At 62.6% G+C, this 56,375-nt stretch carries 54 protein-coding genes and 1 other RNA gene (2 of these 55 only partly in view); 33 read left to right on the top strand and 22 right to left on the bottom strand.

Annotated features, from left to right (window positions below; genetic code table 11):
* Both MHM97_RS11470 and ffs read left to right on the top strand, forming a co-directional pair.
* On the top strand, positions 1 to 1,383 hold the 3' portion of the coding sequence (locus MHM97_RS11470) for a 5'-nucleotidase C-terminal domain-containing protein (RefSeq protein ID WP_239322498.1). It extends 507 nt beyond the left edge of the window; only the last 1,383 of its 1,890 coding nucleotides appear in the window; its start codon lies beyond the left edge, outside the window; its stop codon occupies positions 1,381 to 1,383.
* A 71-nt stretch (positions 1,384 to 1,454) separates the two neighbouring features.
* Positions 1,455 to 1,553, top strand: an RNA gene (ffs, locus tag MHM97_RS11465) — signal recognition particle sRNA small type.
* Positions 1,554 to 1,621: 68 nt separating this feature from the next.
* Here the strand turns inward: ffs and MHM97_RS11460 are convergent.
* Positions 1,622 to 2,167: a protein-tyrosine phosphatase family protein gene (locus tag MHM97_RS11460; RefSeq protein WP_239322497.1), complete on the bottom strand. Its 546-nt coding sequence runs from the start codon at positions 2,165 to 2,167 to the stop codon at positions 1,622 to 1,624.
* 221 nt (positions 2,168 to 2,388) lie between these two features.
* On the opposite strand from MHM97_RS11460, the gene MHM97_RS11455 reads away from it, so the two are divergent.
* The 4 genes from MHM97_RS11455 (at position 2,389) to MHM97_RS11440 (ending at position 6,268) form a co-directional block, all read left to right on the top strand.
* Positions 2,389 to 4,215, top strand: coding sequence for a DNA polymerase III subunit gamma/tau (locus MHM97_RS11455; RefSeq protein ID WP_239322496.1), 1,827 nt, complete (start codon positions 2,389 to 2,391; stop codon positions 4,213 to 4,215).
* A gap of 201 nt (positions 4,216 to 4,416) precedes the next feature.
* A complete protein-coding gene (locus tag MHM97_RS11450; protein WP_239322495.1) occupies positions 4,417 to 4,761 on the top strand; it encodes a YbaB/EbfC family nucleoid-associated protein in 345 nt (114 codons plus the stop codon).
* A gap of 144 nt (positions 4,762 to 4,905) precedes the next feature.
* Positions 4,906 to 5,505 (top strand): recombination mediator RecR, encoded by a 600-nt coding sequence (recR, locus tag MHM97_RS11445; RefSeq protein WP_065323376.1) that lies wholly within the window; start codon positions 4,906 to 4,908, stop codon positions 5,503 to 5,505.
* 190 nt (positions 5,506 to 5,695) lie between these two features.
* Positions 5,696 to 6,268: an isocitrate lyase/PEP mutase family protein gene (locus MHM97_RS11440; protein ID WP_239322494.1), complete on the top strand. Its 573-nt coding sequence runs from the start codon at positions 5,696 to 5,698 to the stop codon at positions 6,266 to 6,268.
* Positions 6,269 to 6,600: 332 nt separating this feature from the next.
* Here MHM97_RS11440 and ltaE read toward each other — a convergent pair whose 3' ends face one another.
* Entirely contained in the window at positions 6,601 to 7,650 is a 1,050-nt protein-coding gene (ltaE, locus tag MHM97_RS11435) for a low-specificity L-threonine aldolase (protein ID WP_239322493.1), read from the bottom strand.
* Positions 7,651 to 8,000: 350 nt separating this feature from the next.
* Between ltaE and rfbC the strand changes: the two genes are divergently transcribed.
* The 5 genes from rfbC (at position 8,001) to rfbA (ending at position 12,573) form a co-directional block, all read left to right on the top strand.
* Positions 8,001 to 8,549 carry a dTDP-4-dehydrorhamnose 3,5-epimerase gene (gene rfbC / locus MHM97_RS11430; protein ID WP_239322492.1) on the top strand — a complete coding sequence of 183 codons (549 nt, stop codon included), beginning with the start codon at positions 8,001 to 8,003 and terminating at the stop codon, positions 8,547 to 8,549.
* Positions 8,550 to 8,554: 5 nt separating this feature from the next.
* Positions 8,555 to 9,676 (top strand): acyltransferase family protein, encoded by a 1,122-nt coding sequence (locus MHM97_RS11425; RefSeq protein WP_239322491.1) that lies wholly within the window; start codon positions 8,555 to 8,557, stop codon positions 9,674 to 9,676.
* Positions 9,677 to 9,743: 67 nt separating this feature from the next.
* A complete protein-coding gene (gene rfbB / locus MHM97_RS11420; protein ID WP_239322490.1) occupies positions 9,744 to 10,796 on the top strand; it encodes a dTDP-glucose 4,6-dehydratase in 1,053 nt (350 codons plus the stop codon).
* Between the two features lie 65 nt (positions 10,797 to 10,861).
* Positions 10,862 to 11,707, top strand: coding sequence for a dTDP-4-dehydrorhamnose reductase (gene rfbD / locus MHM97_RS11415; protein ID WP_239322489.1), 846 nt, complete (start codon positions 10,862 to 10,864; stop codon positions 11,705 to 11,707).
* The gene (gene rfbA / locus MHM97_RS11410) at positions 11,704 to 12,573 is read left to right on the top strand and encodes a glucose-1-phosphate thymidylyltransferase RfbA (protein ID WP_239322488.1); all 870 of its coding nucleotides are present in this window, start codon (positions 11,704 to 11,706) and stop codon (positions 12,571 to 12,573) included. Before rfbD ends, rfbA begins: the two co-directional genes overlap by 4 nt.
* A 43-nt stretch (positions 12,574 to 12,616) precedes the next feature.
* Here the strand turns inward: rfbA and MHM97_RS11405 are convergent, their stop codons facing one another.
* Both MHM97_RS11405 and MHM97_RS11400 read right to left on the bottom strand, forming a co-directional pair.
* The gene (locus tag MHM97_RS11405; protein ID WP_239322487.1) at positions 12,617 to 13,942 is read right to left on the bottom strand and encodes an aspartate aminotransferase family protein; all 1,326 of its coding nucleotides are present in this window, start codon (positions 13,940 to 13,942) and stop codon (positions 12,617 to 12,619) included.
* Positions 13,939 to 14,721 (bottom strand): 3-keto-5-aminohexanoate cleavage protein, encoded by a 783-nt coding sequence (locus MHM97_RS11400; protein ID WP_255729662.1) that lies wholly within the window; start codon positions 14,719 to 14,721, stop codon positions 13,939 to 13,941. The genes MHM97_RS11405 and MHM97_RS11400 overlap by 4 nt, the downstream gene beginning before the upstream one ends.
* Before the next feature lie 275 nt (positions 14,722 to 14,996).
* Between MHM97_RS11400 and MHM97_RS11395 the strand changes: the two genes are divergently transcribed.
* Together MHM97_RS11395 and MHM97_RS11390 are read left to right on the top strand one after the other, a co-directional pair.
* Positions 14,997 to 16,397 (top strand): aminotransferase family protein, encoded by a 1,401-nt coding sequence (locus tag MHM97_RS11395; protein WP_239322485.1) that lies wholly within the window; start codon positions 14,997 to 14,999, stop codon positions 16,395 to 16,397.
* A gap of 105 nt (positions 16,398 to 16,502) precedes the next feature.
* Positions 16,503 to 17,084 (top strand): GNAT family N-acetyltransferase, encoded by a 582-nt coding sequence (locus MHM97_RS11390; RefSeq protein ID WP_239322484.1) that lies wholly within the window; start codon positions 16,503 to 16,505, stop codon positions 17,082 to 17,084.
* Positions 17,085 to 17,296: 212 nt separating this feature from the next.
* Here the strand turns inward: MHM97_RS11390 and MHM97_RS11385 are convergent, their stop codons facing one another.
* On the bottom strand, positions 17,297 to 18,328 hold the full coding sequence (locus MHM97_RS11385) for a permease (RefSeq protein ID WP_239322483.1): 1,032 nt from the start codon (positions 18,326 to 18,328) through the stop codon (positions 17,297 to 17,299).
* Positions 18,321 to 18,644 (bottom strand): ArsR/SmtB family transcription factor, encoded by a 324-nt coding sequence (locus tag MHM97_RS11380; RefSeq protein ID WP_239322482.1) that lies wholly within the window; start codon positions 18,642 to 18,644, stop codon positions 18,321 to 18,323. Before MHM97_RS11380 ends, MHM97_RS11385 begins: the two co-directional genes overlap by 8 nt.
* Positions 18,645 to 18,838: 194 nt before the next feature.
* On the opposite strand from MHM97_RS11380, the gene pdxR reads away from it, so the two are divergent.
* From pdxR to MHM97_RS11330, 10 genes are all read left to right on the top strand, one after another.
* Complete coding sequence (gene pdxR, locus MHM97_RS11375) at positions 18,839 to 20,305, top strand: MocR-like pyridoxine biosynthesis transcription factor PdxR (protein ID WP_239322481.1); 1,467 nt, start codon at positions 18,839 to 18,841, stop codon at positions 20,303 to 20,305.
* Positions 20,306 to 20,637: 332 nt separating this feature from the next.
* Complete coding sequence (gene xsc, locus MHM97_RS11370) at positions 20,638 to 22,416, top strand: sulfoacetaldehyde acetyltransferase (protein ID WP_239322480.1); 1,779 nt, start codon at positions 20,638 to 20,640, stop codon at positions 22,414 to 22,416.
* Positions 22,417 to 22,421: 5 nt separating this feature from the next.
* A complete protein-coding gene (locus MHM97_RS11365; protein ID WP_370645723.1) occupies positions 22,422 to 23,168 on the top strand; it encodes a TSUP family transporter in 747 nt (248 codons plus the stop codon).
* Positions 23,165 to 24,322: an acetate/propionate family kinase gene (locus MHM97_RS11360; protein ID WP_239322478.1), complete on the top strand. Its 1,158-nt coding sequence runs from the start codon at positions 23,165 to 23,167 to the stop codon at positions 24,320 to 24,322. Before MHM97_RS11365 ends, MHM97_RS11360 begins: the two co-directional genes overlap by 4 nt.
* 228 nt (positions 24,323 to 24,550) lie before the next feature.
* Positions 24,551 to 25,519 carry a YeiH family protein gene (locus tag MHM97_RS11355; RefSeq protein ID WP_239322664.1) on the top strand — a complete coding sequence of 323 codons (969 nt, stop codon included), beginning with the start codon at positions 24,551 to 24,553 and terminating at the stop codon, positions 25,517 to 25,519.
* A gap of 23 nt (positions 25,520 to 25,542) precedes the next feature.
* Positions 25,543 to 28,365, top strand: coding sequence for a molybdopterin oxidoreductase family protein (locus tag MHM97_RS11350; protein WP_239322477.1), 2,823 nt, complete (start codon positions 25,543 to 25,545; stop codon positions 28,363 to 28,365).
* Between the two features lie 91 nt (positions 28,366 to 28,456).
* On the top strand, positions 28,457 to 29,230 hold the full coding sequence (locus MHM97_RS11345; RefSeq protein ID WP_239322476.1) for a 4Fe-4S dicluster domain-containing protein: 774 nt from the start codon (positions 28,457 to 28,459) through the stop codon (positions 29,228 to 29,230).
* Positions 29,230 to 30,120, top strand: coding sequence for a dimethyl sulfoxide reductase anchor subunit family protein (locus MHM97_RS11340; RefSeq protein ID WP_239322475.1), 891 nt, complete (start codon positions 29,230 to 29,232; stop codon positions 30,118 to 30,120). The genes MHM97_RS11345 and MHM97_RS11340 overlap by 1 nt, the downstream gene beginning before the upstream one ends.
* Positions 30,121 to 30,204: 84 nt before the next feature.
* Complete coding sequence (locus tag MHM97_RS11335) at positions 30,205 to 30,666, top strand: carboxymuconolactone decarboxylase family protein (protein WP_239322474.1); 462 nt, start codon at positions 30,205 to 30,207, stop codon at positions 30,664 to 30,666.
* Entirely contained in the window at positions 30,663 to 31,541 is an 879-nt protein-coding gene (locus tag MHM97_RS11330; protein ID WP_239322473.1) for a sigma-70 family RNA polymerase sigma factor, read from the top strand. Before MHM97_RS11335 ends, MHM97_RS11330 begins: the two co-directional genes overlap by 4 nt.
* An 87-nt stretch (positions 31,542 to 31,628) precedes the next feature.
* Here the strand turns inward: MHM97_RS11330 and dapA are convergent, their stop codons facing one another.
* Positions 31,629 to 32,501 carry a 4-hydroxy-tetrahydrodipicolinate synthase gene (gene dapA, locus MHM97_RS11325; RefSeq protein WP_005611979.1) on the bottom strand — a complete coding sequence of 291 codons (873 nt, stop codon included), beginning with the start codon at positions 32,499 to 32,501 and terminating at the stop codon, positions 31,629 to 31,631.
* Positions 32,502 to 32,639: 138 nt separating this feature from the next.
* On the opposite strand from dapA, the gene MHM97_RS11320 reads away from it, so the two are divergent.
* On the top strand, positions 32,640 to 34,607 hold the full coding sequence (locus MHM97_RS11320) for a lytic transglycosylase domain-containing protein (protein ID WP_239322472.1): 1,968 nt from the start codon (positions 32,640 to 32,642) through the stop codon (positions 34,605 to 34,607).
* On the opposite strand, the gene MHM97_RS11315 is transcribed toward MHM97_RS11320, so the two are convergent.
* Both MHM97_RS11315 and mnmD read right to left on the bottom strand, forming a co-directional pair.
* Entirely contained in the window at positions 34,563 to 35,438 is an 876-nt protein-coding gene (locus MHM97_RS11315; RefSeq protein WP_239322471.1) for a DMT family transporter, read from the bottom strand. The two genes, MHM97_RS11320 and MHM97_RS11315, sit on opposite strands and share 45 nt — an antisense overlap.
* A gap of 15 nt (positions 35,439 to 35,453) precedes the next feature.
* Entirely contained in the window at positions 35,454 to 36,137 is a 684-nt protein-coding gene (gene mnmD / locus MHM97_RS11310; RefSeq protein ID WP_239322470.1) for a tRNA (5-methylaminomethyl-2-thiouridine)(34)-methyltransferase MnmD, read from the bottom strand.
* A gap of 58 nt (positions 36,138 to 36,195) precedes the next feature.
* On the opposite strand from mnmD, the gene MHM97_RS11305 reads away from it, so the two are divergent.
* Complete coding sequence (locus MHM97_RS11305) at positions 36,196 to 37,236, top strand: NAD(P)/FAD-dependent oxidoreductase (RefSeq protein ID WP_239322469.1); 1,041 nt, start codon at positions 36,196 to 36,198, stop codon at positions 37,234 to 37,236.
* 109 nt (positions 37,237 to 37,345) lie between these two features.
* Here MHM97_RS11305 and MHM97_RS11300 read toward each other — a convergent pair whose 3' ends face one another.
* The 4 genes from MHM97_RS11300 to MHM97_RS11285 form a co-directional block, all read right to left on the bottom strand.
* Entirely contained in the window at positions 37,346 to 37,888 is a 543-nt protein-coding gene (locus MHM97_RS11300) for an NADPH-dependent FMN reductase (RefSeq protein WP_239322468.1), read from the bottom strand.
* 170 nt (positions 37,889 to 38,058) lie between these two features.
* Positions 38,059 to 38,724 carry an OmpA family protein gene (locus tag MHM97_RS11295; RefSeq protein ID WP_239322467.1) on the bottom strand — a complete coding sequence of 222 codons (666 nt, stop codon included), beginning with the start codon at positions 38,722 to 38,724 and terminating at the stop codon, positions 38,059 to 38,061.
* 169 nt (positions 38,725 to 38,893) lie between these two features.
* Positions 38,894 to 39,583, bottom strand: a complete 690-nt coding sequence (locus MHM97_RS11290) for a helix-turn-helix transcriptional regulator (protein ID WP_239322466.1) — start codon at positions 39,581 to 39,583, stop codon at positions 38,894 to 38,896.
* 330 nt (positions 39,584 to 39,913) lie between these two features.
* Positions 39,914 to 40,765: a methylated-DNA--[protein]-cysteine S-methyltransferase gene (locus MHM97_RS11285; protein WP_239322465.1), complete on the bottom strand. Its 852-nt coding sequence runs from the start codon at positions 40,763 to 40,765 to the stop codon at positions 39,914 to 39,916.
* A 206-nt stretch (positions 40,766 to 40,971) separates the two neighbouring features.
* Here MHM97_RS11285 and nth point away from each other — a divergent pair, with 206 nt between their 5' ends.
* The 3 genes from nth (at position 40,972) to MHM97_RS11270 (ending at position 45,335) form a co-directional block, all read left to right on the top strand.
* On the top strand, positions 40,972 to 41,616 hold the full coding sequence (gene nth, locus MHM97_RS11280) for an endonuclease III (RefSeq protein ID WP_239322464.1): 645 nt from the start codon (positions 40,972 to 40,974) through the stop codon (positions 41,614 to 41,616).
* The gene (locus tag MHM97_RS11275) at positions 41,613 to 42,611 is read left to right on the top strand and encodes an adenosine kinase (protein ID WP_239322463.1); all 999 of its coding nucleotides are present in this window, start codon (positions 41,613 to 41,615) and stop codon (positions 42,609 to 42,611) included. Before nth ends, MHM97_RS11275 begins: the two co-directional genes overlap by 4 nt.
* A gap of 354 nt (positions 42,612 to 42,965) precedes the next feature.
* Positions 42,966 to 45,335 (top strand): methyl-accepting chemotaxis protein, encoded by a 2,370-nt coding sequence (locus MHM97_RS11270; RefSeq protein ID WP_239322462.1) that lies wholly within the window; start codon positions 42,966 to 42,968, stop codon positions 45,333 to 45,335.
* Between the two features lie 79 nt (positions 45,336 to 45,414).
* On the opposite strand, the gene MHM97_RS11265 is transcribed toward MHM97_RS11270, so the two are convergent.
* The gene (locus tag MHM97_RS11265; protein WP_239322461.1) at positions 45,415 to 45,903 is read right to left on the bottom strand and encodes a MarR family winged helix-turn-helix transcriptional regulator; all 489 of its coding nucleotides are present in this window, start codon (positions 45,901 to 45,903) and stop codon (positions 45,415 to 45,417) included.
* A 107-nt stretch (positions 45,904 to 46,010) separates the two neighbouring features.
* Here MHM97_RS11265 and MHM97_RS11260 point away from each other — a divergent pair, with 107 nt between their 5' ends.
* Entirely contained in the window at positions 46,011 to 46,895 is an 885-nt protein-coding gene (locus MHM97_RS11260; protein WP_239322460.1) for a DMT family transporter, read from the top strand.
* Positions 46,896 to 46,928: 33 nt separating this feature from the next.
* Here the strand turns inward: MHM97_RS11260 and MHM97_RS11255 are convergent, their stop codons facing one another.
* Entirely contained in the window at positions 46,929 to 47,483 is a 555-nt protein-coding gene (locus tag MHM97_RS11255; protein WP_239322459.1) for a hypothetical protein, read from the bottom strand.
* A complete protein-coding gene (locus MHM97_RS11250) occupies positions 47,452 to 47,934 on the bottom strand; it encodes an RNA pyrophosphohydrolase (protein ID WP_239322663.1) in 483 nt (160 codons plus the stop codon). Before MHM97_RS11250 ends, MHM97_RS11255 begins: the two co-directional genes overlap by 32 nt.
* A gap of 216 nt (positions 47,935 to 48,150) precedes the next feature.
* Here MHM97_RS11250 and MHM97_RS11245 point away from each other — a divergent pair, with 216 nt between their 5' ends.
* A complete protein-coding gene (locus MHM97_RS11245; protein WP_239322458.1) occupies positions 48,151 to 50,178 on the top strand; it encodes an NADPH-dependent 2,4-dienoyl-CoA reductase in 2,028 nt (675 codons plus the stop codon).
* Between the two features lie 126 nt (positions 50,179 to 50,304).
* The gene (locus MHM97_RS11240) at positions 50,305 to 50,865 is read left to right on the top strand and encodes a type 1 glutamine amidotransferase domain-containing protein (protein WP_239322457.1); all 561 of its coding nucleotides are present in this window, start codon (positions 50,305 to 50,307) and stop codon (positions 50,863 to 50,865) included.
* A 119-nt stretch (positions 50,866 to 50,984) separates the two neighbouring features.
* Here the strand turns inward: MHM97_RS11240 and MHM97_RS11235 are convergent, their stop codons facing one another.
* The gene (locus MHM97_RS11235; RefSeq protein WP_239322456.1) at positions 50,985 to 51,329 is read right to left on the bottom strand and encodes an antibiotic biosynthesis monooxygenase family protein; all 345 of its coding nucleotides are present in this window, start codon (positions 51,327 to 51,329) and stop codon (positions 50,985 to 50,987) included.
* Positions 51,326 to 51,661 carry an NIPSNAP family protein gene (locus tag MHM97_RS11230; protein WP_239322455.1) on the bottom strand — a complete coding sequence of 112 codons (336 nt, stop codon included), beginning with the start codon at positions 51,659 to 51,661 and terminating at the stop codon, positions 51,326 to 51,328. The genes MHM97_RS11235 and MHM97_RS11230 overlap by 4 nt, the downstream gene beginning before the upstream one ends.
* A gap of 209 nt (positions 51,662 to 51,870) precedes the next feature.
* On the opposite strand from MHM97_RS11230, the gene MHM97_RS11225 reads away from it, so the two are divergent.
* Entirely contained in the window at positions 51,871 to 52,776 is a 906-nt protein-coding gene (locus MHM97_RS11225; RefSeq protein WP_239322454.1) for a LysR family transcriptional regulator, read from the top strand.
* Positions 52,777 to 52,975: 199 nt separating this feature from the next.
* Positions 52,976 to 53,578, top strand: coding sequence for a LysE family translocator (locus tag MHM97_RS11220; RefSeq protein ID WP_239322453.1), 603 nt, complete (start codon positions 52,976 to 52,978; stop codon positions 53,576 to 53,578).
* A gap of 7 nt (positions 53,579 to 53,585) precedes the next feature.
* On the opposite strand, the gene MHM97_RS11215 is transcribed toward MHM97_RS11220, so the two are convergent.
* The 4 genes in view from MHM97_RS11215 to MHM97_RS11200 are tightly spaced (at most 21 nt apart) and all read right to left on the bottom strand, a layout consistent with a single transcriptional unit that may run on beyond the window.
* Positions 53,586 to 54,644, bottom strand: coding sequence for an OmpA family protein (locus MHM97_RS11215; protein ID WP_239322452.1), 1,059 nt, complete (start codon positions 54,642 to 54,644; stop codon positions 53,586 to 53,588).
* A complete protein-coding gene (locus MHM97_RS11210; protein ID WP_239322451.1) occupies positions 54,641 to 55,213 on the bottom strand; it encodes a peroxidase-related enzyme in 573 nt (190 codons plus the stop codon). Before MHM97_RS11210 ends, MHM97_RS11215 begins: the two co-directional genes overlap by 4 nt.
* 21 nt (positions 55,214 to 55,234) lie before the next feature.
* Entirely contained in the window at positions 55,235 to 55,960 is a 726-nt protein-coding gene (locus tag MHM97_RS11205) for a GNAT family N-acetyltransferase (RefSeq protein ID WP_239322450.1), read from the bottom strand.
* Positions 55,957 to 56,375 carry the 3' portion of a competence/damage-inducible protein A gene (locus MHM97_RS11200; RefSeq protein WP_239322449.1) on the bottom strand. It continues 304 nt past the right edge of the window, so 419 of the gene's 723 nt are visible here — the last part of the coding sequence; its start codon lies off the right edge, out of view; it ends in the stop codon at positions 55,957 to 55,959. Before MHM97_RS11200 ends, MHM97_RS11205 begins: the two co-directional genes overlap by 4 nt.

Raw genomic sequence — 56,375 nt, 5'->3', positions numbered from 1 at the left:
CAGCCTCCGGTGCGCGTCGGCCTGTTTTCGGTCCTGCCGCCACAAACAATGATGTGGGACGCAGATCACCTCGCGGGGCGGGTCGAGATCGACGACATGGTGGACTGCGCGCGTCATTGCATCAGCGATCTGCGTGCCGCAGGTGCAGATGTGGTCATCGCGCTGGCTCACACCGGGCTGGGCGCGGCCGAAGCCAGCCCCGGAATGGAGAATGCGCTGCGCCCGATCAGCGCGCTGCCCGGGCTCGACGCGGCGGTGGGGGGGCATACGCATCTGCTATTGCCCGCTCCGCACGGCCCGCAAGAGGCTCTTGACGTGCCGGTGGTCATGCCCGGCTTCGGGGGCTCGCACCTCGGGGTGATCGATCTGGATCTAGTGCAGGAAAACGAAGGCTGGAAAATCGTTCGCTCCCACTGTGAACTCCGTGCGGTGGGCACCCGCACGTCGCAGGGCGTGCACCCCCTCGCCCCGGAGGACCCCGGCCTGGTCGATGTCCTTGCTCCGGCCCACGCTCACACCCGTGCTGAAATGGCCAAGCCGGTCGGCTGTGCATCGGATGCGCAGCATTCGTATTTCACATTTTTCGGACAGGATCGGGCATTGGCGCTGACCGCTGCGGCGCAGGCTGCCGCAATCCGTCCGGTGCTGGCGGAATCCGCCTTTTGCGACCTGCCCCTGTTGTCGGCTGTAGCTCCGGCCAAATTCGGCGGTCGTGCAGGACCCGACAACTACACCGATGTGCCCGCCGGTCCGATGTCCCGGCGCCACGTCGCGGATCTCTATATCTACCCCAACGAATTGCGATGCTGCATCGTCACCGGACGTCAGGTGCGGGAGTGGCTGGAGATGTCCGCCGGGTTCTTCAGCCAGCTGACCCCGGAGGCACCGGCGATGCCGCTGGTGGATCCGGATCGCGCCGGACACAATTTCGATGTGCTGTTTGGCCTCGAATACGAAATCGATCCCACCGCCCCCGCATGGTTTGACGCTGCCGGACGGCGGCGCCACGACGGGCCGGGGCGTATCCGCAATCTGCGCTGGCAGGGCACCCCCCTGTGCGACACACAGCGGTTCGCGGTCGGACTGAACAGTTACCGCAGCAGCGGCGGCGGCAATTTTCACATGCTGGACGGAGCCGCGTCGCTCCCCCTGGCCCGACAGTTGGTGCGAGAGGCCGTGACCGCCTATGTGACCGGCCTCCTGCCCGAAGACCCCCTGTCCGCCGCCCCGTACCCCTGGCGTTTTGCCTCTGGCCTTGGAGTCGAAGCGGTCGCCTTGACCGGCCCCGGCGCACGGGCCAGGCTGCATGAGCTGCCACCCCAGGTCGCCCAGACGGCACGCATGCTGAACAGCGGTTTTCTCGCGCTGACACTGTCGCTCTGATCCCTCCCTGAGGGGCAGGAAACCCGCGCCTGCGGGTTGTCATCCCTTCGTCACTTGCCTATATCGGGATTCGAGAGGTTGGCGCGGGCAAGCGCCTCGCCAACCTGGTCAGGTCCGGAAGGAAGCAGCCACAACGAGCCCCGCTTGGGTCGATGTCCAACCTCTCACTTTGCATTGCCCCGCCATTGGCGGGGTTTTGCGTTTCTGCCGCCTGCCGAACTGGCTCACAGATCGCAGCTTAGCCGGACGCTGGCGGCGCTGTGCGGCGCGGGCCGTAGGCCCAGGCGATCTGGGCGTCGGTCTCGATCGCGCAGGGGCGCACCAGACGCAGACGATGGAGCGCGGCGTCGGGCCGTTCCCCGCTTTCGATCATCAAGCGCAAGGCCACCATGCCGGACCGTCCGCAGCCGCCCCGGCAATGCACCAGCACGCGCCCGCCACCGGACAGGGCCTGCCGACACAGCCCGCTGATGTCCGCCCAACGCTCCTGCTGATCCGCTGTAGGCGTCTGGTAGTCCTCGATCGGCAGATGAAACCAACGACTGCCGAGGCCCTGAATATCACAGCCCAGCGTCTCGGTTCCGAGAATGACCTGCTCCACCCTTGTGGTGAGCGTCACCACGATCGAGGCCCGCCACTCTCGTATCAAACGCAGGTCTCCGGGGTAGTCTCCGCCGGCACCGGGCGCCTGGCTGAGCGCCAGGATACCCTCACCAATGGACAGGGCATGAAGAGACAGGGTTTGCGCAGCCTCTTGCGGCTGCAAATCGGAAACACTCACCATTTACCTTCCCCCGGAAGCGGCGCGCTTGTCCGCGCGCAACAGGCGTTGCTGCATCATAGACTCGGCAACCGACGGATCGGTAGCCTTTTTTGCAGAGGCTCCCTCGTCCTGCGCCGCAACAGTGGTGGACGAAGCCGCCAACCGACCTTAGTTTGCACAAGACCATTGGCGCGGGCTGCGAATCCGGCGATGCGCCCCAGAAGACCACCCGAAAGGCCCTCATGAGCGAGCACAGCCCCGAAACCTCCAGCGCACCGCAAGGCGGACAATATCAGGTTCTGGCACGCAAGTATCGGCCCGAGACCTTTGCCGATCTGGTCGGTCAGGACGCGATGGTGCGCACGCTGAAGAACGCCTTTGCCGCAGATCGCATCGCGCAGGCCTTCATCATGACAGGGATTCGCGGCACCGGCAAAACCACCACCGCGCGGATCATCGCCAAGGGGATGAACTGCATCGGTGAGGACGGTCAGGGCGGCCCGACCACGGAGCCCTGCGGTAAATGCGAACATTGCGTGGCGATCATGGAAGGTCGCCATGTGGATGTAATGGAGATGGATGCCGCATCGCGCACCGGTGTGGGCGACATCCGCGAGATCATCGACAGTGTGGCCTATCGCGCGGCTTCGGCCCGCTACAAGATCTACATCATCGATGAGGTCCACATGCTGTCGACCTCTGCCTTCAACGCGCTGTTGAAGACGCTTGAAGAGCCACCGGCGCATGTGAAGTTCATCTTTGCCACCACCGAAATCCGCAAGGTGCCCGTGACGGTGCTGTCGCGCTGTCAGCGGTTTGACCTGCGTCGGATCGAGCCGGAGGTTATGATCGATCTGCTGCGCCGGATCGCCACCAATGAGACTGCCGAGATCGCCGAGGATGCGCTGGCGCTGATTACCCGCGCGGCAGAAGGGTCCGCACGGGATGCGACCTCGCTGCTGGATCAGGCGATCAGCCATGGTGCGGGGGAGACCACAGCGGATCAGGTGCGCGCGATGCTCGGTCTTGCGGACCGGGGCCGGGTGCTGGATTTGATGGATATGATCCTGCGCGGCGATGCGGCGGCGGCCCTGACGGAGCTGTCCGGCCAATATGCCGAGGGCGCGGACCCGATGGCGGTGCTGCGCGATCTGGCCGAGATCACCCATTGGGTGTCGGTGGTAAAGATCACCCCCGATGCGGCAGAAGATCCGACCATCAGCCCGGATGAGCGCGCCCGTGGACAGGATATGGCAGCGCGCCTGCCGATGCGGGTGCTGACGCGCATGTGGCAGATGCTGCTGAAAGCGCTCGAGGAAGTCGCCGCCGCACCCAATGCGATGATGGCGGCAGAGATGGCTGTGATCCGCCTGACCCATGTGGCCGATCTGCCCTCGCCAGAGGAACTGGTGCGCAAACTGCAGGACACCCCCCCGCCGCCCCATCCAGGTGGTCCGGGTGGGGGACACCCCATGCAAGGCATGGGGTCGCCTGCGGCGGGCGGGGGGGGCGGGGCTCCGGCTTACGCCTCCGCCCCGCCGCAGGGCGCCCCCGGCGGTGGCCCCAATGGTGGGCACACCATGTCGGCCAGTGGCGGGCACGTGGCAGCACTTGCGCCGCGTGTGGACAGCGCCTTGGCGCGCTATCCGAGTTTTGAACATGTGATCGAACTGATCCGCAAACACCGCGATGTGAAGCTGCTGGTCGAGGTCGAGGGCGGCGTGCGGCTGGTGTCGTATCAACCGGGCCGCATCACGTTCACCCCTACCGCAAATGCCCCGCAGGACCTCGCTGCCCGCATCGGCACTGCCTTGCAGAACTGGACCGGAAGCCGCTGGGTCGTCTCCATCGCGCCGGATGGTGATGCGCCAACGATTGCGGAACTGCGTGACGCTGCCGAAAACGCCCTGCGTGCAGAAGCCTCTGCGCACCCCCTGGTTCAGGCCGTGCTCCAGAATTTCCCCAAGGCGAAGATCACCAAGATCCGCACGCAGGAAGAACTGGCCGCTGAAGTTCAGGCCGAGGCCCTGCCAGAGGTCGAGGACGAATGGGATCCGTTTGAGGAATAAACCCTGTCCTGGATAGGCTTCTGTGAGCCCATCGATGACCGGCCTCACCCCAGACGCTTATCAGCAACGGTTTTGCACCCGTATCGGGTGAATAGCGCCCTGTGAGCATGTTCACGGCGGATCCAATCCTGCTTTGCCCTTGCCTGCACGAGGGCGCACACGTATCTAACAGGATAAACCTGACATCAGGAGTGATAGGATATGTTCAAAGGCCTAGGTGGCCTCGGCGATATGGCCGGGATGATGAAAAAAGCCCAGGAAATGCAGTCCAAGATGGGCGAGATGCAGGAAGAGCTGCACAACATCATGGTCGTGGGCGAAGCGGGTGCAGGTCTGGTCAAGGCCACCGCCAGCGCCAAGGGTGATCTGAAGTCGCTCGACATCGACCCCTCGATCTTTAACGGCGACGACAAGGAAGTGGTCGAGGACCTGATCCTTGCCGCCGTGAAAGACGCGCAAGCCAAAGCGGCGGAACGCGCGCAGGAAGAGATGACCAGGCTGACCGAAGGTCTCGGCCTGCCCAAGGACATGAAACTGCCGTTCTGAGGCAGGTGACATGCAGAGATCAGGCGGCCCAAGGGTCGCCTTTTTTCATGTCGTCGCGGTGGCAGCGCGCGGAATGGGCCGGCAAGGCTTGCACTTCTGGGTGCGATGCGGCCTAGTTGAACAGAAGCAGAACAGGACGGCACCATGGCGGCGCAGGACAACAGTGATATCGAGGCATTGATCGCATTGATGGCCAAGCTGCCGGGGCTTGGCCCGCGCTCCGCGCGCCGGGCTGTACTGCACCTGATCCGCAAGCGTGCGCTGGTTCTGACCCCCTTGGCCGACGCCATGGGCCGCGTGGCAGAGACAGCGCGCGAATGCCTGAACTGCGGCAATGTCGGCACCAGCGACATCTGCGCGCTCTGCGCGGATGAGACACGCGCCAATGGCGAACTCTGTGTGGTCGAGGATGTGGCCGATCTCTGGGCGATGGAGCGCGCCGGCGTGTTCAAGGGCCGCTATCACGTTCTGGGCGGCACGCTGTCCGCACTGGATGCCGTGGGGCCCGAAGATCTGCGCATTCCGCGACTGGTGGACCGTGTGGCGACGGAAGGCGTGAACGAGGTGATCCTCGCGCTCAATGCCACCATCGACGGGCAGACCACCGCGCATTACATCGCCGATCAGCTTGAGGGTCGCGTTAAGCTGACCTCGCTGGCGCAGGGCGTGCCGATCGGGGGCGAGTTGGACTATCTCGACGATGGCACGATCTCTGCAGCCCTTCGGGCGCGCAAAGAGATTTAAGCCTCTCAACGCTGCCTTTGAGGAGCCGCACGCCTGCTGGCGTGGAACGCATGACACTCCCAAACCTTGAATAGACGCCCGTTCTCAGGCGGAGCGGTTTTCTGCCTGTGCTATCCAGCGGGCTGATCCTGTGGAAGCCTGCTCCCGCATGGGAATGCGCTGCGCAGCAGAACAAAGAAAGGAAGCCGCCATGTCGCAAACTGAGAATGCCATCCGTTTCGCGGAGTTGCACAGGCAGGGCGATCCGCTTGTGCTCTACAACATCTGGGATACAGCCGGTGCCAAGGCGCTCGCCGAAGAAGGCGTGCCAGCGGTTGCAACCGGCAGTTGGGCGATGGCCGCAGCACATGGGTATGAGGATGGCGAATCCATCCCGCTGGATTTCGTACTGCGTATTGTCGAGCGTATCTGCGCCACTGTTTCAGTCCCTGTCTCTGTGGATTTCGAAGGCGGCTATGCCACCACCCCTACTGCGCTTGCCGAAAACACCCGCAAATTCATCCGCGCCGGGGCCGTGGGGATCAATTTTGAGGACCGGGTGGTCAATGGCGCGGGGCTGCATGCGATATCCACCCAAGAGGAGCGGATCAGGACCATCAGAGCGGTCGCTGACGAGGAGGGCGTTCCGCTCTTTATCAACGCCCGCACAGATCTCTTTTTGGGCACCGCCCCCGCGACACACCCGGGCAAGATCCCGGACGCCCTCAAGCGCCAGGCCGCTTTTGCAGAGGCCGGGGCCAACTGCTTTTTGTACCGGGGCTGACGGCGCCCGATCTGATCGCGCAAATCATCGAAAGCGTCACAGATCCTGTGAACCTGATGATGATCGGAAATCTGCGCGTGATCGATGCAGCCACCGCACTCGGCGCATCAAGGCTGAGTTACGGTGCTGGACCGTTTCTTCAGGCGCACGCGGATCTCAAAAAGCCCACGCGAACCTACGGCCCTGAGACCCCGCTGGCGGCGGTAACACGTCGTTCAGCGTCAGGCGTGACCCGCCGCGCCTTTGGCGCGGCGCCGGGCCCAACGCCGAGCAGAGCAGCTATTGCTGCTTGGATCGGGGGCGGGAGCGCCCCCCCCACCCCGTACCAGACCTTAGCTAAAATAGGATTTGAGCGCGGCAAGGGTCGCATCAAATCCCTCGCTGGTGACGTCCTTGTGCAGTACCATGCGGATGGCCCCGGAGCCCCCAGCAGAGAGGACCACACCCGCTTTGGCCAGGACCACGCCCAGCGCCGCGTTGTCACCATCGGCGGGGGTGAAGAAGACCATGTTGGTATTGTGATCGACGGCACCTGCCCCCAATGCGCGCAGGGTTTCAGCGAGCGCGGCCGCCCTTGCATGATCCTCGGCAAGCCGGGTCACATTGTGATCCAGCGCATAAAGCCCCGCCGCTGCCAGTACACCGGCCTGACGCATGCCGCCGCCCACCATTTTGCGCAAACGGCGCGCCCGCGTGATCAGATCCTTCGGCCCCACCAGTACAGACCCGACAGGTGCCCCGAGCCCTTTGGACAGGCAGATGGAGACACTGTCAAAGCGTTTGGCAATCTCAGCCAGATCACACCCCAGTTCTGTCACTGCATTAAACACCCGTGCTCCATCCAGATGCACCGACAATCCCGCCTCGCGGGCCGGGGCGATACAGGCATCAAGGCGTGCGAGCGACACTGCCTTGCCGTTATGAGTGTTTTCCAATGACAACAGCCGCGACATCGGATGGTGCGAGTCATCTTCTTTAACCGCAGCGGCGATATCAGCAGGGTCCAACCCGCCATCCGCAGAGACCTTCAGCGGATCAAGAATAATCCCACCCAGCGCCGAGGCACCGCCTGCCTCATATTTGTAGACGTGATAATCGCGCCCGGTGATCACCTCTTCACCGCGCCCGCAATGGGCCAGCATGGCAACGAGGTTGCTTTGGGTGCCCGTCGGCAAGAACAAGGCCGCCTCCTTGCCCGCCCGTTCCGCCAGGCTCTGCTCCAAACGGTTGAGCGTTGGATCTTCTCCGTAGACGTCATCGCCAACCTCTGCATCCGCCATGGCCGCACGCATGCCGGCATCGGGACGGGTGACCGTATCGCTGCGCAGATCGCACGTCGCGCCGACCCCGGACAAACCGGAAATTTGGGTATACTGGCTCATTATCATCGTCCTTTGTTCTGTGACCACCGCGCCGATACCGCGCCCGTCCCGCGCCCGCAGCATAGTGGTACACGAACGTACCACGGTGCAATGATCGGGAGTGTTCTCGATACAATCAAAGCCGCGTGACAGGGGGCGCGCGCGGAGTGTGCATCTGCTGCAATGCCCCGACCGGCATGTTCAAGGGTCTTATCAGCTCTCTTGAGAGACCCAACAATTCTGATACAACTCAAATCACCCTGCCGCAGACGCACCGTGCGCACGAAAAATGGCCCCGCCCTCGTTGCACCCGGTATCCGCCTCAATGTCGCAGCACAAGAACGCCCAAAGCCAAAGAGCGAGATCACTGGATGCAGATTGAAGACACGGCCCTCCCGGGCGTGAAGATTATCACCCCGCAGCGCTTTGGCGATGCCCGCGGGTTCTTCTCCGAGAGCTGGAACCGCAAGCGGATGGAAGCGCATGGGATCGATCTGGACTTCGTGCAGGACAATCACTCCATGTCGGCCGAGGTCGGCACCATTCGCGGCCTGCATTTTCAGGCCCCGCCCCATGCCCAGGACAAACTGGTACGCTGCGGTCAGGGCGCGTTGTTTGATGTAGTGGTCGACATCCGCAAGGGCTCTCCCACCTACGGAGACTGGGTCGGGGTGGAGCTGACGGCGGAGAACGGGCGGCAGATGCTGGTGCCCAAAGGATTCCTGCACGGGTTCATCACCCGCGCGCCGATGACCGAGATCATCTATAAATGCACCGACTACTACGCGCCCGAATGTGACGGTGCCGTGCGCTGGGACAGCTGCGGCATTGACTGGGGGTTTTCCGGCCAGCCGATCCTGTCTGAGAAGGACACAGCCGCACCGGCGCTGGCAGAGTTCCAAACCCCCTTCACCTTCTGATTCCCATGCAAGCCCTGACCGCGTCCCAAGCCCATCGCGCCTATCTGGAGCGGACCCGCTTTGGGGCGCTCGACGGCTTGCGGGCGCTGGCGATCCTGGCGGTTCTGATCCATCACAGCGCATTGGCGCAGGGCAGTGGACCTTGGTCCCGGGGGTTTCTCGGGGTAGACCTGTTTTTTGTGATCTCCGGTTTCTTGATTACCACATTGCTCCTTCGGGAGCGGGATCGGGACGGGACGATTTCGCTGCGCGGGTTCTTCTGGCGACGCGCCCTGCGCATCCTGCCGCTTTACTACCTGGTGGTGACGCTCGCCGGATCCTATTTCCTGTTCTGGCGCGGCCATGCCGAAACGCTCCAGCTCTGGCCCGCCTATTATCTGTTTTTCGCCAATTTTCTCACCGATCACATTCCAACGCTCTATCCCACCTGGTCGCTGTCGATGGAGGAGCAGTTCTATCTGATCTGGCCCCTGGCGATGATCTGTCTTCCGCAACGTCTCTGGGGCTGGGCCCTCGGCCTCGGTGTGCTTGTGAATGTTGTCGCGGTGACGGGAGCACTGGAGATCTTTGGCATCCGTGCGTTTTCCTGGGGGCCCCTGCACGTGCATCTTCCGGATGCCACCTACGCACCGCTTCTGATGGGCGCGGGTTTGGCCCTGATGCTGCATCAGCCACGCGGGTTCGCGATGCTGTGGCGCTTGTTTTGCGCGCCCGCCGCTGCGCTGCTTTGCCTGCTGATGCTGTTATTGCTACTGTTTGGCCTCTTGCCACAGGTCCTGGCCGGTTGGCCCTATTTTCTGGTGCATCTAGCCATGACCACTTGGCTCGCAACCCTGGTCCTGCACGAAGAAGGCTGGCTTCATCCATTGCTTCGTCTGCGTCCGCTGGCCCGCATCGGAACCGTAAGCTACGGCATCTACCTGCTGCACCTCATGGTGCTGCACGTGGTGACAATCATGGCCGGACGCCTGAACCTGGCACAGGACAGCATCGCTTTCATCCTGCTGTATTGGGGCGGCACGCTGGCGCTTGCGGAGGTGAGCTTTCGCTACTACGAAAGCCACTTCTTCCGGTTGCGCAACAAACCCTTTGGACGCGTTGCAGCGCGGGGTCGATCCAGGCCATAAGACACAAAGCCCCGGTCACGTGGCTGGCCGAGCATGAAACAGCATCACGAGGCGAGGAGCGGGACATATGAAGATATTGGTGACGGGTGGAGCAGGGTTTATTGGCTCAGCAGTGGTGCGCCAGGCGATCACGGCGGGCCATGAAGTGGTCAATGTGGATGCGCTGACCTATGCGGCCTGTCTGGACAATGTCGCCAGTGTCGCCGACAGCCCACGCTATGCGTTTGAGCAGGCCGACATCCGCGACCGCGCGGCGTTGGACAAGATCTTTGCGCTGCATGCGCCGGATGCGGTGATGCATCTGGCCGCCGAGAGCCATGTGGACCGCTCGATTGATGGGCCCGGTGATTTCATCGAGACCAATGTGACCGGCACTTTCAACATGCTCGAAGCCGCGCGCAAATTCTGGGTGGCGGTGGGCAAACCTGCCCATTTCCGCTTTCATCATATCTCGACCGATGAGGTCTATGGCAGCCTGCCGGCCGATAAATCGGTGATGTTCACGGAAGAGACCGCCTATGATCCGCGCTCGCCCTATTCGGCCTCCAAAGCCTCGAGCGATCATCTGGTGCGTGCCTGGCATGAGACCTATGGGCTGCCGGTGGTGCTGACCAATTGCTCCAACAACTACGGACCCTTTCACTTCCCGGAAAAACTCATCCCGGTGGTGATTTTGAATGCGCTCGCCGGTAAGGCCCTGCCGATCTATGGCGATGGCTCCAACATTCGCGACTGGCTCTATGTGGAAGATCACGCCGATGCGCTGTTGCTGGTGTTGCAGAAGGGCGAAAACGGGCGCAGCTATAATGTGGGCGGCGAGAATGAGCGCACCAACCTTGAGCTGGTCGAAACACTCTGTGCGATCCTTGATGACAAGCGCCCGCGCGGCGACGGGGCCTCCTATAAAGAGCAGATCACCTTTGTGACCGACCGCCCCGGCCATGATGCGCGCTATGCGATTGATCCCTCCCGTATCCGCGAGGAGCTGGGTTGGCGGCCGTCGGTGACCGTCGAGGAAGGTCTGGCGAAAACCGTGCAATGGTATCTCGACAATGAGGACTGGTGGCGCGCACTTCAGTCCCGCAAGGGCGTGGGCGAGCGTCTGGGCGTTAAGGCATAAGACCTGCCCGTGCGGGCAGGGGCCTCCGGCGGAGGTATTTGGGAAAAGATGAAGAAGGGGCGGATATGAGCATCCTTGTGTTTGGCGCAACCGGGCAAGTGGCGCGGGAATTGGCGCGCTTTGAGGGGGTGATCTCTGTGGGGCGTGCGCGTGCGGATCTGTCGGACCCCGGGGCTTGTGCGGCGCTCATTCGGGAGATCAGCCCGCAGGCGGTGATCAATGCCGCGGCCTATACGGCGGTTGATAAGGCCGAATCTGAGGAAGAACTGGCCACCGTCATCAATGGCGCGGCCCCCGGTGCGATGGCGGCGGCCTGCGTGCAGGCGGGCATTCCCTTTGTCCATATCTCGACCGATTATGTCTTTGCGGGCAGTGGCACGGCGGCTTGGCAGACGGCTGATCCGGTGGCGCCGCCCAATGCCTATGGCCGCAGCAAACGCGCAGGCGAAGAGGCGGTGATCGCGGCGGGCGGGACTTATGCGATCCTGCGCACCTCTTGGGTGGTCTCGGCCCATGGCAATAATTTCGTCAAGACCATGCTGCGCCTTGGTGCGGAACGGGATCGTTTGACGATTGTCGGCGATCAGATCGGTGCGCCAACGCCCGCGCGTGACATCGCACGGGCCTGTGTCGAGATGGCAGGGCAGCTGCGTGCGGAGCCTGCAAAATCCGGCATCTACCACCTGCAGGGCGCGCCATATGTCAGCTGGGCAGGCTTTGCCGCAGAGATCTTTGCCCAAAGCAATCTGGCCTGCGAAGTGGCGGATATCCCCACATCCGACTATCCAACCCCGGCGGTGCGGCCACTGAACTCACGGCTGGATTGCACCACGTTAGAGACTGTTTTTGGCATCCCGCAGCCCGACTGGCGCAGCGGTTTGCAGGATATTTTAAAGGAGCTCGCAGAGTGACGCAGCGCAAAGGTATTATTCTGGCCGGAGGCTCCGGCACCCGGCTTTATCCGATCACCATGGCTGTCTCAAAGCAGCTCCTGCCGCTGTATGACAAACCGATGATCTATTATCCGATCTCCGTGCTGATGCTTGCAGGTATTCGCGAGATCTGCGTCATCACCACGCCGCAAGACGCTGATCAGTTCAAGCGCCTGCTGGGGGATGGCAGCCAATGGGGCGTCAGCCTGACCTATGTGGAGCAGCCCAGCCCCGATGGTCTGGCGCAGGCCTTTATTCTGGCCGAAGAGTTCCTCGCGGGCGCGCCCTCAGCGCTGGTGCTGGGCGATAACGTCTTTTTTGGTCATGGGTTGCCGAGCCTTCTGGCGGCAGCAGATGCCAAGGAGGTGGGCGGCACCGTCTTTGGCTATCACGTCTCCGATCCCGAGCGCTACGGCGTGGTCTCCTTTGATGGCGAAGGGCGGGCGCAGCAGATCATTGAAAAACCCGAAGTGCCGCCGTCGAATTACGCGGTAACGGGGCTCTATTTTCTGGATGGCACGGCGCCGCAACGTGCCAAGGAGGTCCAGCCCTCCGCTCGGGGCGAGCTGGAGATCACCGATCTTTTGCAGATGTATCTCGACGACGGCACCCTCTCGGTCGAAACCATGGGGCGCGGCTATGCCTGGCTTGACACCGGCACCCATGGCAGCCTTCTTGATGCGAGCAATTTTGTACGCACCTTGCACGAGCGTCAGGGCCTGCAGACCGGTTGTCTGGAGGAAATCGCCTATCATGCGGGCTGGATCAGCCGGGACGCGCTGGCAGATCGGGCGGACTTGTTCAAGAAAAACAGCTATGGCACTTATTTGAACCGGCTGCTCTGACGATCCCTCCTTCGGGCGGCGTCACCGCCAGCCCGAAGGGCGTTCAAACAGTCAATGCATGCTCCAGCGCCACGGCGAGCTTGTCCGTCACCTCGTCGATCTGATCATCCGTCATGATGAAAGGCGGGGCGAGCAGCACATGGTCGCCGCTGCGGCCGTCGCGGGTTCCCGCCATCGGATAGCAGATAAGCCCCGCCTCAAAGGCCGCCTTTTTAACACGTGCCGCCACAGCATGCGCAGGATCAAACGGAGCCTTGCTTTCCCGGTCCTGCACCAATTCAAGGCCACGAAACAGACCGCGACCGCGGATGTCGCCCACATGGGGATGCTGCCCGAACCGGTCAACCAGCGCGGCCTGCAGACGCTCCCCCATCTGCGCAGACCGGGCAATCAGGTCGCGTTCGAGCATCTGGGTCACCACAGCCAGCCCGGCCGCGGTTGCAACCGGATGACCCAGATAGGTGTGCCCGTGCTGGAAGAACCCTGATCCCGCGGCGATCGCATCATAGATCGCGGCAGTACAGAGCATGGCGCCGATGGGCTGATAGCCCGCACCAAGACCTTTGGCGATGCAGAGAATATCCGGTTCGACCCCATCGGCCTCACAAGCGAACAAGTGACCGGTGCGCCCCATGCCGCACATGACCTCGTCAAGGATCAGCAGCACGCCATATTGATCGCAGATCTCGCGGATACGTTTGAAATACCCCTCGACCGCCGGCACCGCGCCCAGTGTCGCCCCGACCACCGGTTCCGCCATGAAGGCCATCACGGTGTCCGGCCCCAGCCGCAGGATTTCCGTCTCCAGTTCATTGGCCACCCGTTGACCGTAGTCAAAGCTGCTCTCCCCCTCGGCCCGGTCGCCATATTCATAGCAGGGCGCAATATGCGACACGCCGATCAGCAAGGGATCGAACTGCCGCCGACGCCACGCATTCCCGCCCGCCGCAAGCGCACCAAGCGTATTCCCGTGATAGCTCTGCCACCGCGCAATCAGATGCCGGCGCTGCGGCTCACCTCGCTCAAGGTGGTATTGTCGTGCCAGTTTGATCGCCGCCTCGGTCGCCTCAGAGCCGCCGGAGACAAAGTAGACCCGGTCAAGCGCCCCCGGCGCCTGCGAGATCAGTACATCCGCCAGCGCCTCCGCCGGTTCAGACGTCATGAAGCCGGTATGCGCAAAGGCCAATTGCGCCACCTGATCCTGCACGGCCCTGATCACCGCGGCGTCGGAATGGCCGAGGCAGGAGACCGCCGCACCGCCGGAGCCGTCAAAGTAGCGTTTGCCATTGGCATCAATGAGATAGCACCCATCTCCGGCGACGGCGACCGGCGGCGTGGACTTGCTATGGCGTGGAAAAACATGGCTCATGATGAGGCTCGCAAATCTGTATCCAAGGGCGCAAGGCGATGGCCACGCGCGGCCGCCGCCTCGATGAAGGCCGCAACAGAGGCGGCATTGTCCCCCCATGGGGGCGCCCCCTGCGCGCCAAGGCTGTTTTCGAACCCGATCCGCACCTGCCCTCCGGCCTCGATCGCCGCCAACAGGCACGCATGTTCGGCCCCACCAAAGGCGCAGAGCGTCCAGTTCAGCTCCAGCGGCGCGATTTCAGTAAGGAATGCGGGCAGCATGTCCGGCCTGGCTTCCAGACCGCTGGCATATTGACCCAGAACCAGGATCGCATCTCGCATATCCTCCGGCACGGTGCCGTCCTGATACCAGCGGGTCAGCTGTGCCACGCAATCGGGCGTATAGAGGATGTGCTGCACCTCGGTCCCCGCCTCTGCGGCCACGGCATAGGCGCGCCGGGCAAGATCCCGGTCCCGTGCCATTTCCCGGACCGACACCGACGCCGCCGCCGGGCGCAAGCTCTCCAAACAGGCCAACTGTGCCGCAACGTCAAAGATCCCGGCACTCTCCGTCGTAATCTGGATCCCCATCCCGGGCGCGGCAGCGCCAACTGCCGCCAGTGCTTCGCGATACAGGCCTGCATCAAGGCTGTGACACCCATCCTGATCCCGCACGTGCATGTGCAGACGATGAGCGCCCAGGCGATGACATTCCGCTGCGGTCGCTGCCAACTCCCGCGATGTGATCGGAAGCGCCGCATGATCCGACTTGCCACGCCGGGCACCATTGGGCGCCACCATGATCCTGTAGTCCGTCACTGAATTCTCCCGTTGATGCAGATGCGCGGGCGCGCGCCAGCGACCGCATCACCCTGCCGTCAGGGGCGTTCATGCTCAAGCACTTCACCCCGCTCTGGTCGCAATTTTCTGCAAGCAGCGCTCCAAATTGGTCTCAACTCTCACCTTGAACTGGCCCTATCGCGCTCTGAGGTTTTGTTCTTTGGTGATCACTGACCGAGTCCGTCCGCGCGTCGGCCGGGCCACCGAACCCCGAGTAGCCAAGAAAGGAACATGTCATGCATGGCACGTTCAGCGACAACGACCTCAGCCACGTCATCGAGGCCGACAAGGCCCATGTCTGGCACCATCTGGTCCAGCACAAACCGTTTGAAATCTCCGATCCCCGCATCATCGTCGAGGGCAAGGGCATGCGCGTTTGGGACCAGAACGGCAAGGAATGGCTCGACGCGGTGTCCGGTGCGGTCTGGACCGCAAACGTCGGCTATGGGCGCGAAAGCATCTGCAAGGCGGTCTACGACCAGATGATGAAGATGTGCTATTTCGCGCAGGCCGCAGGCTCTGTGCCGGGCGCACTTTATGCCGAAAAACTGATCGAGAAGATGCCCGGCATGTCGCGTGTCTACTACTGCAACTCCGGCTCCGAGGCCAACGAGAAGGCCTTCAAGATGGTGCGCCAGATCGCGCACAAGAAATACGGCGGCAAGAAAACCAAGATCCTCTATCGCGATCGGGATTACCACGGCTCCACCCTGGCGGCGATGTCCGCAGGCGGTCAGGACGAGCGCAACGCGCAATACGGCCCCTTCGCACCTGATTTTGTGCGGGTGCCGCATTGCATGGAATACCGCAAGCACGAGCTGGGTCTGGATCATCTCTCGGGTGCGGATTTCGGCATCGCCGCCGCCAATCTGATCGAAGAGGTCATCCTGCGCGAAGGCCCCGAGACGGTTGGCGCGCTCTGCCTTGAACCCGTCACCGCAGGCGGTGGCGTCATTGAGGCCCCCGAAGGCTACTGGCCGCGCGTGCAGGAGATCTGCAAGCAATACGACGTGCTCCTGCACATCGACGAAGTGGTCTGCGGCATCGGGCGCACCGGCACCCATTGGTTCGGCTATCAACACTACGGCATCAAACCCGACTTCGTGACCATGGCCAAGGGCGTCGCCTCCGGCTATGCCGCCATCGCCTGCATGGTCACAACAGAGGAGGTCTTTGATCTGTTCAAGGACGATGCCTCAGACAAGATGAACTACTTCCGCGACATCTCCACCTTTGGCGGCTGCACCGCAGGCCCCGCCGCAGCGCTGGAGAACATGCGCATCATCGAGGACGAAAACCTCCTTGAGAACTGCACCAAGATGGGCGAGCGGATGATGTCCAACCTGCGGGCCTTGCAGGAAAAGCACGCCGTTATCGGCGATGTGCGCGGCAAGGGTCTGTTCCTTGGCGCGGAACTCGTCACCGACCGCGACACCAAAGAGCCGGTGGACGAGGCGCTGGCGCAAAAAGTCGTGGCGGAATGCGGAACGCACGGTGTGATCATCGGCGTCACCAACCGCTCGGTGCCCGGTCGCAACAACACGCTGTGCTTCTCGCCCGCTCTGATTGCCACAGCCGATGACATCGACAAGATCACCGATGCGGTGGACAAGGCTCTGACAACAGTCTTCGGCTGACGCTGGAAATTGGCCTGATGCAATTTTCAAAAGGTGGCTCTTTTCACAGGGCCACCTTTCTTTCATTCCACGAGGCAGACCACCCAAGACAGAAAGCCTCTCCTCATGTGGATGACCCCGATTTCCCTCTCGACTGAGGGCGCACGCCTTGCGCCGCTCACGTATGACCACACGCCGGAACTGGTGGAGGCTGCCGCAGATGGTGCTCTTCATCACCTGTGGTACACAACCGTGCCTGCCCCGGAGGGCGTTGAACAGGAAATCAGCCGTCGCCTCGCGCTTCAGGATGCGGGCAGCATGGTTCCCTTTGCCATCCTTGATGCGACAGGACGCGCGGTGGGGATGACCACCTATATGAATGTCGATCACACCAATCGGCGCGTCGAGATCGGCTCCACCTGGTATCGCAAATCGGTGCAGCGCACCGGTCTCAACACCAAGATCAAACAACTCATGCTCACCCACGCCTTTGAGGCAAAAGACGCCATTGCGGTCGAGTTTCGCACTCATGTGCTGAACCGCCAGAGCCGCACTGCGATCAAGCGCCTTGGCGCCAAACTCGATGGTATCCTGCGGGCACATAGCATCCTGCCCAATGGGACAATTCGCGACACGGCCGTCTATTCCATCACCGCGGCAGAATGGCCCATGGTGCGTGCAAATCTCGCCCATATGTCCATGCGCTGAGTGCGGGTCAAGGAGGCCGTAAGGCCCCGCCCATCGGGCGGCCTGTCCTTGACGCGCGCCTCTATACACAATCGAAATAGGCTCTGACGGGCACACCTGCCCCTCAGAGCCTTCTCAGCAGAACCGTGCCGAAGGCGCGCGGCCCAACGACTCATGTCGCATGCGTCAGCATGGGGCCTGAGTCGGCGGGAGCACCCCCGCCGCGCTCGCTTTCAGATCATCTGGAACACGACGCCCGACAGGATCGCTCCGGAAACACCCAACGCCAGATAGGTGGCAAAGACCCGTGGCTTGACCAGCGACCAGACCGCTGCCATCGCCGGGATCGAACTCACGGCACCAGCCACCATAAAGGCCAGCGCCGCACCAGCGCTCATGCCTTGGGTCATCAATCCGGCCAGCAGCGGCGGCGCTACATAAGAGTTCAGATACGCAGGCATCCCGACCAAAGCGGCGGTTGCGATTGGCACTACTCCCTCGCCCCCGACCAGCGAAGCAATCCACTCGGGGCGCACATATGTCACCAGGAGCGCTTCCAGCACATAGGCAAAGGCGAGCCACTTCAGCAGGAACAGAGCGTTTTCCACAAACTGACTGCGGAAAGTATCGCGCCGCTCGGCCTCTTGCCAGAACCGCCAGTTGGGTTGTTGTTCAGCCTTGGGCGTGCCGCACCCACAGCAGCTTTTGACCGGCTCGTTCTTCAGGGGCTGCGCAAACAGCCCGCCACCGCGCAGCGCTTTTATGATGAACCCACCAAAGAGGCCCAGCGCCACCGCGCTCACCGCCTTGGCGATGGCAAAGGGCCAGCCAAGAGCCGCTGCCGTGATCAACAGGGTTGGCGGATCGATCAGCGGGGAGGACAACCAAAACGCCATCACCGCTGCCAATGGCGCACCCAGCGCCAGAAGCCCGGCAATAAACGGGATCACCTCGCAGGAACAGAACGGAGCCAGCCCGCCCAGAAGGGCTGCAAAGAAGATCATCCGGGTCTCGCGCCCCACAAAGGCCCGCGCGACCAGTGCTTCCGCGCCTGTGGCCTTCAGATAGGCCAGAAGCGTCACCGCAAAGAGAATGTATTTGGATGTCGACAAAAGCGCCGCAGCCGCAAATGTCAGCACCGGCCAGAAATTTGCACCATCCAGAAGCGCCACCACAAGAAGGATCAGCGCTCCAAGCGTCCATGGGCTTTGCACCCAGCCCCAAGCGGCGCGCATCGGGCGAGGAGAAAGAGATGTATCAGCCATCGTTCGCAACCTTTCCATTGAAGCCCATTTCCGCATCCTGGCAGCATTCGCTCAGGATGAACCCTGCAAGGCTTTGAAGGTGGTCGAAATTCGCCCGGCAGATCGTGCTGCGGCCGGCTTTTTCCTGCACCACCACCTCGGCTGCAGCGAGGAATTTCAGATGATGCGCCAGTGTCGAGGCCGCGATACCGGTGCGGTCGCGCACCTCACCCACTGTCAAACCCGTTTCACCCGCACGCACCAAAACGCGCAGGACCTCGAGCCGTGCTTCTGCACCCATGGCGGCAAAGCCCTGGGCTGCGAGGGACAGATCCATGTGACTGCTCCAAATTGATTCTACAAAACTAGTTTTATAGTTTTTTTAGGAGGGATTCAATGTCCGATTTCTTTCGGACCCAGAAGTCCGATAACCGACTGCTGCGATTGAAACTTGCACACGCGGCGAAAAACGGCGCTTAAGAGTCGCAGTCCAGATTGCCACAGGCTTAAGTCCAGATTACGGTGTGCCGCATGGCTATCTCAGTCGAGACCTTTTTCCTCAATCCCGACGCGCAGGGCACACTCCAGGCTCAGATCCAGGAGATGATCGCTGCTGGCATCCTCTCCGGACGGTTTCGAGCCGGGGAAAAACTGCCCTCGTCGCGGAAACTCGCCGCGCATCTCGGGGTCAGCCGCATCACGGTGACGCTGGCCTACACCGAGCTGGTGGCGAATGACTACCTGATGGCGCGTGGGCGTTCCGGGTTCTTCGTATCGGAAACAGCCCCGGTGCCCCCCTCCTTTGCCCCGACGGAACGCCGACAGGAACGGGTCGACTGGAACCGCACCATCACCCGGACGTTTACGGGTGGTGATACCCCGCGCAAACCGAAAGACTGGCGCAGCTATCGCTACCCGTTCATCTATGGGCAGGCCGATGCCAGCCTGTTTGACCACGCGAACTGGCGGCTCTGCGCCCTGCGCGCGTTGGGGCAAAAGGATTTCGCCGCGATGACAGGGGACTACTTCGATCAGGATGATCCGCTCCTGATCGAATATATCGCGCGCCACACGCTGCCCCGCCGCGGGATCATCGCCCGCCCCGAGGAAATCCTGATCACGCTCGGCGCGCAGAATGCGCTCTGGACAGTTGTGCAGCTCTTGCTGCAACCGGGACGCAAGGCGGCGATCGAGGATCCCAGCTACTATACGCTGCGCGATCAACTCAGCCACACGGGCAGCGCACTCGACGTGATCGGAGTGGACAGGGACGGGCTGCCGCCCGAGCAGATCGCCGCGGACACGGATGTCGTCTTCACCACCCCCAGCCATCAGAGCCCGACCACGGCGACCATGCCAATGGCGCGGCGCAAAGCTCTGCTCGATCGCGCCCGAGACATCGATGCGATCGTGGTCGAAGATGACTATGAGTTCGAAATGTCCTTTCGGACCCAGCCCTCGCCCGCGTTGAAGTCGATCGACAGCGACGGGCGTGTGATCTATCTCGGCAGTTTCTCAAAATCCCTGTTTCCGGGCCTCCGTCTTGGGTACCTCGTCGGCTCCGAACCCTTCATTCGCCAGGCCCGGGCATTGCGCGCAAATGTACTGCGCCATCCGCCGGGACATATCCAGAGAACCGTCGCCTACTTCCTGTCGCTCGGCCATTACGACGCGCAGATCCGCCGCACCGCAAAGGTGTTGCAGGAACGCCGTGCGGTCCTGGAGGAGGCGATGGCAACCCATGGCCTGACACCCGCAGACCGCAACCTCTATGGCGGTTCCTCGCTCTGGATGCAGGCGCCCGATCATGTGGATATGGGGCACCTGGGCGACGGGCTGCGCGATAAAGGTGTTCTGATCGAACCCGGCGCGCCATTCTTTGCGCGCGAGACCCGGCGCCACAACTTCTATCGGCTCGGCTATTCCTCTATCGCCGCTGACCGCATCCCGCAGGGCATTGCCCATGTTGCCGATGCAATCCGCACCTTCCGTCCCTGACCAATCCCGGCTTTCCCCCAGCCCTCGAACGCCCGCCGGGGGAGCTCCCGCCCGTCCTTGGCGTTTCTGACGAAACACCGCGTCCCGTTGGGCCCGGCGCCGCGCTAAAGCGCGGCGCCGGGCCCAACCCTGAGCGAAGCATCTTTGATGCGATCTGCGAAGGGGCGGGAGCGCCCCCCTTCTTGCCCTCCGCCATCGCAAGAGATGCGATCAGGCTGGCACTACGGCACCGCGAAACTGGCCCTAACGCCTCTGCATGCCCCCGCCTAAACCGGAACAAAGACCCATCTCCTCCGGACCTATGGCCGCGAGACCAACAGGAGACCGCATCCATGCGCATGACCACCGAAGAAGCCTTTGTCAAAACTCTCCAGATGCATGGCATCGAGCATGCCTTCGGGATCATCGGCTCCGCCATGATGCCGATTTCCGATCTCTTTCCCAAGGCGGGCATCACCTTCTGGGACTGCGCGCATGAAGGCTCTGCCGGCATGATGGCCGACGGCTACACGCGCGCCACCGGCAAGATGTCCATGATGATCGCCCAGAACGGCCCCGGCATCACCAATTTCGTCACCGCTGTGAAGACCGCCTACTGGAACCACACGCCGCTTCTTCTTGTGACGCCGCAGGCCGCCAACAAGACCATCGGTCAGGGCGGTTTTCAGGAGGTCGAACAGATGAAACTGTTCGAGGACATGGTCGCCTATCAGGAGGAGGTCCGCGATCCCTCGCGTGTTTGCGAAGTGCTGAACCGCGTCATCATGCAGGCCAAACGCGCCTCTGCACCGGCACAGATCAATATCCCGCGTGACATGTGGACCCAGGTCGTCGACATTGCCCTGCCGGCCATTGTCGAATTTGAGCGTCCTGCCGGGGGCGAACACGCGGTGACCCAGGCTGCCGCGCTGCTGTCCTCCGCGCAGAATCCGGTGATCCTGAACGGCGCGGGTGTGGTCCTGTCAAAGGGAGGGATTGCCGCCTCCATGGCGCTGGCCGAACGGCTCGATGCGCCCGTCTGTGTGGGCTATCAGCACAATGATGCCTTTCCCGGGTCCCATCCCCTGTTTGCCGGCCCGCTGGGCTACAACGGCTCCAAGGCAGGTATGGAACTGATCAAGGAGGCCGACGTGGTGCTCTGTCTCGGCACCCGCCTCAACCCCTTCTCCACCCTGCCTGGTTACGGCATGGAGTATTGGCCCAGTGAGGCCAGGATCATCCAGGTCGACATCAATCCGGATCGCATCGGCCTGACCAAACCCGTGAGTGTCGGCATCGTCGGTGATGCCGCCAAAGTGGCCTCGGGCATCCTCGACCAGCTTTCGGAGACGGCGGGCGATGCGGGTCGCGCGGCGCGCAAGGCCAAGATTGCCGAGACCAAATCTCGCTGGGCGCAGCAGCTCGCCTCGATGGATCACGAGGACGACGATCCGGGCACCAGCTGGAACCAGCGCGCCCGCGCGGACAAGCCCGACTGGATGAGCCCCCGCATGGCCTGGCGCGCGATCCAATCCGCCCTGCCGACAGAGGCGATCATCTCCTCGGACATCGGCAACAACTGCGCCATCGGCAATGCCTACCCCGCGTTCGAGGCCGGCCGAAAATACCTGGCGCCGGGCCTGTTCGGCCCCTGCGGCTATGGCCTGCCCGCGATCATGGGCGCCAAGATCGGCTGTCCGGACACGCCCGTCGTGGGGTTTGCCGGCGACGGCGCCTTCGGGATTGCGGTCAATGAGCTCACCGCCATCGGGCGCGAGGAATGGCCGGCAATCACCCAAGTGGTGTTCCGCAACTATCAATGGGGCGCGGAAAAGCGCAATTCGACCCTGTGGTTCGACGACAATTTTGTCGGCACCGAGCTTGATACCAAAGTCTCCTACGCCGGCATCGCGAGCGCCTGCGGCCTCAAAGGTGTCGTGGCCCGCACCATGGACGAACTGACAAGCGCGCTGCATCAGGCGATCGAAGACCAGAAGAACGGCACCACAACGCTGATCGAGGCTTTGATCAACCAGGAACTGGGCGAGCCCTTCCGCCGCGACGCCATGAAGAAACCGGTCGAGGTCGCAGGCATCTCACCCGACGACATGCGGCCCCAGGACGGTGCATGACCGCGCTGGTCCTGCCATTTGACCTGAGCCTCGCTCAGGGCGCCTTTCTCGCCGCCGCGCTGTTTTGCGCGGCGGTGATCCGCGGCTACTCCGGATTTGGTTTTTCCGCGATTTTCATTGTGCTGGCGGCCCAGATCACCAACCCGCTGCCCCTGATCCCGGTGGTGTTCTCCTGCGAAATCGCCATGATCGCCTTTCAGGCCAAGGGCATTCGCCCCCATGTGGACTGGTCCCGCGCGGGCGCGCTTCTGTTCGGGGCCGCGCTGGCCGTGATCCCGGCCGTGGCCATCATGGCGCGTCTCGATCCGGGGCAGGCGCGGATCGCGGTCTCCGCACTGATCCTCGTGCTGAGCCTTCTGTTGCTGAGCGGCTGGCAGCTTAAACGCCCCATCGGACGTCTGGGACACGGGGGCGTGGGCATCATTGCAGGCACCGCAAATGCAGCGGGGGTCGGCGGTCTTCCCACTGCTGCATTCCTGTCGGCGCAGGCCCTGAGCCCGGCAGCCTTTCGCGCCACCATGATCGTCTTCCTGACCGGTATCGACCTGATGGCCCTGCCTACCATGTCCGCGCATGGGCTGGTGACGGGCGAGACGGTGACGGGCGCCCTGATGGCCTTTCCCATTCTGGGCGCCGGTGTCTGGCTCGGCGGGCGCGGCTTTGCCAGTGCTGATCCGGTGCGATTTCGGCGCAAGGTGGTGATGCTTCTCGCGACTCTGGCCATGCTCAACATCCTCAAGGTGGCACTATGACAGCGCGACGCGACATCCTTGTCCTGAACACCGGATCCTCATCGGTGAAATTCGCGTGTTTCGATACTGGGTTGCAACTCCGCCTCAGCGGTATTGCCGAGGGCATCGGCGAACAGGGTCGGGTGCGCATGGGCGACGAGATCGAACACCTCTCCCTTCCCAGCCACGCCGAGGCTCTGGCCGTTGTTCTCAGCCGCCTCACACGAGAGGGGTTCGGACCTGAGCACCTCAGTGCCGTGGCTCACCGCGTGGTCCATGGCGGCACCACTTTGACCGCCCCAACCCGCATCAGCCCGCAGGTCCGGGACGAGATTGCTGCCTGCGTTCCGCTTGCACCACTGCACAACCCACATGCGCTCGCGGCGATCGATGCGCTGCGTGACCTTGCGCCCGACCTGCCGCAATACGCCAGCTTTGACACCGCCTTTCACGCCAGCGCCCCGGAGGTGAACCAGCGCTATGCCCTGCCGCCCGAAGCCGAAGCTCTGGGTTTGCGCCGCTACGGGTTTCACGGGCTTTCCTATGCTGCGCTCTGCCGCCGCTTGCCCGAGATCAGCGGCGCACCGCTGCCGCGCCGCCTGCTGGCCTTTCACCTTGGCAACGGGGCGTCGGCCTGCGCGATCTTGAACGGACAATCGGTGGCGACAACCATGGGATATTCCCCGCTCGAAGGGCTGACCATGGGCACCCGTGTGGGAACGTTGGACGCCAATGCAACCCTGCGGTTGGTCGAGGAAATGGGACTGGACGCGGCCAGGACCCTGCTGAACCGCCAGTCCGGCCTCAAGGGTCTCTCTCATGGCCTTTCCGACATGCGTGCGCTGGAAGCGGCCGACACCCCCGAGGCCCGGTTTGCGATCACTCATTTCACCCAATCCGCCATTCGCCACGGCCACAGTCTGATCGGGGCCATGGGCGGCTGTGATGCGATCGTCTTCACCGGAGGTATCGGTGAGAACGCCGCCGCAATCCGGGCCGAGATCATCGCAGGGTTTGCCTGGCTCAGTGCGCGGTTGGACACGAAAGGCAACGCCGCCAACGCCGCGCGGCTCAGCGCCGCAGACAGCACCCCAGATCTTTGGATCGTTCCGGCCGAGGAAGAACGACAAATCGCTGCGGATACCCGTGACCTGATCGCGATCACCGCGTCATGATCAAAACAGATACCCTCCCCTTTCCAAAACAATGGAACATACGTACCAATTTCAGGACGTAGAAAAGCAAATTGTTTCACCTTGAAGCGCCACGGTAAATTGATACACAAATGATGCACCAAATCCAAAGACATCCCGCCTCTGCCTGAAAGACTTCCATTGACCAACACGTCCACGCCCGCTCGCCTGCTGCCTTCGCCTCACGCCTTGCGCGCCCGCGCCAAGGAGATGTTTCCCGGCGTTGCGGTGTCCATCATCGTCGCGGTGACGGCGCAGTTTCTGGCCGAACACTACGCGACGCCTGCGATGCTGCTGGCGCTGCTTCTCGGGATTGCGGTCAGCTTCCTCGGTGAGGAAGGGCGAACGGTGCCCGGTGTCACGTTCTCGGCACGTGTTCTGTTGCGCCTAGGGGTGGCCTTGCTCGGTGTGCGCGTCTCGATGATGGTGCTGGCAGGCCTTGGTCTGCCGTTGATCCTGCTGACCGCGGGTGGCGTGGTGGCAACCATCTGTTTTGGACTTCTGATCGCGCGTTTCTTCGGTCACGGCTGGCGTTTTGCCCTTCTGACTGCGGGCTCCGTCGCGATCTGCGGTGCCTCCGCCGCCATGGCGATCGCCGCCATTCTGCCCCGGGATGACCGCTCGGAACAACGGCTGATCTTCACCGTGATGGGGGTCACCGTGCTGTCCACGGTCGCGATGATCGCCTATCCGATTCTGGCACGCCTGATGGCGTTCGACCCGATCCAGGCCGGCGTTTTTCTGGGTGGCACCATCCATGACGTGGCGCAGGTGGTCGGTGCCGGGTTCTCGATCTCGGAGGACACCGGCGACACCGCAACGCTGGTGAAACTCATCCGCGTGTCCATGCTGGCCCCGGTGGTGCTTGTCGCCTCGCTGGTGATCCGCGCCCGGATCGAGGCCCCCTCCGAAGGCAAGCGGCCGCCGCTGCTGCCCGGGTTTGTCGTTGCCTTCATCGCGCTCGCGGCCCTCAATTCCTTTGGCCTCATCCCCGAGGTCTTGACGGAGTTCCTCAGTGCATGCTCGCGCTGGCTCCTCCTCATCGCCATTGCCGCCGTCGGCATGAAGAGCAACCTCAAACAGGTGCTCTCTGTCGGTGGCGCCGCCATCGCGCTTCTCATTGTCGAGACGCTGTTTATCGCCGGGGTCATACTTGTGGGGATCACGCTTTTGACCTGACGCAGGACTATTAGGGAGGCCAGATGACAATCCAGCAACCCGAGGTGGAGACCTCGCCGCCGGTCTCGGACGAGATCCGCAAGACGACCTGCTACATGTGTGCCTGCCGCTGCGGCATCAATGTGCACATGAAGGAGGGCAAGGTCGCCTATATCGAGGGCAACCGCGATCATCCGGTCAACAAAGGCGTGCTCTGCGCCAAGGGCAGCGCGGGCATCATGCAGCACAACGCCCCCTCGCGCCTGCGCGCGCCCCTGAAACGGGTTGGCCCGCGCGGTTCCGGCGAGTTTGAGGAAATCTCATGGGACGAGGCGCTGGATATCGCGCAAGGCTGGCTGGAGCCCCTGCGCGCCAAACACCCCGAAAAGCTGGCATTCTTCACCGGGCGCGATCAGTCTCAGTCCTTCACCAGTTTCTGGGCGCAGAACTTCGGCACCTGCAACTACGCCGCGCATGGCGGGTTTTGCTCGGTCAATATGGCCACAGCCGGTATTTACACCATGGGCGGGGCGTTTTGGGAATTCGGCCAGCCCGACTGGGATCACACCAAGCTGTTTCTCCTGTTCGGCGTCGCCGAAGATCACGACAGCAACCCGATCAAGATGGGCATCGGCAAGATCAAGGCCCGGGGCGCGCGCGTGATTGGCGTGAACCCGATCCGCACCGGCTATAACGCGGTGGCGGATGATTGGGTCGGCATCACGCCCGGCACCGACGGGCTGTTCATCCTGTCGCTGGTCCACGTGCTGATGAAGGCGGGCAAGATCGACCTCGACTATCTGTCGCGCTACACCAATGCGCCGGTGCTCGTGAACCGGGACCCCGACAGTGACGACTTTGGCCTGTTCCTGCGCGACGATCATGGCGCGCCCTTGGTGATCAACCGCGCCACCGGCCAGCTTGCACCTTACGACATGCACGGGGTGCGCCCCGATCTGAATGGCACGTTCCGGATGGGCGATGTCACCCATGTCTCAGTCTTTCGCCTGATGGCCGAGAAATATCTCGATCCCCAATACGCCCCCGAAGCGGTCGCCGATCAATGTGGCGTCCCCGCCACGCGCATCCGCGCCATTGCGGCCGAGATCGCCCGCGTCGCCTTTGACGAGGCCTTCGAGATCCAGCGCGAATGGACCGATTTCCGGGGCGAAACACACCAGACCATGCGCGGGCGCCCCGTCTCCATGCATGCGATGCGCGGGGTCTCGGCCCATGCAAACGGGTTCCAGACCTGCCGCGCGCTGCATGTGCTGCAAATCCTTCTGGGCACGGTGGAAGTGCCGGGCGGTTTTCGCTTCAAACCGCCCTACCCCAAACCCGCCACCGCCCATCCGCCGCCCCATTGCCGCGTCACCCCGGGCAAGCCGCTCGACGGGCCGCACCTTGGGTTTGTCCAGGGGCCGGAGCATCTGGCGCTGCTGAACGACGACAGCCCGGCGCGCATCGACAAGGCCTTTACATGGGAAAACCCGATGTCCAGCCACGGGCTGATGCATATGGTGATCTCCAACGCCCATGCGGGCGATCCCTACAAGATCGACACGCTGTTCCTTTATATGGCGAATATGGCGTGGAACTCCTCCATGAACACGCGCGGCGTGATGGAGATGCTGACGGACACCGACGAGAACGGCGAGTATGTAATCCCGCATCTCATCTACTCCGACGCCTATTCGTCCGAAATGGTGGCCTATGCGGACCTGATCCTGCCCGACACCACCTATCTGGAACGTCACGACTGCATCTCGCTGCTCGACCGTCCGATCTGCGAGGCCGATGGCGCCGCAGATGCGATCCGCTGGCCGGTGGTGGAGCCTGACCGCGACGTGCGCGGCTTTCAGACCGTACTTGTACAGCTCGCCAACCGAATGAAACTGCCCGGCTTCACGGCAGAGGATGGCAGCGCCAAATATCAGGATTATGCCGACTATATCGTCAACCACGAACGCAAACCGGGCATCGGCCCGCTGGCAGGGTTTCGCGGTGATGGAACCGAGACCGGACGTGGAGCGCCAAACCCGGATCAGCTGGACAGCTACATCAAAAACGGCGGTTTTTTCCTCAACCACATCCCCGAGGAGGCGCAATATTACAAACCCTGGAACCGCGCCTATCAGGACTGGGCGGTGGGCATGGGCCTGTTTGACGCGCCGCAGCCCTATTTGTTCCAGCTCTATGTGGAACCCCTGCGCAAATTCCAGGCCGCCGCCGAGGGTAAGGGCGAGCGTCAGCCCCCCGACCATTTGCGCGCGCGCCTGAAGCAGACCATGGACCCGCTGCCGATCTGGTATCAGACCGACCAGCAGGGCAACGACGGCTTCACCGTCTCCGCCCTCACCCAGCGGCCCATGGCGATGTACCACAGTTGGGGCAGCCAGAATGCCTGGCTGCGGCAGCTGCACGGTCACAACCCGCTCTATGTCCCGACCAGACTGATGCGCGCGGCGGGCCTCAAGGACGGCGACTGGGCCCGCGTCACCTCTCCACATGGCGAAATCACCGTGCCGGTGCTGGAGATGGCGGCCCTCAACGACAACACAGTCTGGACCTGGAACGCCATCGGCAAACGCAAGGGTGCCTGGGCCCTGTCCCACGACGCCCCCGAAGCCACCAAAGGCTTCCTGCTCAATCACCTGATCCACGAATTGCTCCCGCCCAGGGGGGACGGCCTCCGCTGGGCCAATTCCGACCCGATCACCGGCCAGGCCGCCTGGTTCGATCTCAAGGTCAAGATCGAAAAGGCCGCCCCGCCCGACGGCCTGAGCGAAAGCCAGCCCGCAACCCCGGCGCAAACCTCCCCCATCGGAGAAGGCCCGAAAACCCTAACGTGGAAGGTCGGAAAATGAGCCCCTCCCCCCTTCACCTTCTTAAAAATATCTCGGGGTCCGGGGCAGAGCCCCGGCTCCACCCTCTCAACTCAAACGGAGGCCCGCAGACATGACCGACCTCCCGCACACCACCAGCCGCAAGATGGGCTTGGTGATCGACCTCGACACCTGCGTGGGCTGCCATGCCTGCGTGATTTCCTGCAAGGGCTGGAACACCGAAAACTACGGCGCGCCGCTCTCGGATCAGGACGCCTACGGCGCCGATCCGTCCGGCACCTTCCTCAACCGCGTGCATTCCTACGAGGTGCAGCCGGAGCAAGGACATGCCCAGCTGATTCACTTCCCGAAATCCTGCCTGCACTGCGAGGACGCGCCTTGCGTCACCGTCTGCCCCACCGGTGCCAGCTACAAACGGGTCGAGGACGGCATCGTGCTGGTGAACGAGGAGGACTGCATCGGCTGCGGCCTTTGTGCGTGGTCCTGTCCCTATGGCGCGCGCGAGCTCGACCTGGCGGCGGGGGTGATGAAGAAATGCACCCTCTGCGTGGACCGGATCTACAATGAGAACCTTCCCGAAGAAGACCGCCAACCCGCCTGCGTGCGGACCTGCCCGGCCGGCGCGCGGCATTTCGGCGATCTGGGCGATCCCGGTTCCGACGTCTCGCAACTGGTGGCCGCGCGCGGTGGCATGGACCTGATGCCGGAGATGGGCACGAAGCCTGTCAACAAATACCTGCCGCCGCGCCCCAAGGACACGCTCTCACAGACGCACGAGCAGATCGACGTGCTTGCCCCTTTCCTCGCCCCGGTGGCAGAGGATACTGGCGGCTTCCTGGGCTGGCTTGACCGTGCGTTGGACAAACTGCCCGGAGGGTCGAACTGATGCATCCCGCACCCTCCGTCATCGTCTTCACCACCCTCTCGGGCCTCGGCTTCGGCCTGTTGTTCTTTCTCGGCCTCGGCATGCCCGAAGTCACCGGCATGGTAGCCTTTGTCTTTTACCTCATCGCCTACGCGCTGGCCGTCGGGGGCTTGCTGGCTTCGACCTTTCACCTCGGCCACCCCGAGCGTGCGTGGAAGGCCTTCTCGCAATGGCGCAGCAGCTGGCTCTCGCGGGAGGGATGCTGTGCCGTCGCAGCGCTCCTGACCATGGGCGTCTACGCCACGGGTGCGGTGTTCCTGCAGAGCCATTGGACGCTTGTGGGCGCACTTGGGGCGGCGCTCAGCCTTGGCACCGTCTTTACCACCTCGATGATCTACGCACAGCTGAAGACCGTGCCGCGCTGGAACATGGTCCCCCTGACCCCGGCGCTGTTCCTGACCCTCAGCCTCGCGGGCGGCGCCCTCCTTGCCGGGCAAGAGGGACAGGCGATGGGGCTGCTGACGCTGGCGGGCCTGACGCTGCTGGCCTATTGGCATCAGGGCGACCGCGCCTTCGCCCTCTCCGGCACCTCGCTAGCCACGGCAACGGGGTTGGGGGCACGCGGGGACGTCCGCGCCTTTGAACCGCCCCATACCGGCACCAACTACCTGTTGCGGGAATTTGCCTATGTGGTCGGACGCAAACATGCGACGCGCCTGCGAGTGATCGGCTTTGCACTTGCGATTGCCCTGCCGCTCCTGTGCCTGCTGCTCCCGGTTCAGGGGCTGATGGCAAAGCATCTCCTCGCCGCGCTGGCGGTGGTTCTGCATATCGCAGGCGTCGCGTGCACGCGCTGGCTGTTCTTTGCAGAAGCCGAGCATGTGGTCGGGCTTTATTACGGCAAACGTTAAAAAAATCTGCCCCCCCTGTGTCACACAGTGGGGGGCTGCTTCGTCCTGTTTCCATCACCGTCACACCGTGAAAGGAACAGCCCCATGACCGAACGCCTCAACGCCTTTGCCGAGGCTGGCGACCTCTTCAAGCCGATGCTGGAGCAGGAGGAGGTCCTCAAAGCATCCGGCCTCAGCCTGACGATCATCGAACTGGTCAAGCTGCGGGCCTCGCAGATCAACAAATGCGCCTATTGCCTGCACATGCACACCCATGACATGCGCAAGATGGGCGAGAGCGAAGATCGCATGCACCTGCTGCCGGCCTGGCGCGAAAGCCCGCTCTACACGGCGCAGGAGCGCGCGGCGCTTGCATGGACCGAAGCCCTGACCCGCGTGGCTGATACGGCCGCCCCGGATGAAGACTACGCGCTGGTGGCAGAGCAGTTCTCACCCCGCCAGCAGGTTGCGCTGACCCTGATGATCGGGGCCATCAACAGCTGGAACCGGCTTGCCATCGGATTTCGCACGCCTCATCCTGCGTCCGAGGAGGCCAGCGCCGCGTGAGCCAGCAGCCACAGGATACCGGAACCCTTGTGTTCCTTTCGGTGCGGCCGCGCCTCTTTGCGGTCGCCTACCGGATGCTGGGCAGCGTCGCGGATGCCGAGGATATCCTGCAAGAGGCGTATCTGCGCTGGCAATCGGTGTCTCAGGCCGAGGTGCGCGACGCAACCGGCTATCTGGTGCGCGTGGTCACACGGCTCTGTCTGGACCAGTTGAAATCGGCCCGTGTAAAACGCGAGACCTACGTGGGCGAATGGCTGCCGGAGCCGCTGCTGACCGAAGATCCGGTGGATGCGCTGGACCACGATGTCTCTGTGGCGTTGCTGTTGGCGCTGGAGCGGCTGACGCCGCTGGAGCGTGCCGCCTTTCTGCTGCACGACGTCTTCGGCAACACCCATGAAGAGGTGGCCGAAGCACTGGACCGCAGCCCAACCGCCTGCCGCCAGCTGGTGTCCCGGGCGCGTCGCCATGTCCAAGCCGAACGCCCCCGTGCCCGTGTCGCACCCGACGAGGGGCGCGCCCTGACCGAAGCCTTCTTTCGCGCCTCCAAGACCGGCGACATGGCGGCGCTGACACAGCTTCTGGCACAGGATGTGGAGCTGGTCAGCGATGGCGGCGGCAAGGTCCTGGCGACACTGAACCCGATTTATGGCCGCGACAAGGTGATGCGGCTGGCCGAGGGGCTGGCGCGCAAGTCCGGCGCTCATCTGCCGCCACGCTGGCGATTTGCGATGCTGAATGGATTGCCCGCGATCCTCAGTCTGGAGCCAGAGGGTCTGGTGCAAGCCACGGCGCTGGAAATCCGCGACGGGCAGATCGCCAAGGTCTATGTGATCCGCAATCCCGAAAAGACCGCGCATCTGGCCAAGGTTCTGTAGAACCAGCGCCCACCACAAGACAATTCGCCAAACGCAAACAGCCCCGGCAAAACCGAGGCTGTTGCATTCAGTGGTACCTGAAATCGATCAGAGCAGGCCGGCGTGCACCATGGCCGCGTCGATTTTGGCCTTGGTGCTGTCCTCAAGCCCTGTAAGCGGCGAGCGCACTTCCTCAGAGCACAGGCCCAGCTTTGACATGCCGTATTTTGCCCCCACCAGACCGGGCTCGATAAAGATCGCCTCATGCAATGGCATCAGGCGGTCCTGATACTCCAGCGCGGTCTTGTAGTCGCCCGCCAATGTCGCCGCCTGAAATTCTGCGCAGAGTTTTGGCGCGACGTTTGCGGTGACGGAAATACAACCCACACCGCCATGCGCGTTAAAGCCCAGCGCGGTGGCGTCCTCGCCCGAGAGCTGAATGAACTCCGGACCACAAGAAGCACGCTGCTGGCTGACGCGCTCCAGCTTGCCAGTGGCATCCTTGACACCGACGATGCGCGGCAGTTTTGCCAGCTCGCCCATGGTGGCCGGGGTCATATCCACAACCGAGCGCGGCGGGATGTTGTAGATGATGATCGGAATGTCGGCGCAGTCATGCAACGCGCTGAAATGTGCGATCATGCCGCGTTGGGTCGGCTTGTTGTAGTAAGGCGTCACAACCAGCGCCGCGTCGGCACCAACCCGATGGGCGTATTCCACAAAGCGAATCGCCTCGACGGTGTTGTTGGACCCGGCGCCGGCGATCACCGGCACACGGCCAGCAGCGGTTTCCACCACCACTTTGATGACCAGTTCGTGTTCTTCGTGGGTCAGCGTCGGGCTTTCGCCAGTGGTGCCCACGGGAACCAGACCGGTCGAACCTTCGGCAATATGCCATTCCACCAAGTGTTTGAGCGTATCCAGATCCAACTCACCATTGCGAAACGGGGTGACGAGGGCTGGCATAGAGCCTTTGAACATGGGAACGCTCCAGTTAGTGGTTTTGATGCGGGCAAATCCTTGCCCGGACGGGCGCGCTGGCGGGAAATTGAGTTGCACCCCGCGACACACGCACTATCGTCACAGCCTCTATCCCCGGATTGCTGGAAAATGCAAGAGATGACACGCAGACTCGCCTGTTCATTGCTGATTTGCGCGACCCTGTTTGGCGCGCCCGTGTACGCGAGCGGACTTGATACCGCCCTCCCTCTGATGCGCGATGGCCAGTGGCAAGAGGCCCTGATCGACGCCGGCGAAGAGGGATCAATTGCCCGCGATGTGATCGAATGGCACCGCCTGCGCGCCGGCAAAGGCACTGCCCGCGATGTCATGTCCTTTATCGACCGCCGCCCGGATTGGCCCGGCATGCAATACCTGCGCCGCCAGAGCGAAGAGGCCATCGCCTCCGCAGGACAGGCGACGGTTCTTGCCTTTTACCGCGATACATCTGAGGCACAGACCCCCGAAGGCGCGCTCAGCCTTGGCGAAGCGCTGATTGGTGCGGGCCGCAAGACCGAAGGCGAGACAGAGATCGTGCGCGCGTGGCGCAGCATGGCAATGCCGGAGGCGGTACAGAACGCCTATCTTGCACGCCATAAATCCCTGCTCGCCCAACATCACGAAGCGCGCCTGAACCGGCTTTTGTGGGATGGCCACAAAGTGTCCTCGCGCCGGATGCTGGATCTGGTCAGCGACGGGGCGCGCAAACTGGCAGAAGCCCGGATTGCCTTGCAGGAACAGGCCAATGGCGTTGATGCGGCGATCGCTGCGGTGCCTGCAAACCTGCAAGATGATGCGGGGCTGGCCTATGACAGGTTTGCGTGGCGCGATGCCAAACGGCGCCAGGACGATGCTATTGCCATGATGTTTGAGCGCTCCACCTCTGCCGAGGCGTTGGGAGAACCGGACAAATGGCTGCGCCGGCGCGCGGATTTCGCGCGCCAACTGATGCGCGACAATGACAACACCCGCGCCTATAAACTCGCCGCTTACCATTTTTCTGAACCCGAGGCGGGCTATGGCTACGCCGACAACGAGTGGATCGCAGGCTATGTCGCCCTGCGCAAACTGGATGATGCCGAGCTTGCGGTCTATCATTTCACCCGTTTCCTCGCCGCCGTGGAAAGCCCGATCTCAGTTGGCCGCGCGGGGTATTGGCTGGGGCGCGCCTATGCCCAGATGGGCGAGATCGACAAGGCCCACGCGGCCTACAGGCTTGGTGCAAAATTCCAGAGTTCCTATTACGGGCTACTCTCCGCACAGGCGTTGGGGCGCGGGTTTGATCCGCGCCTGACCACACCCGAAGCGCCCGACTGGAAGGGCGCGCCGTTCCTGCAATCGTCGGTCTACAAGGCTGGCATCGCTTTGCTGGAGGCAGGCGATCTGTCGCTGGGTGAGCGGTTCCTGACCCATCTGGTCGAAAGCCTCCCCCCGGATCAGGCGCTGCAACTGGGGCAGATGGCGGTGGATATGAAACAGCCCCACTTGGCGGTGATGATCTCCAAACGTGCTGCCCAGGACGGGCTGGAACTGGCAGGCGCTTATTATCCCTTGCACCCTGTCACCCAGATGAGCCTGCCGATGGCGTCTGAGATGGTCTTGGCAATCGCGCGGCGCGAAAGCGAATTTGACCCGGTGGTCATCAGCCACGTGGGCGCACGCGGGTTGATGCAGGTGATGCCCGGAACGGCGGAACTGGTGGCCAAGGACCTCGGCATCCTCGACGATCACAAGGTCTCGCGCCTGACCGAAGACTGGCAGTATAACGTCAAGCTCGGCGCCGCCTATCTGGCGGGGCTCGCAGGAGAGTTCGACGGCAACGTGGTCCTGATGGCGGCAGGCTATAACGCAGGCCCCCATCGCCCCATTGCATGGATGGAACGCTACGGTGACCCGCGCGACCCGGAGGTGGATGTGGTCGACTGGATCGAACACATCCCGTTTAACGAGACTCGCAACTACGTGATGCGCGTCACCGAGAGCCTGCCCGTTTATCGCGCGCGACTGGGGCAGACACCGCTGCCCCAGCCGTTCTCGCGCGAGCTAGCGGGCCGCACGCTTCAGGTTTTCGCGCCAAAAGGTGAATAGCCCCGCCGCCACAACGATGGCCGCACCAATGATCACATTGGTGCGCATATCCTCGCCAAACACCAGCAGACCAATCATCGCGGCCCACGGCAGCTGCATATACGCAAACGGCTGCACGGCGCTGGCCTCTGCCATCTCGTAGCATTTGATCAGGAGCCAATGCCCAAGTGCGCCCGTGACGCAGAGGGTCGCCATCCAGCCCCAATCCGGTGCGGTCATCGGCTCCCACCACCAAAGCCCCAGGGGCGTCACAAAAATCATGCCGTAAACGCCGGTGTAGAAAAAGCTGGTCGCGGTGGTGTCGCGGCGCGCCACATAGCGGGTAAGCAGGCCATAGAGTGCAAACATCAGCGCCGCCAGCAGCGGGATCAGTGCCGCCACCTGAAACACGCCTGATCCCGGTTGCAGGATGATCAGCACACCGATGAAACCCACGCCAATCGCCGCCCACCGCCGCCAGCCCACTTGTTCACCAAGGATCGGCCCCGAGAGCGCCGCAATGAGCAGAGGATAACAGACAAAGACCGCGTGGCTCTCGACAAGGCCAAGCACGGTAAAAGCCAGAACCATGACGCAAATCTCTGCCACGAGCACAAAGGCGCGAAAGATCTGCACCCACCGCTGGCTGGTCTGTGCGGCAGCCCTTACGCTGCCACTTTGTTTCAGTGCCAGCGTGATCACAAAGGCCGCAAAGAACCAGTAGCGAATAGTGATCACCATAAAGACGTTGTATTCACTCGCCAAATGCCGCGAAATCCCGTCTTGCAGGGCAAAGACAATCGTTGCGCCGATCATCAGCAAGATGCCCAGTCTGGTGTCGTTCTTGGCCATGACCTGTTCCATGGTTCAGCCTTTCAATTCATCAGTCAAAATTGCCCGCGTCATATGCCGCTTGCGCCCAAAACCGGGGGTGCGCTCTACTTTGAAACCTGCCGTCTCCAGCCCACGACGGACAAACCCGGCCGCTGTGTAAGTCGCTGCGGTACCGTTTGATGCAGTATGATCCGCGACGGCCTGCATCAGATCCTCTTGCCACAGTTCCGGGTTCTTGGCGGGTGAAAACCCGTCCAGAAACCAGGCGTTCGCCTGTCCTGTCCACTCTGGCAGCGACCTGCACGCGTCGCCGATGACAACCTCCAACTGCAAGCTGCCCAGATCACAGCATCCACCGCCGGTCCAGTGCGCCAGGAACCGCTCCGCCCATGGCGTGATCGCGGGAAAGGCCTCCAGCGCGCGTGCCATATCGGTTGGGGCCATCGGGAAGGCCTCGAAACTGGTGAACCGCAGCGGCGTGCCTTGTCCGCTCTCTTCCCACGCGCGCCACGCGGCCAGCATGTTGAGACCGGTGCCAAACCCCAGTTCTGCGATGTGAAAACCGGGCTGAAACCGGGCGGGCAGATCATTGCCGGCCAGAAAGACATGCTCGGTCTCCAACAGGCCGTTTTGCAGCGAAAAATAAGGGTCGTCGAACTGATCGGAGACGGGCAAATCGCCCTCTCGCCAGCTCAGCCGTGCCTGCTGGTCTGCCATCGCGAATTCCTTTAGGTGAGACGTGACACGAGGGCGAACCTGACGAAAGGTCATGGAAATGGCAACTGCTGAAATCACCGTGCGCGGCGCTGGTATCTTTGGGCTGTCGATCGCATGGGCCTGCCACCAACGCGGGGCCAAGGTGCAGGTGATCGACCCCGCCGGGCCGGGCGCTGGATCAAGCGGCGGGCTGGTCGGCGCGCTCGCCCCGCATGTGCCGGAAAACTGGAACCCAAAGAAGGCGTTTCAGCTTGAGAGCCTTTTGATGGCCGAAGGGTTCTGGGCCGAGGTCGAAGATACCGGGGGTGTGTCGCCGGGCTATGGACGCCTTGGCCGTCTGCAACCCATCGCGGATGAGCGCACGCTGGAGCTGGCCCACGCACGCCGCGAGACCGCAGCCGAGCTGTGGCAAGACCATGCGATCTGGGACGTGCGCCCGGCCTCCGATTTCGGTGACTGGTGCCCGCCCAGCGCAACCGGAATGGTGATCCACGACACGCTCTCCGCGCGCATGCATCCGCGCCGTGCCTGTGCTGCATTGGTCGCGGCCCTGCGCGCTGGCGGTGTCGAGGTCGCTGGTGACGGGCGTGACAAAGGGCACGTGGTTCATGCCACCGGGTATCAGGGGTTGTTGGATCTGAACGCCCTGTCCCCGCGTCTGGTTGGCACGGGCGTCAAGGGACAGGCCGCACTGCTGGCCTACGATGCGGGTGCGGTGCCACAGCTTTATGCGGATGGGCTGCACATCATCCCACATGCGGATGGCACCTTGGCCATCGGCTCCACCAGCGAGCGTGACTTCATCCGCCCGGACGAACCTGATGCGCAGCTTGATCAGGTGATTGCACGTGCCATCGCCGCAGTGCCACAACTTGCCGGTGCCGAGGTTCTGGAGCGTTGGGCCGGTGTACGCCCCCGCGCCCGCACCCGCGCGCCTATGCTGGGAGAATACCCCGACCGCCCCGGGCATTTCATCGCCAACGGTGGCTTCAAGATCGGCTTTGGCATGGCCCCCAAGGTCGCCGAGGTGATGGCAACCCTGATGCTGGACGGAAACGACACCATTCCCGAAGGGTTTCGTGTCTCGGACAATCTCTGAGTGTGCCGCGGTCCCGGCGTTCAAGAGAGGGATTGCGCTGCGCTAGGCGCATCGCCGAACGCGGGGGCCGCACCCGTTGGGTGCGGCCCCCGCGGCCTGCCCGATGCTGTCACCCAGTTGCAGCCGCGCGAAGCTGGGTCATCAAGTCGGTCAGTGTCTTGGTATAGAGCTCGCTGGTCAGACGTCCGGCCGCGTCGAATTCCTTGCTCGACCCGGCCAGGTGTACCTCCGGCCCGGGCAGAACACGCGGGCGAAACGGCACCAGGAAACTGCGCAGGATCATCTGCGCGCGCTCCCCGCCCGCACGCCCCGCTGCGGCAGACATCACGGCTACGGGCTTGTCAGCCCAGGGGTTGCCCTCGGTGCGGCTTACCCAATCCAGCGCGTTCTTGAGCACGCCGGATGGGCCTTTGTTGTACTCTGGTGTTGAAATGACCACGGCATCCGCCCCTGCAATCTGATCGGCCAGCGCCTGAACAGCGGTGGGTATACCGTCGGCCTCTTCCGCGTCGCCATCATACAGCGGCAGGTTCAGATCGCCCTCGATGACCTCCGCAGGACCAAAGAGCCGAGCGGCCTCTCTGGCCAGTTTACGGTTGGTCGCCTCCTTGCGGAGAGAGCCGGAAATAATAAGCAATACTGGATCAGCCATCATTTGGTCCTTTCAAATCATGTATCTCGCTGTGAAAGCTAGGTCGCCTCAACACGCAAACAAAGCCCGACCACCGCAGACGGGCTGTGCACCCTTACACAGCTGGCGCAATGAACGAAAAAGGCCGCGCTCGGGGGCGCGGCCTTTGGGGTCTGCTCATCCGTTCGAGCTTAGCTCGCCTGTGGGATGATGACGATTTCCACGCGCCGGTTGCGCGCCTTACCCTCAACGGTCAGGTTGCTCGCCACGGGCTGATCCTCGCCACGGCCGATGATGCGCATACGATTGTAAGAGACGCCGCCGGCGGCCATCTCATCAGCGACCGCATTGGCCCGACGTTCGGACAGGGAGTAGTTATAGGAGGCCGCGCCATCGCTGTCGGTGTGCCCGATCACTTGAACCACACTGCCCGGATAGCGCTGCAAGCTGCCAGCAACCTTGCGCAGATCGCTCCGCACCACCGAGGAAATCGCAGCGCTGTCGGTGGCAAAGGTCAGGTCATTGGGCAGCGAGACGATCAGACGATCACCGGTGTTCACAATGGAAATCGAGTCGTTATCGAGGCTTTGACGCAGCTCAGCCTCTTGCTTGTCCAACTCTCGCCCAATCAGGCCGCCCGCCAGTGCGCCGACAGCAGCGGTGCCGATGATGGTCTCGGCCTTGTCGTCATCCGAGGTCGCCGCACCGATGCCTGCACCAATCAGGCCACCGATGATGGCCCCGTTCTGAGAGCGGTTGATACCGCCGGGCGCACCATAGGAGGCAGGATCGTCACACGCGCTCAGCGCCACGGCAGCGGCCAGCACGCCAAGGGCGGGGATTTTTGCAAAAGACATTTGTAGTCTACCTTTTCTTCCTCAAACCTGTCTTTTATCGCCCGCATTTTCTGTTCGCGGGCGGAGACGTTGTGTGTAGATATTGTGCGCATCGCCGCGCGCAGCAAGCGTGCAGGCATCGCGTTCGGCGGATTGCCGCGCACCCCCACTCGCGAACCTGCGGGCCAGGTTACGCCTTGTAAACAAACGTGTCGCGTTCTTGTTCCCGCCACAGCTTGCGCAACAACGCGGCTTCATCACTGAAATGCGCGTCCAGCAAGTCCGCAGACATCATTCGGTCCGTGCGGAAATGGCGAAAGCCGCTGCGCAGCTCGCACCACGCCGCAAGCAGCGTGCAGTCGATGTGATAGATCAACGCCAAGGGGCGCAGGATGCGCTCGCTCTGCTCTCCGGCCTCATTCACATAGACCAGTTGCAGTTTCTGGGCGCTGCGGACCGCCTGGCGCAAGATCGCCTTGGACACACAGCCATTGTCGGGGTCATCAAGCGGCGCGCCATAAGGGGCAACCTGCAACCACTCGGCGCTGGCGTGGACATCGCATATCTTGCGCCCAACCCGCGCCGCCGCCTGCTGTAGCGCGCCATCCCCCGTGCGCATCAACATCGCAAGCCCGACATGCAGCGCCTCGATTTCTTCTTCATCGAAGTTGAGCGGCGGCAGATCATACCCCTTGCGCAGCATATAGCCGATCCCCGCCTCTCCTTCGACGGGCGTGCGCATCGCCTGAAGCGCGGCAATATCTCGGTAGATCGTGCGCTTTGAGACCTCAAGCTGAGCGGCAAGATCCTCGGCCCGAACCGGCGCAGGGGCCGCGCGCAGGATCTGGATCAACTCAAACATCCGATTGCTGCGGGTCATGACACCTCCGGTGATGCAGATGGGCGGACACATACCGTGACACCCTGCTGCCATCCTAGCATGCCCCACTGACAACAGGGTGTCAGCAGCGATTTGCTTTTCTCAGAGGGTCACATCACCCCCAATGGAGTCTGCTCATGTCGTCTTATGATTGGATCGCTCTTGTCACCCTCGGCTTGGATCGCTGGAACGAACCTGCCCCACCGCGCACCGCTTACGAGATTGAGCGCAAAGAGGCTTGGGACAAGGTCGAAGCACATCTGGCTGCAAAACGCCGCGCACGCCGCAAGGCGCTTTTGCAGAGCATAAAGAGGGGTCTCACGCGCATGTTCACGCGGCGCTCTCTTGCGCGACCTCCGCGCGGGCGGCCTCAAAAGCCAGCATCGCGCGTTTGACCGGCACGCCCCAGTGGTAGCCGCCCATCTCGCCGCCCTTGCGCAACACCCGGTGACAGGGGATGAGCCAGCTCAGCGGGTTCTTCCCCACCGCCGTTCCCACGGCACGCACAGCACGAGGGTTGTCGATAGCTTCGGCAATCTCGCCATAGGTGGTGGCCTCGCCCTCGGGGATCTGCAGGAGCGCCTCCCAGACCTTGATCTGCAAAGGGGCCCCCATCAGATGCAGCGCAGTATCGCCTTTGCGGGCAAAGGCCGCTTCGACCTGTGGGCGCAACGCATCTGCATCCTCGACAAACGCGGCCTTGGGCCAGCGGGCACGCATATCGCTCAAGGCCGTTTCTGCCCCGACCTCGGCCGCGAAGGCCAGACCACACAGGCCTTTTTCAGTGCCCATGGCGAGCGCCAGACCAAAGGGGCTGTCAAACCAGCCCCAACGCACGGTCAACCCCTCGCCCCGGCGGGCATATTCACCGGGGCTCATGGCCTCCCAACGCACGAACAAATCATGCAAGCGGCCAGACCCGGAAAGCCCAACGGCATGGGCGGTCTCCAGCAGGGGCAAATCCTCGCGCAACAGCGACTTTGCATGCCCCAAACGCAGGTACTGCTGATAGCGTTTGGGCGAAACACCAACCCAGGCGGAAAATATGCGCTGAAAATGTGCCGAGCTCATGTCCATGCGGGCCGCCAGTTCTTCGAGAGACAGATCCGCGCCATCCGCATCGATTACCTCGATCGCCCGGCGGATGACCCCGTAGTGATAAGCCTGTTCGTCCCGTTGCATGGCGCGTGCCCCTAGCCGTCGTCTTGATGGTTCAGAGCGATAGTACCGCCAGCCGGTGCCAGGGGCGACCCGGAACCTGCGGTTTGCCAATCAGCCACGCCATCCGCGCAAAAACCGCGACTTTTGCACCGCATCGCCCGATCCCCTGCGAATGCTGCACGTTTTTGATTTGCGCCCTCTGTCTGCAGCGGGCAAAAGAACGCCCGATGGCCAAGCAACTCGATTATCATACGCTCCGCGAGATCTTCACGCGGTTCCAGGACGCCGAGGCCGAACCCAAGGGCGAACTCGACCATGTCAACGTCTACACGTTGGTCGTGGCCGTCGCCCTGTCCGCCCAGGCAACCGACGCAGGCGTGAACAAAGCCACCAAGGATTTGTTCAAGATTGCCGACACCCCCCAGAAGATGCTCGCCCTTGGCGAAGAGGGTGTGATCGAACACATCAAGACGATTGGCCTTTATCGCAACAAGGCCAAGAACGTCATCAAGCTCTCCCGCATCCTTGTCGAACAATACGGTGGCGAGGTTCCCTGTTCTCGTGCAGCGCTGGAAAGCCTGCCCGGTGTGGGGCGCAAGACCGCCAATGTGGTTTTGAATATGTGGTGGCGCTACCCGGCACAGGCGGTGGACACGCATATCTTTCGCGTCGGTAACCGGTCTGGCATCTGCCCCGGCAAGGATGTGAACGCGGTTGAACGGGCGATCGAGGACAATATCCCGGTCGATTTCCAACTGCATGCGCATCACTGGCTGATCCTGCACGGCCGCTATCACTGCAAGGCGCGCAAACCCTTGTGCTCCACCTGCATCATCCGAGATCTCTGCCTCTACGAGGATAAAACACTATGACCAAAACCTACCAGCTCGTCGGTATCGGCAACGCGGTTGTCGACGTGATTTCCCAGTGCGACGACAGTTTTCTCGACCATATGGGGATCGAGAAGGGCATCATGCAGCTGATCGAGCGTGAGCGGGGTGAAGTGCTCTATGCCGCGATGAAGGAACGGGTGCAGACGCCCGGTGGCTCTGTCGCCAATACCATTGCGGGTGCTGGTGCGCTGGGGCTGTCCTCGGCTTTCATCGGCCGCGTGCACGACGACGCTCTGGGGCGGTTTTACGCGCAAGCCATGCAGGACGATGGCGTTGATTTTGTGAACCCGCCCGTCGCGGGCGGCGAACTTCCCACCTCGCGTTCGATGATTTTTGTCTCGCCCGATGGCGAGCGCTCGATGAACACCTATCTGGGGATTTCGTCTGAACTCAGCTCTGACGACGTGCCGAACGCGGTCGCAGGTCAGGCGCAGATCATGTTCCTTGAGGGGTATCTGTTCGACAAGGACAAAGGCAAAACCGCCTTTATGGAAGCGGCGCGTGACTGCCGCGCAGGCGGCGGCAAGCCGGGCATCGCGATCTCCGATCCCTTCTGTGTCGAACGTCACCGCGCCGATTTTCTGAAGCTGATCGAGACCGAGCTGGAGTTTGTCATCGGCAATGAGGCCGAGATCCGTTCTCTGTTTGAAACCGATGATCTGGAAGAGGCGCTGGCAAAGACGGCGGCGATCTGTCCGCTGGTGGTCTGCACCCGCTCCGGCGAGGGCGTCACCGTGGTCAGCCCTGCAGGCCGCATCGACGTTCCCGTGACCCGGGTCGTTCCCGTGGATGCCACCGGCGCCGGCGATCAGTTCGCCGCCGGTTTCCTGTTTGGCCTCGCCCACGATCAGGATCTGGAAACCTGCGCCCGGATGGGGAACGCCTGTGCGGCCGAAGTCATCAGCCACATCGGCCCGCGCCCACAGACCGACATGCGCGCACTTCTGCAAGCAGCGGGCTTGCTGGCGGCCTAAACGCCCGTGCTCGCAGACAACATACGCCTTGAGCCAATCGCCGACATCGAGAGGCTCAGGGCATGCGCCCCAGGGTAGTATTTGATAAATGAAATACTACCAGACCGACCAAAATCGAACCCAAATCCAAAAACGAAATGCGTCATTTGCGCTCTTGGTTCGCGAATCACACTTTCCTCAATGAATACAAGCCTTCACCTTTGATGCCGCCGCTTGGCGCCATATAGGTCGCAAACTTCGCGCAAAAGTATAGTAATTCGCGAAAGAGAGGTATTGCCACCCAGATTTGCCAATTCTTAAGTTTGCCACGCGAGGTCTAGAATGTGGATCACATCTATCCGATAGGACCTCACCATGTTTCGTATGAATGCCCTTCGAGTTTCCCAGAAGCTGCCGCTCTATTTCGCAGCTTTCAGCGCGTCCATCAGCGCCATCCTCATCGCCGCCGCGCTCTTTGCCTTTCACGGGTATGCCGAACGCGCCGTCGAGAACCGGATGGAGACAATCACCGCTGATCGCAGCGCATCGGTACGCAATATGATGTCCACGATCCGAGCGGATCTGACGTCGCTTGCCGCCTCGCCGGCCACCGTCAACGCCCTGGGATCATTTGCGACCACGTGGGAGGATCTTGGGGGAGAGGCCGCGGACACGCTGCGCACTGCCTACATCAAGGACAATCGCCATCCCGTCGGCGAAAAGCACAAGCTGCACAGGGCAGACGGTGACGCCGCCTATCACGAGATCCACGAAACCTATCATCATGGCCTGCGGACGCTGATCGAAAGCAAAGGCTATTACGATGCCTTTCTGATCAACCCAGCAGGCGACATCGTCTATTCCGTCTTCAAGGAAATGGACTACGCCACCAGCCTCACCAACGGTGCCTACAAGGACTCCGGGCTTGGAGCAGCCTTTCGCGATGCACAGTCCGCCAAGACTGGAACCGTGGTCTTTGCGGACATGGAACCCTATGCCCCCAGCAATGGCGCTGCCGCCGCGTTCCTCGCATCGCCGGTCGTTGACGGAGACGGCACTCGCCTGGGCGTAATCGCGATCCAGGTTCCCGTGGATCTGCTGGGTCAGATTACCAACAACACCGATGGTCTTGGCGAAACCGCACAAGTCTACCTGGTGGGCGCAGACCTCATGGCGCGTACCAATTCCCGCTTCGAAGACGGGTTCCGGGTGCTCGATACACTGCCGGAGAACGAACACACCATGCGGGCGCTCGACGGTGAAACGCACTTCTTCAAGGGCGCGGATGGGCTGGATGGCGACCCGATCTATGCCTACTCCCGGCCGCTGGACCTCGGGATTGCCAATTGGGTTCTGGTCATCGAACAAGATGTGCGCGATGTCATGGCACCGCTGCTCAGCAAGGCCTGGATGCTCGGTCTGATCGCCATTGCCGTTGGCTTGACCATGTCCTTTCTTGGCTGGCGGATCGCCTGCTCCTTCACGCATCCCCTCAACCGTATTCGCACCGGCATGACCGAGGTTGCGGACGGCAATCTGGATACCGACGTCGCTGACGCAAGCCGCGGCGATGAGATCGGGGATATCGGCAAGGCGCTGGTGTCGCTTCAGGACGACCTCCGTCTGGCGCGTGAAGCCGAGGAAGCCCGCGCGCAACAGCAGCAGGAACAGCAGATTGTGGTGGAACACCTCAGCGCCGGACTGCTGCGTCTGTCGCAGGGGGATTTCTCTGCCACCATCGACACGCCATTCTCGGGCGAGCATGAAAAGCTGCGTGCCGATTTCAACACGACGGTGAGCACGCTTAATCAGACGCTCGGCCATGTGGTGAGCGCGGTCGAACGCATCCGCAACGGTGCCGCCGAGATCAACCAGTCGTCCGACGATCTGTCCCATCGCACCGAGAGCCAGGCCGCAACGCTGGAGGAAACCGCCGCCGCGCTGGAAGAGATGACAGCAAGTGTGAAATCCGCCGCCGAAAGCGCCCGCAGCGTCGAGCAGATCACCGGCGAGGCCAAACAAGAGGCCGAAACCAGCGGCGGCGTGGTACAGAACGCCGTGACCGCAATGACCGAGATCGAACAGTCATCGAAGAAGATCGAACAGATCATCTCGGTGATTGACGATATCGCCTTCCAGACCAACCTGCTGGCACTGAACGCTGGCGTCGAGGCTGCACGCGCAGGCGAAGCTGGACGCGGCTTTGCGGTGGTGGCAAGCGAGGTGCGCGCTCTGGCGCAACGCTCCTCCGAGGCCGCGATGGAGATCAAATCCCTGATTGGCGAAAGCTCCAAACAGGTGGAATCGGGTGTCGACCTCGTCGGCAAGGCCGGTGAAGCGCTCCAGATGATTGTTCAACGCGTGAACCACATCTCTCAACTGGTGTCGGGAATCGCAGAAGGCGCATCCGAGCAGTCGAATGGTATCGAGGAAATCAACACCGGCATGGTGCAGCTCGATCAGGTGACGCAACAGAACGCCGCCATGGTGGAAGAAGCCTCCGCCGCGTGCCAGATGCTCGACAGCGACGCCTCTCAACTGGGCAGCGTCGTGGCAAACTTCAAACTGTCCGGTGCGGCAGGCCAGGATCAACAGGCCGCCCCCGCCAGCTCTGGTCGCCCTGCCCGCACCCTCCAGCGCGAAGAGTGGGACGTGTCCGCCGATCACGATGACGCGACACCGCCCGCGCCGACGGCGCATGGCACCGACGGCAATGCCGCGCTCAACTTCTACGAGGATTTCTAGAAGCGCTCCGTTGTGCCGCGCCACACCCCCGGCCGGCGCCGGGGCTCCCTGACGAGGACCGACACATTGGACCGTACCATCAGGTGCGGTCCAATGCCGTCAGCGCCTTGCTCAGCAGCTCGGCCAACTGGTCGACCTCTTCGGGGGACAGCCCCTCGATCAGGCCGGATTGTGTGGCGACATGGGCCTCCACGACTTCATCGATCAGGGTCAGCCCCTCAACCGTCAGGGCGATCAGGAAACTGCGGCTGTCTTCCGGATTCGTCGTGCGGCTGACCAGGCCATCCGCCTCCAGCCGATCAATCCGGTTCGTCATGGTTCCGGATGCCACCATCGTCGCCTTCATCAACGCCCCCGCCGACAGGCGATACGGCGCGCCTGCCCGGCGTAAAGTGGCCAGCACATCGAATTTCGCCGCATTGAGACCATAGCGGGCAAAGGTCCGTTCCATCGGTTTCAGGTAGGCCAGATAGAGCCGCCCGACACGCCCGATCACCCCCATCGCGGTCACGTCGAGGTCGGGCCGCTCGCGGCGCCATTGCTCCAGAATGAAATCCACATGATCCATGCGTCAGTAATGTGCCGCGACGCGAAGGAGGTCAATGCGATGCGCATATCTTGACGTCGAGACTTTGCATCACTATCTCGACATCGAGATATATGGGGAGTCCCACCATGACGAATAACAAAGACCTTGCCCTGACCGCACTTGCGCCGGCCATTTGGGGCAGCAGCTATATTGTGACGACAACGTTCCTGCCCGGAGAATCGCCCTATTTGGTGGCTCTGCTGCGGGCTTTGCCTGCCGGCCTGCTCCTGCTTCTGATCGTGCGCCAGCTGCCGCCCATCGCCCTCCTGCCAAAGATCTTTGCGCTTGGTGCGTTGAACTTTTCGGTATTCTGGGCGCTGCTGTTCTTGTCGGCTTACCGTTTGCCCGGCGGCGTCGCCGCCACGTTGGGCGCTGTACAGCCACTGTTCGTGATGGGGTTGTCGGGGGTTCTCCTTGGCACACACCTCCACGGCAAGGGCATACTGGCGGCGGTCCTGGGCATTCTGGGGGTCGGGCTGCTGGTGCTCGGGCCGGAGGCCAGCCTTGACCTCGGCGGCGTCGCGGCCGGGCTCGGCGGGGCGCTTTCGATGGCCACGGGCGTGGTTCTCACCCGCAAATGGCAACCCGGTGTGCCGGCATTGACCTTCACTGCCTGGCAGCTCACCGCCGGGGGACTGTTGCTGATCCCCGTGGCCGTGATTGCCCTGCCTGACTGGCCGAACCTCACGACCAACAACCTCATCGGCCTCGGCTACATGAGTCTGATTGGCGGCGCGTTCACCTATATCCTGTGGTTTCGCGGCATCGGCCGCATCGCTCCAGCCCAGATCTCGCTCCTCGGGGTCTTCAGCCCGCTGACAGCAGTGATCCTGGGGGCGCTTTTTGCAGGCGAGAGTTTCTCCGCGCTGCAAGCGCTGGGGGCTGTGGTGGCCTTGTTCTCCGTCTGGCTGGGGCAACAGGGCACAAAACCCCTTGCGGTCAAGACGAACGCAAGGGTCGCAGCGGAGTAGGGCGCAAAGGGCCCTGTCGGCAAACCTCTGGCGTCAGTCGTCGGCCAGAGGTGACACCGCCCCGTCCAGGCTCTCGGGCAGCTGCGAGGGGCAGACCCCACCCCGGTGGCATTGCAGGACCGTATCCCCGGCGCTTCCATCCTCTGCCGCAAAGAAGAAGCCGCCACAGGGTTCGACAACCGCCACGACCCGCTCGTCGGTCTGCCGGGCAAAGAACAAATAGCGTGTGCCGGACACCAGGCTTCCGCACCATGACCCCAAACAATGGACTTCCAGCGTGATTTGCCCGTCGACGGACTGGTCGAAGATCCGTTCTCCCAGCATCAGCCCCGTGACCTGTGCCGGGATCTCGGTCGGCTGTTCGGTCGCGCGCGGCGCAGCTTCAGAGTAGCGCGGCAGGAGTGCTTCATCAAAGCTCACACGCCCCTCGATCACGACAAAGGGGTCCTCGCTTTCGGATACGATCCGATAGACATCCCCCGGTCCCATCGGCAAGCAACTGAGCGCAGAGGCCTGGGTCGCCATCGCCAGCGTCAGCCCTGCGACAAAGACGGCATTACAAATAGGCTTTGAATTCCTCGACGACACGCGCATAGACCTCCTTCTTGAAGGGGACAACCTTGTCCACCAGTTCCTCCACCGGCTGCCAGCACCAGGCAGAGAACTCGGGATCCTTGGTTGCGATATTGATCTGGTCGTCGCGTCCGGTGAACCGCAGCAGAAACCACTTCTGTTCCTGCCCGCGGTATTTGCCACCCCAGAAATGAGGCACCACCTCATGCGGCAGATCATAGGGCAGCCAGCCGTCGCTTTCTGCGATGATCTCGACCAGATCCGGGGTAACGCCGGTTTCCTCTTCCAGTTCACGGAGCGCGGCGAGGCGGGCATCCTCCCCTTTGTCGATCCCGCCCTGCGGCATCTGCCACGCGTCCTTGTGCCGATCCATCCGCTGGCCAACCCAGACCGCCCCGTCCCCGTTTATCATCATCACCCCCACGTTGGGGCGATAGGGCAAACCCGCGATTTCGTCAGGGGTCATTGCCTTTGGAGCGGGCTTCTTGGTCTTTTTGCTCATGCTGTTCCTGTGGCCTCACGCCTGTGCCTAACCGTCTGCCCTCTCTTAGACCGCGTGCCGCGGGGGCACGCAAGGGGGTGACGCCGCGTATGGAGGTGACAATCCCGAGCCGCCGGGCGATCCTGCGCCGCAAGAGCGCCCCGCACGGGGACGCGACGAAGGACATGGAGGGAGAGTGTCATGGCTGCGTACCCACATCTGCTGGCCCCGCTAGATCTGGGCTTCACCACCTTGAAGAACCGGGTACTGATGGGCTCCATGCATACGGGCCTGGAAGAGACCCGTGACTGGGACCGGGTAGGCGAATTCTATGCCGCCCGCGCCCGGGGCGGTGTGGCGCTGATGGTGACAGGCGGCATTGGTCCGAACCTCGAAGGTTCCGTGCTGCCGGGCGCGGCGATGATGACGACGGAACAGGACGTCACCAACCATTCCGTCGTGACCAAGGCCGTGCATGAGGCCGGCGGCAAGATCGCGATGCAGATCCTGCACGCGGGCCGCTATGCCTATGGGCCGAAATGCGTCGCCCCCAGCCCGATCAAATCCCCGATTTCTCCGTTTCCGCCGACGGAACTGGACGAAGAGGGCATCGAGAAACAGATTTCCGACATCGTGACCGCCGCGCGTCTGGCACAAGAGGCTGGCTACGACGGGGTCGAGATCATGGGCTCGGAAGGTTACTTCCTGAACCAGTTCCTCGTCACCCACACCAACAAGCGCACCGACCGATGGGGCGGCACCTACGAAAACCGCATGCGCCTGCCGGTCGAAGTGGTACGCCGGGTGCGGGAGGCCGTGGGGGAGGAGTTCATCCTGATCTACCGTCTGTCGATGATCGACCTGGTGCCCGACGGATCGACCTTTGACGAGGTGGTACAACTGGCCAAGGCGGTCGAAACCGCAGGGGCGACGATTATCAATACCGGCATCGGCTGGCACGAGGCCCGCATTCCCACCATCGCCACTTCGGTGCCGCGTGCAGCCTTTGCCTGGGTCACGCAAAAATTGATGGGGCATGTTTCGATCCCCGTCATCACCTCGAATCGGATCAACACTCCCGAGGTCGCCGAAGCTGTTCTGGCGCAGGGCTGTGCCGATATGGTGTCGATGGCGCGCCCGATGCTGGCGGACGCAGAGTTCGTCGCCAAGGCCGCAGAGGGGCGCGCGGCAGAAATCGCCCCGTGTATCGCCTGCAACCAGGCCTGCCTTGATCATACATTCGGCGGCAAGCTGACCTCCTGCCTGGTGAACCCGCGCGCCTGTCACGAAACCGAACTGGTGCTCTCCCCGGCAGACCACACAAAGACCGTGGCGATCGTCGGGGCCGGCCCCGCGGGCCTGTCGACCGCGCTGGCTGCTGCGGAACGCGGCCACGCCGTGACGCTGTTCGACGCTGCAGAGGAAATTGGCGGCCAGCTCAACATGGCCAAGCAGATCCCCGGCAAGGAGGAATTCTGGGGTCTCGTCGACTGGTATCGTACCATGATTGCCAAGGCGGGCATCTCGGTGCAATTGGGCCGCCGCGTGGGCGTTGCGGATCTCGCGGGTTTTGACGAGGTCATTGTTGCCACCGGCGTCGTGCCCCGCGATCCCGGCATTCCGGGGCAGGATCACGGCTCTGTCGTCAGCTACATCGATGTGCTGCGTCACAAGGTGCAGGTGGGGGACAAGGTCGCCGTGATCGGTGCCGGGGGTATCGGATTTGATGTCGCGGAATACCTCCTGCACGAAGGTGACAGCCCGACCGAAAGCCTGCCCCTGTGGATGCGCGAATGGGGCGTGACCGATCCGGGCGAACATCGCGCGGGCCTGGCGCCCGAAGGGCCGCAACCCGAAGCACCGGCGCGGCAGGTGACGCTCTTGCAGCGCAAGGCCGAGCGCCACGGCAAGCGGCTGGGCAAGACGACAGGGTGGATTCATCGTGCCACGCTAAAGATGAAGGACGTGGAGTTTGTCGGCGGCGTGAACTACGAGCGGATCGACGACGCGGGGCTGCATGTCAGCTTTGGCGAGGCGCGCGACACCCCCACCGTGATCGAGGCCGACACCATTGTTCTCTGTGCCGGGCAGGTCAGCGAACGGTCCCTGGCCGACCAACTGGCCGAGGCCGGGATCACCGCCCATGTAATTGGCGGAGCAGATGTGGCTGCGGAACTGGACGCCAAACGCGCCATCAATCAGGGCACACGGCTGGCGGCAACACTCTGACCTGACGCGACGTGACCCTGGCTGCGAAAACCCCGTCCGGAACATCCGTGGCGGGGTTTTCGTTTCCTGTTTGAGCCGGTCGCCACAAGGCGATCATTCAAGGCAACAGACAGGAAAGGACAGAAGATGCCGAAGATTTCCGACGCAAAAGTCCTCATCATCTCAACCCACGGCTACGAAAAATCCGAACTCGAAGTCCCGCGCGACGCGTTGCGCGCCAAGGGCGCAACCGTGCATGTGGCCACGCTCGACGGGCAAAAGATCCGCGGCTGGGAAGGCCCGGACTGGAACGGCGAGGCCGAAGCGGATCGGAAGGTCGCAGACGTCAACGCCTTCGACTATGACGCGCTGGTCATTCCCGGCGGTCAGATCAACCCGGACCTGCTGAGGGTTGAGGAGAACGTGATCTCCCTCGTCAAGGATTTCCACAACGAGGGCAAGGTGATCGCAGCCGTGTGCCACGCGCCGTGGGTGCTGGCCGAGGCGGGGATCGTGAAGGATCGCGACATGACCTCTTACGGCTCCATCAGGACCGACATCATCAATGCAGGCGCCAATTGGGTCGATGCTGAGGCAGTGGCGGACCAGGGTATCGTCACCAGCCGCCAGCCTGACGACCTTGAGGCCTTTGTTGCAAAAATCGTCGAAGAGATCGAGGAAGGCCGTCACCAGCGCAAAGCCGCGTAACGCCGTCATCAGCCTGCTGCGGGGGTGGGACACACCGCCCCCGCAGATGCTGCCCCCTCCCCCAGCACCGCAACCGCCCCAAACGCACCACAGCGCTTCCGCGCGCGCATTTGCGAGGTTCAATCGTGTCGCGCGCGGCTGTCGTCCGGGGCCTCCTCACGCTCCGACATTCCGTAGTCGCGGATCACGCCGGCCACGCGCAGGCGATAATCCTCAAAATAGCCATTGCGGCCTTGTGCCTGCGCAATGCGGTGCTTCTCCATCTGCCGCCATCGGCTCAACGCCGCTTCATCCGTCCAGAAGGACAGTGACAACAGCTTGCCCGGCGTTGTCAGGCTTTCAAACCGCTCCACCGATATGAAACCTTCGATCCCTTCGAACAATGGGCGCAGCGTGGCCGCGTGGTCCAGATAGGCCTCTTTCATCCCCTGTGCGGGTGTCACCTCAAAGATTACAGCGATCATCGTTCCTCCCTCCCTCCGGGCCCATGCGGTGTCGAGGCCAGTGTAAGCCAGGTGCGGTCCTCACGCAGGATGAACTTCTCCTTCTGGGCAAATTCATAGTTCTGACGTCCCAGCGGATCCGCCGCCAAACGGGCGCGATAGGCCTCATATGCCGCCAAAGACGGGATGGAATAAATCCCATAGGCCAGTGTCGAAGAGCCTTCATGCGGCGCGAAATAGCCGAACAGATCGGCACCATTGCGCGGAATGGCCTGCCCCCAGGTCTGGGCATATTGGCGGAATTGGGCATGTTTCGTCGGATCGATCTGATACCGGATGATGCAGGTCAACATCGCAGGGTCCTTTGTGTTCAGTGCTTGCCCGTCCTGACACGTCCCGCCGCGGCGATGCTTCGGCGCGCATCGAAATATCCCGCGCGCCCCTGTTTCCTGACCACGAACGATCCGGCGAAAACCCCGCAATTATCCCAAGCCCGCCCCGATCTTGCCCGATTTGCCCCGCAGGAAGGGCAAGAGACAGAACGTGCGATGAGGAATGCGAAATGGACCGACTGACCGAGATGGAAGCCTTCGCCAATGTGGTGGATCAAGGCGGGTTCACGGACGCAGCCAAGAAGATGGGCATCTCCAAATCTGCCGTTTCCAAACATGTCTCCAGCCTCGAAGCCCGCCTGGGTGCGCGATTGTTGAACCGCACCACGCGCCGGGTGTCGCCGACGGAAATCGGCCTGGCCTACTACGACCGCGCACGACGGGTGCTGAACGACGCTGGCGAGGCCGACGCATTGGTGACATCGATGCAAACGGCCCCATCCGGCCTGTTGCGGATCTCGGTTGCGACGGATTTCGGCGTCAACCACCTGTCGCCGGTCCTGTCCGATTTCCTGCGCGATTTTCCCGATATCACCGTCAATATGGTGCTCAACAACCGCTTCGTGGAGTTGATTTCCGAAGGGTTCGACATGGCCGTGCGTATTGGCGAACTGGAGGACAGCAGCCTTCGGGCCCGCAAACTGACCGAGACCACCAAACGCATGGTCGCGTCGCCCGGCTACCTGGAGAAATTCGGCCGCCCGCAAAAGATCGACGACCTCAATGCGCACAAACTGCTGCATTATTCCAACCAGTCCAGCGGCAACGTCTGGAAACTGACCGCGCCCTCGGGCGAAAAACGCCAGGTGCGCTCGACCGGCTGGCTCTCGGTCAATGACGGGCAATCCCTGCTGAACGCCGCCATATCGGGGCTCGGGATCGCCTATCTGCCGAGCTACCTCTACGCCGAGGCCAAGGCCGAAGGTCTGGTCGAGGACGTGATGCCCTCCCTCCCGGTCGAGACGCTCGGCGTCTATGCCGTCTATCCACCGGGACGGTTTACGCAACCCAAGGTCCGCGCCTTCATTGATTTTCTCGCCCATGCCTTTGCGGAAAAGGGCATGGAAACCTGGTAGGCGCTTTGCCAAGGGTGCCCCCGCTCGGCACCCGGCTCTACCTTCGTTTCAAGGCGATCCACACTTCCCTCGACTGCCCCTTGCATATTCTGCAGGGGGCTTTTGTTCAGCCCGACACGCCAATGCGCAACATTCGGGTCGCTGCAAGGCGCTGTGCCTGACACATCTCCGGTGCAGAACCGCCTCGATGGACACGCCGATGATCTTTGCCTTGCTGATGTTTCTTCTGCCACTGGCCTATAGCCCGGGCCCTGGAAACCTGTATTTTGCGGCCGCGGGGGCGCAGTTTGGTGCCAGAGCAACCGTTGCGGCCTCGGTGGGCTACCACCTCGCCACCTGGGGCGTGACGCTCGCCATCGGTCTGGGCAGCCTCGCAACGCTTGCGCAACATCCCGCCATCTTTGCCGCAGTCAAGCTGTTGGGCGGGGGGTACATTCTTTGGATCGCATGGCGGTTCGCACGCAGCAGTCGGTTGCGTCACAGGCATACGGCGACCGACGTCCGCTTTGTGGATGGTGTGGTCCTGCTGCTGTTCAACCCCAAGGCCTATGTCATCATCGCCTTGATGTTCAGCCAGTTCCTCGACCCTGCCCGGCTTCCGGCCGTCGGCCCTGGTCACATCGGGCAGGTGCTTTTGATTACAACAGTCTTCACGTTGAACAACCTCTTGGCCTTTACCATCTGGACCTTGGCAGGGGATCGGCTTGCCCGCGTGTTTTCCAGCCCCGCCCAGGCGCGCTGTCTCAACACCGGCTTTGCCGTCACGCTTGCGGGCGTCGGGCTCTGGATGCTGCTGGATTGAGCAAGGTTCAGGGTCTGACCAGAACCGCCTCGACCCGACGATTGGTCTCGCGCCCGGCTTCGGTCGTGTTCGGCGCCAAGGGGGCCATATAGCCCGCGCCCGCCACCTGGATGCGATCCCCCGCGATGTCGTAGCGCGAGATCAGCCGCTCACGCACGCTGGCCGCCCGCCGCCGGGACAAGGCAATATTGCTGTCGAGACCACCCACCGTATCCGTATGCCCTACGAGCAGAATGGTGGCGTTTTCACGCTCCGTCATGAAGGCCGCCAACTGGCGCAGGCTGTCGAAGGGCCCCTCTCCCATACGGGTCGAACCGGAGGCAAATTCCAGATCGAGCAGCGGCACATGTCCTTGCAGAACAATCAGGTCGGCAATCGCTCCGGTCGACAGACGCCCCCCCTTTGCGATCGCATCTGCCAGCAGCGCCTGCGGACCCGATGGCGTTGCGGTTTCCTCCCCGAGGCTGGTGGGCGTTGCCGCCTCGTCGGTGCCGGAAGGCGCCCCAACGCCCTCCGGCGGCGCCAATGGTCGCAGCAACTGCTCCGGGTCGTGACGCTCCAGCAGCTGCACATAAATCGACCCCGCGGAGCGCGACACCAGAAGCGAAACCGCCACGCCGCTCTCCGGGTGCTGCGCCGCCAGGAATTCATAGTCCGACAGGTTCACCGCCATATCCGGTGCCGGGATCACTTCGATCCCGAACCGAAAGCCAAAACCGCCGCAGGCCGCCGCGGTGCAGGCAAAGACCTCTTCGAAGCCGCGCTCCGTCAAGGCTTTCCGGATCGGGGCCAGCACCTGAAGCGCGCTCCAGTCTCCGTTCAAGCGCCAGCTGCGTCTGTAAATGCGCCCTTCCAGTGCCCGGACGGGCACGTCGTCGCCCGCCACCGGACCAACCGGCAACAACAGCGTGTCAAGCTGGGTTTCCTGCTCTCGCAGCAACTCCTCTCCCGCTGGCAACGGGACCGTGATCGGAGCAGCCGTGGCGCTGGTTGCGCTGATCGCACACAGCAGCAGCACCGCCCGCGGGAAGAGCCGCGCGACCCAGGCCATCTGTGACAAGATCACCGGCACTGCCCGTGATACTCCGCGTTGGGCGCCATGGCCGTAGCGCTTGCGACCCGGTTGGTCATATTGAAGAACCCCGCCACATTGGCGATGTCCCAGATATCCCGGTCATCAAAACCGTGGTGCCGCAGAGCCTCACGGTCAGCTTCTTCGATCTCGGCGCTGGATCGGGTCATCTTGGCGGCGAAATCCAGCATTGCGCGCTGACGCGCATCAACGGGCGCAACACGGTAGTTCATCACCAGCATTTCCCCCAGCACAGGATCGCCCGACAACTGCCGCACCGCCGCACCATGGGCCACCAGGCAATAGAAACACTTGTTGATCGAGGAGACGACCACCGCGATCATTTCGCGTTCCAGCTTTGACAGCTTGCTCTCGCCCAGCATCAGATCATTGTACATCGCGGTAAAGGCGTTGAGCTTCTCGATGTTGAAGGCATAGGCCTTGAGCACGTTTGGCACCATGCCAAGCTTGTCCTGGCAGATGTCGAAATACTTCTGCGTCTCGGGCGGCAGCGGGTCTGCCATCGGCAGGTCGAGCGCGGTCGGCTCCTTGAGTTTGGTCATCGTCAGCGCCCTCCTCCGGCGTCAGCGTTTGATACGATAGTGGTATTGGCCGACCTCGCGCATACCAAGGCTGGCATAGAGCGCGTTGGCGCCGGCATTGGCACGGGTGCAAATGACCACCAATTCCTCTGCGCCCTGGTCGGCGGCCCAATAGGCGGCTTGCCGCATCATCCAGACCCCGACCCCCTTGCGCCGCTGGTGCGGCAGAACCTCCAGCGCGTGCAACATTGCTGTCCTGTCGTGGCAACCGACATAGGCGGTCGCCGCAGGTTTGTCGTCCCACCGACCGAGCAGGCTGGTCTTGGTGCAGGTCGCACGCTCCATCACCGCGCGGCGCTCGGGGCCGATGCCACCCGCGTCCCAGATCTCGTTCTGAATCGCCAAGGGTTCCCAGACACAAAACGTGGTGACACGCGGAATCTCCACATCCGTGAGGATCTCAGGCGCGCAGGACCAGAGGTTGACCGGATCCATCACCTCATATCCAAGCGCCGCGAGTTGGGTGTCCAGATCGGTCTGACCATCGCGGATCATGAACAGGCGCGACTGGCCGAGGGCCTGCATCTCCGCTTCGGCTTTGGCGATCTGAGCCTCTGTCACCGATCCGTCCACGGTAGCCGCAGAGACACGGCTGCCGCCACCGCCGCCCTCACGCAGGGTGACCGGCCCAAGCTGCCGCCGCCGCAAAGCAGGCCAGGTGGCCTCCACGACGTCGTAGTATTTCGGATCCGTTGGGCTGTGGTTCACAGACCAAGCTCCCGTGCCAATTCGGTGACGGCGGCATCGATGCGCATACCGTCCGTGCCGCGCACCACCACGTTGGCGCCAAACGCCCCGTCTTTCTGAAACGGGTAGCACCCGATGGAAAGGTCGCCGTATTTCTCTGCCAGGGCAGAGAGTGTGGCGGCAATCTCGCCTTCGCCCCGATCCACCCGAAGGGTCTGGCTCAGCAAGGGCTGGCCGCCGGTCAGCGTGGCCAGCACTGTCGCCACCATGGCCTGAAACACTGCGGGCACACCCGCCATGACATGGACATTGCGCAGGCTGAAGCCCGGGGCCCGCGACACCGGGTTGTCGATCAGCTCAGCACCTTCGGGGATACGCGCCATGCGCAATCGGGCGTCGTTCAACTCGGCACCGGTGCGGGCATAATGCTCCTCGA

The organism is Epibacterium sp. Ofav1-8, assembly GCF_022348185.1.
In the GTDB taxonomy this organism is placed as follows: domain Bacteria; phylum Pseudomonadota; class Alphaproteobacteria; order Rhodobacterales; family Rhodobacteraceae; genus Epibacterium.
The sequence above is the reverse complement of the archived record's forward strand: the minus strand, read 5'-3'. Positions and strand labels throughout refer to the sequence as shown.

Excerpts from the sequence above, each read along its gene's own strand:
- MHM97_RS11240 (WP_239322457.1), top strand. The coding sequence starts at position 50,305 with ATGCCGAAGATTTCCGACGCAAAAGTCCTCATCATCTCAACCCACGGC.
- rfbB (WP_239322490.1), top strand. The coding sequence starts at position 9,744 with ATGAAGATATTGGTGACGGGTGGAGCAGGGTTTATTGGCTCAGCAGTG.
- pdxR (WP_239322481.1), top strand. The coding sequence starts at position 18,839 with ATGGCTATCTCAGTCGAGACCTTTTTCCTCAATCCCGACGCGCAGGGC.
- MHM97_RS11345 (WP_239322476.1), top strand. The coding sequence starts at position 28,457 with ATGACCGACCTCCCGCACACCACCAGCCGCAAGATGGGCTTGGTGATC.
- MHM97_RS11440 (WP_239322494.1), top strand. The coding sequence starts at position 5,696 with ATGTCGCAAACTGAGAATGCCATCCGTTTCGCGGAGTTGCACAGGCAG.
- MHM97_RS11340 (WP_239322475.1), top strand. The coding sequence starts at position 29,230 with ATGCATCCCGCACCCTCCGTCATCGTCTTCACCACCCTCTCGGGCCTC.
- MHM97_RS11350 (WP_239322477.1), top strand. The coding sequence starts at position 25,543 with ATGACAATCCAGCAACCCGAGGTGGAGACCTCGCCGCCGGTCTCGGAC.
- ltaE (WP_239322493.1), bottom strand. The coding sequence starts at position 7,650 with ATGAGCCAGTATACCCAAATTTCCGGTTTGTCCGGGGTCGGCGCGACG.
- MHM97_RS11460 (WP_239322497.1), bottom strand. The coding sequence starts at position 2,167 with ATGGTGAGTGTTTCCGATTTGCAGCCGCAAGAGGCTGCGCAAACCCTG.
- MHM97_RS11230 (WP_239322455.1), bottom strand. The coding sequence starts at position 51,661 with ATGTTGACCTGCATCATCCGGTATCAGATCGATCCGACGAAACATGCC.
- MHM97_RS11265 (WP_239322461.1), bottom strand. The coding sequence starts at position 45,903 with ATGGATCATGTGGATTTCATTCTGGAGCAATGGCGCCGCGAGCGGCCC.
- MHM97_RS11320 (WP_239322472.1), top strand. The coding sequence starts at position 32,640 with ATGACACGCAGACTCGCCTGTTCATTGCTGATTTGCGCGACCCTGTTT.
- MHM97_RS11355 (WP_239322664.1), top strand. The coding sequence starts at position 24,551 with ATGTTTCCCGGCGTTGCGGTGTCCATCATCGTCGCGGTGACGGCGCAG.
- MHM97_RS11300 (WP_239322468.1), bottom strand. The coding sequence starts at position 37,888 with ATGGCTGATCCAGTATTGCTTATTATTTCCGGCTCTCTCCGCAAGGAG.
- MHM97_RS11210 (WP_239322451.1), bottom strand. The coding sequence starts at position 55,213 with ATGACCAAACTCAAGGAGCCGACCGCGCTCGACCTGCCGATGGCAGAC.
- rfbD (WP_239322489.1), top strand. The coding sequence starts at position 10,862 with ATGAGCATCCTTGTGTTTGGCGCAACCGGGCAAGTGGCGCGGGAATTG.
- MHM97_RS11335 (WP_239322474.1), top strand. The coding sequence starts at position 30,205 with ATGACCGAACGCCTCAACGCCTTTGCCGAGGCTGGCGACCTCTTCAAG.
- MHM97_RS11290 (WP_239322466.1), bottom strand. The coding sequence starts at position 39,583 with ATGACCCGCAGCAATCGGATGTTTGAGTTGATCCAGATCCTGCGCGCG.
- MHM97_RS11235 (WP_239322456.1), bottom strand. The coding sequence starts at position 51,329 with ATGATCGCTGTAATCTTTGAGGTGACACCCGCACAGGGGATGAAAGAG.
- MHM97_RS11385 (WP_239322483.1), bottom strand. The coding sequence starts at position 18,328 with ATGGCTGATACATCTCTTTCTCCTCGCCCGATGCGCGCCGCTTGGGGC.
- MHM97_RS11390 (WP_239322484.1), top strand. The coding sequence starts at position 16,503 with ATGTGGATGACCCCGATTTCCCTCTCGACTGAGGGCGCACGCCTTGCG.
- MHM97_RS11360 (WP_239322478.1), top strand. The coding sequence starts at position 23,165 with ATGACAGCGCGACGCGACATCCTTGTCCTGAACACCGGATCCTCATCG.
- MHM97_RS11405 (WP_239322487.1), bottom strand. The coding sequence starts at position 13,942 with ATGAGCCATGTTTTTCCACGCCATAGCAAGTCCACGCCGCCGGTCGCC.
- MHM97_RS11225 (WP_239322454.1), top strand. The coding sequence starts at position 51,871 with ATGGACCGACTGACCGAGATGGAAGCCTTCGCCAATGTGGTGGATCAA.
- xsc (WP_239322480.1), top strand. The coding sequence starts at position 20,638 with ATGCGCATGACCACCGAAGAAGCCTTTGTCAAAACTCTCCAGATGCAT.
- MHM97_RS11285 (WP_239322465.1), bottom strand. The coding sequence starts at position 40,765 with ATGCAACGGGACGAACAGGCTTATCACTACGGGGTCATCCGCCGGGCG.
- MHM97_RS11260 (WP_239322460.1), top strand. The coding sequence starts at position 46,011 with ATGACGAATAACAAAGACCTTGCCCTGACCGCACTTGCGCCGGCCATT.
- MHM97_RS11425 (WP_239322491.1), top strand. The coding sequence starts at position 8,555 with ATGCAAGCCCTGACCGCGTCCCAAGCCCATCGCGCCTATCTGGAGCGG.
- MHM97_RS11220 (WP_239322453.1), top strand. The coding sequence starts at position 52,976 with ATGATCTTTGCCTTGCTGATGTTTCTTCTGCCACTGGCCTATAGCCCG.
- mnmD (WP_239322470.1), bottom strand. The coding sequence starts at position 36,137 with ATGGCAGACCAGCAGGCACGGCTGAGCTGGCGAGAGGGCGATTTGCCC.
- dapA (WP_005611979.1), bottom strand. The coding sequence starts at position 32,501 with ATGTTCAAAGGCTCTATGCCAGCCCTCGTCACCCCGTTTCGCAATGGT.
- MHM97_RS11380 (WP_239322482.1), bottom strand. The coding sequence starts at position 18,644 with ATGGATCTGTCCCTCGCAGCCCAGGGCTTTGCCGCCATGGGTGCAGAA.
- MHM97_RS11315 (WP_239322471.1), bottom strand. The coding sequence starts at position 35,438 with ATGGCCAAGAACGACACCAGACTGGGCATCTTGCTGATGATCGGCGCA.
- MHM97_RS11400 (WP_255729662.1), bottom strand. The coding sequence starts at position 14,721 with ATGGTGGCGCCCAATGGTGCCCGGCGTGGCAAGTCGGATCATGCGGCG.
- MHM97_RS11275 (WP_239322463.1), top strand. The coding sequence starts at position 41,613 with ATGACCAAAACCTACCAGCTCGTCGGTATCGGCAACGCGGTTGTCGAC.
- nth (WP_239322464.1), top strand. The coding sequence starts at position 40,972 with ATGGCCAAGCAACTCGATTATCATACGCTCCGCGAGATCTTCACGCGG.
- MHM97_RS11295 (WP_239322467.1), bottom strand. The coding sequence starts at position 38,724 with ATGTCTTTTGCAAAAATCCCCGCCCTTGGCGTGCTGGCCGCTGCCGTG.
- MHM97_RS11270 (WP_239322462.1), top strand. The coding sequence starts at position 42,966 with ATGTTTCGTATGAATGCCCTTCGAGTTTCCCAGAAGCTGCCGCTCTAT.
- MHM97_RS11250 (WP_239322663.1), bottom strand. The coding sequence starts at position 47,934 with ATGACCCCTGACGAAATCGCGGGTTTGCCCTATCGCCCCAACGTGGGG.
- MHM97_RS11245 (WP_239322458.1), top strand. The coding sequence starts at position 48,151 with ATGGCTGCGTACCCACATCTGCTGGCCCCGCTAGATCTGGGCTTCACC.
- rfbC (WP_239322492.1), top strand. The coding sequence starts at position 8,001 with ATGCAGATTGAAGACACGGCCCTCCCGGGCGTGAAGATTATCACCCCG.
- MHM97_RS11450 (WP_239322495.1), top strand. The coding sequence starts at position 4,417 with ATGTTCAAAGGCCTAGGTGGCCTCGGCGATATGGCCGGGATGATGAAA.
- recR (WP_065323376.1), top strand. The coding sequence starts at position 4,906 with ATGGCGGCGCAGGACAACAGTGATATCGAGGCATTGATCGCATTGATG.
- MHM97_RS11455 (WP_239322496.1), top strand. The coding sequence starts at position 2,389 with ATGAGCGAGCACAGCCCCGAAACCTCCAGCGCACCGCAAGGCGGACAA.
- MHM97_RS11395 (WP_239322485.1), top strand. The coding sequence starts at position 14,997 with ATGCATGGCACGTTCAGCGACAACGACCTCAGCCACGTCATCGAGGCC.
- MHM97_RS11305 (WP_239322469.1), top strand. The coding sequence starts at position 36,196 with ATGGCAACTGCTGAAATCACCGTGCGCGGCGCTGGTATCTTTGGGCTG.